This window comes from Anaerotignum sp. (genome assembly GCF_017483025.1).
In the GTDB taxonomy this organism is placed as follows: domain Bacteria; phylum Bacillota; class Clostridia; order Lachnospirales; family Anaerotignaceae; genus Anaerotignum_A.
In genome coordinates this window covers 1-49,748 of the sequence record NZ_JAFUMA010000012.1, presented here as the reverse complement: position 1 = coordinate 49,748, position 49,748 = coordinate 1, and the positions used below count along the sequence as shown (strand labels likewise).

Here is a 49,748-nt window from a genome sequence, read left to right as displayed (position 1 = left end):
TTGCCGCAGAGGGCTGACGGAGATCCGCGGCTGGAATATCAAGCAGAGAAAGAAACATCCGGCATTGTTCTGGTTTCTGTATTTCGTCATCTTCCTGATGATGTTCTACAGCGTGGCGCAGGCCCAGATACAGGGGTATGTCCTGAATATTCAGGGCTGGGGCAGCGAAAATATGCCTGTGGTGCGTTTGCTTCTGACCATTGTTCCTATGCTGGTGCTGAATTATTTCTACACAGGGATGGTTTATACAGGCATTGACCGCTCCAAACTGAAGGAATGGGAACTGATTTTGCTGTCTACCCGCTGTTTTATTGCCCATGAAAGCGGTGCGGAAAAGATTGCCAAGCAGGGGCATTATCTGGAAGGGATCAATAATGGTATCACCTACCATTTCCAGCTGACGAAGAGAACCTTCCAAATGCTGAAAAAAGAAAAGAACCTGCGTCTGCAGGTCAGAACGGGCTTGTTTGGCGGCCTTTATATCACGGAATTGGAAAATCCCGATTTCTTCAAGCGCGTCCGCCGTATGGACAGAAAATATGCCAAATTGGGCAGCGTATTTTTCCTGCTGGTGATGGCCTTCGGCGTCTGGCTGTTCTGGTTTTTATAAGTAAATGTTAGCCTCGAACGAAAAAGTTCGGGGCTTTTCTTTTGCCTTCTTTCATATCATAGAGAGAAGGGATGTGGCTGAATGAAAAAACTCCTTAGCATAGTGCTTTTCTATATAATATTGGCGGTTCTTCTCCTGCCGTTTCTGGTGACGCTCCTCTGCGGCGGTTTCGCAAAGGAGCTGCCCCAGCAGGCAAAGGCCCTCTATGGTCTGGCAGACCTGGCCCCTCTGGATTCAGAACTGGAGGAATATGTTGTTGGCGTTGTGGCGGCGGAAATGCCGGCGGCCTTTCCCGAAGAAGCCCTGAAAGCCCAGGCGGTCGCCGCCCGAACCTACCAAATCCGGCAGATGCAGGCGGCAGGCAGTGATTTCGTTCTCTATGATGTGGGACAGGCCTATATTACAACGGAAGAGCAGAAGAAAAAATGGGGCGAGAACTACGCTTTTTACGCAGGGAAGATACGTAATGCTGTTCGCGCTACAGCAGGGGAAATCATGGTATATAACGGCGAACCTATCCTTGCCGCCTTCCATGCCCAGAGCGCAGGCAAAACGGAGGATGCGGAAAATGTTTGGAATGAAGCCGTACCTTATTTAAAGAGTGTGAACAGTATGGATGATAAAAATGCTCCCGACAACAAAACCGTGGTGACATTTTCTGCAAAAGAAATTTCGAATAAACTGGGGTGCGACTTAGAAGAAATCTCCATTCTCAGCCGCACGGAAGCAGGTTATGTGGACGAAGTGCAGGCAGGGGACAAGATTCTTACGGGAAGGGAAGTACGGGAAGCCCTTGCCCTGCGCAGTGCAAATTTTACCATAGAAAAGAGAGAAAATGATATTATATTTACCGTGTTTGGGTATGGGCACGGGGCAGGCATGAGCCAGTACGGGGCATCTTTTCTGGCGGAAAAAGGCATGGACTACCATGAAATTTTGAACCATTATTATACGGATATTCAATTTGAGAAAATCGAATAAAACTTTCCTGTACTGGCAACAATAGCATCGGAGGTGCTATTGACATGAGAAAAAATGAGAAAGAAACAGCCAGACGGATGCAGACGATTGCCATCTGCGGCTGCCTGTGCCTGCTGGCGGTAGGGGCTGGGGTGACCTATCGTGCCTTTGACAGAACGCCTGTAGAATCTGCCGATTTTACGGAAGTGGAACAGCCCGTAACAGCGGTGCAGACCCCTACCATCGATACGGCTCTTTTCGAGCGGGACAAGCAGAGCAATGACCCCGGGGAATCTCCCGATGGGGAAGTGAAAACCCCGGTAAAGCAGACGAAACCGGAAAAGCCTGTCTTTGCCTACCCCGTGGATGGGGAGGTCGTTCTGGATTACAGCATGGATCATGCGATTTATGACCCTACTCTCGACCAGTACCGTACCAATGCTTCTATCAGTCTGTCTGCAGAACAGGGGACAGAAGTAAAAGCAGCGGCGGATGGTGTTGTAAAGGAAATCAGAGAAGATGCCCAAGCGGGTAATGTGGTTGTTATCGAGCATGCGGAAAACTGGCTGACTACATACGGTCAGCTGGAGGATGCCGTAGCAGTCAAGGAAGGGGATAGCGTGACCCAGGGACAGATCATCGGCTCTGTGGCCGCGCCTACGAAATATGGTGTGGCCCTGGGGTCTCATCTGGAATTTGCCATGGCGCAGGATGGAGAACCGAAAGACCCTGCGGAAAATTTGCAGAAAGCAGAATAACTTTTCAGAGGAAGAAGTCTGGGGGGAGATTTGTCTCATCAGGCTTCTTTTTCTGTTGTTTTTCCGGAGAGGGAGGATAAATGAAAAAAATACCATAGTTTCATGGCTTTTTTTGCGAAAAATTGCTTTACGAAATTTGGGAAAGAGGATAAAATGATGGGACAAGGGTAATCCTATTTAGACAAGGGGGTTGAAGTATGAAACGTTTGTCTATCGTAAAAGGTGATATCGTAAAAGCAAAAACAGATGCCATCGTCAATGCAGCCAATACGTCCCTTCTGGGCGGCGGCGGTGTGGATGGTGCCATCCATCGTGCAGCAGGGCCTGAGCTTCTGGCGGAATGTGAAACGCTGAATGGCTGTCGTACCGGCGAAGCAAAAATTACAAAGGGCTATAAGCTGAAAGCAAAATATGTCATCCATACACCCGGGCCCATCTGGCGCGGCGGCAAATGGGGGGAAGAAGAGCTTCTGGCAAATTGCTATAAAAACTGTCTGGCCCTGGCAAAGGAAAATGGTGTCAAATCCATCGCATTCCCTTCCATCAGCACTGGGGTCTATCGTTTCCCTGTGGATCAGGCGGCAAAAATCGCCGTGGGCGAAATCCTCAATTTCCTCAAAAAGGATGATTCCATGGAACAGATCATTCTGGTTTGCTTTGATGACAGAACAAAGGAAGCATATCTGGATGCTCTGGCAGAACTGACAGCATAAATTCTATACAAAAAACAATGCGGCCTCGAGGAGTTTTTCTTCGAGGTTTTTTTGTTTATACAATCTATTCATAATTTTATGTAAACTTATGAGCGATATGGCTACGAACATGCTTTTGTGGAAAAAGTGGAGAAATCCACTGTTTTATCCACAGCGAAAAGCCTTAGAACGCAAGTTTTCCACAAAGTTGTTCACATTATCCACAGTTTCCGTGGAAAAAGATTGTGGAAAAAAGGAGAACAGATGTGTTTTTTGTGGATTTCTGAAATGCCTGAAAATCCGCCATTTTCCTTTTTGAGAAAAAATCGCGGAAATTCGTAATTTGGATTATGGAAACCAAAAAAGAAAAATCCAACAAACTTTTTTGTTGATATTGTTGTCAGAAAATTCGCGGAAATTACCCAATATTTTTTTCAGAAGAAAAAAGGGATTTGAAAAATTATGGAGAATAATAAGAGTAAGCAGATGAGAATCAACTGCGAAAGACTTTGAATCCTATCGGCTCTGCCGATTCGATATAGTTCATCGATCCTCTTTCAAGGTGAGAGGATCACGAAGGGAGTTGTTATTATGCGTTATAACATTATTGGTAAGAACATCGATGTATGGGACAAAACGAAAGAAATGGTTGAAAAGAAGATGGACAGAATCGCTAAGCTGTTCCCCGAGGACACAGAAGCGACCATCACACTGAGTCTGGAAAAACTGGTCTCTACTGTTGAAGTGACCATTCCCATGAATAAAAGATATGTACGTGCCGAAGTGCAGGATGCAGATATGACAGCTGCCGTAGATAAAGCTGTCGACATCCTGGAAGGTCAGGTTGTACGTTACAAAAAACGCATGCGCACAAAAGTAAGAGCTGGCGCAGAAGCTTATGCAGCAGAATATGCAGCGATCCTGGTTCCCGAAGAAGACCTGGATGACGAACCTATGGTAAAAATCGAAAAAACAAAACGTTTCGAAGTGAAACCTATGGATGCTGAAGAAGCTGTTATGGAAATGGAACTGGTAGGCCACAATTTCTTTGTATTCCGTAATGGGGAAACGGACGAAGTGAACGTTGTTTATAAGAGAAAGAACGGTACATATGGCCTGATTGAACCTGAGTACTAATTAGAATAAAAATGAGGGATGCGAAAGCATCCCTTTTTTATTTCATTTCCCAATGGCAGCCAAATAAATGACAGCCATTTCTTCTGGTGTATGCATCGTATCCTCTGCCAGCCACCATTTGATGGCCTCTGCGAAGGATCCGCAAAGATGGTGTAACAGGAAATTCGTTGGAATGTTGGTATTAAATTCATCGAGATAGAGGCTGAATAATTCGCGGAGGTATTCTTTCAGATACTGCATGAACAGATCGCCGCTTTCTCCGCCAAGGATTCCTTTCAGATTTTGTTTTTGTTCCCGTAGATGATACAGAATATGCCCCAGTTTCAATTCCAGATTCTGCATGCCATGGGCATACGCCTCATCAGATTCCTTTGGCAGCAGTTCGGTGAATACGTGATGGAAAATATCTGTGCACATGGCCTTTAACAGGGCATCCTTTGTTTCGAAATGGGCATAAAAGGTACTGCGTCCGATGTTGGCTTCGTCGATGATTTCCTGCACGGTAATGTTTTCAAATCTTTTTCTTTCCAATAGATCTCCAAAAGCCATGAAAATGGCTTTTCTTGTTTTCTGCTGTCGTCTGTCCATGGCTCCTCCTGAACAAAATATCCGAAATGTTCCGTAAATGTCATTTGATAGTTTTTGATTCTTGTTTCAGATCCTCTATTTCGATACAATTTTATCGTACAGAATGTTTGGTATCGTACTCATTGTATCGAAATGTTTTTTGGGGGTCAAGGGCAGGTGGAACTATGGATAAAACAAAAATCGCAATTTGTTATGCAATACTGGCAGCGGCATTATATGCAATCAGCGCGCCCATCTCCAAGCTGTTGCTGGCTTATATCCCGTCAACGATGATGGCGGGGCTACTATATCTGGGGGCAGGTCTTGGGATGTATTTGCTGGGAAAATTTCGCAGGGATGAAAAAGAACAGCCCATTACAAAAAAAGAGCGCCCCTATACGGTGGCTATGGTTCTGTTGGATATTGGGGCACCGGTTTTGTTGATGATCGGGCTGACACGATGCAGCGCGGCCAATGCTTCTCTTCTGAATAATTTTGAGATCGTAGCCACATCCCTGATCGCTCTTTGCATTTTCAGAGAAACCATCAGCAGACGGCTTTGGATCGCAATTTTTCTGGTAACAGCATCCAGTATTCTTTTATCTGTGGAGGATATGAGCAGCTTTTCTTTCACCCTTGGGTCTGTTTTCGTGTTGTTGGCCTGTATCTGCTGGGGCTTTGAAAATAACTGTACCAGAATGATGTCCGAAAAAGATCCTGCGCAGATCGTAGTCATCAAAGGATTTGGTTCCGGTATAGGGGCAATCCTGTTGGCTTTGATCACAGGAGAAAGATATTTCCACGCAGGCTATATGGCGCTGGCTCTTTTGCTGGGATTTGTTGCCTATGGAATGAGCATTTATTTTTATATCTATGCCCAGAGATATCTGGGGGCAGCGAAAACCAGCACCTATTATGCCGTATCTCCTTTTATCGGGGCGGGGCTTTCTCTGCTGATCTTTAGAGAGTTGCCTTCGGCAGTTTTTCTTGTGGCTCTGGCAGTCATGGCGGCAGGAACCTATTATGCCACGACCAGTGAGAAATAGAAGATGTACAAAAAAGTACGCTTACCCTAATCAAATTTTAATCTTAGGTTCTTAATATAGAACATAATGTTAAAATAAGGAGGGATATGCCTTGAAGAAAAATTTGATCATGGCAGCGGCGGTCCTTGCCCTTTTTGGCACACAGACAGCCTTCGCTGCAGAAGCAACAACAGTTTCCCTTTTCGATGACAAAATTCTGGTAAACGGAAAGGAAATTACAGAAGATGAAACAGATGCAGTTTATCTGGACTACAAAACAGAAACCCACAGCGATGTGCCCGAAGAGTTGGCAGACCTGCAGAATAGAGTCATCACCATCACAGATGCAGGCACATACGTATTCAGCGGCACAGCAACAGATGCACAGATCGCCGTGGCAGCGGAAGATTCCGACAACGTACGTGTGGTGCTGAATGGCGTGGATATCACATGCCGCACAGCGGCGGCTATCCAGATCTACTCTGCGACTGACCCCAGAACAGAAGGGGAATATGGCGTGACCATCGAAATTGCCGAAGGCAGTGAAAACGTGGTGAATGGTTCCCACACAAAGAAAACAGAAACAGATAATGTGAAACACGATGCAGCTATCAGCTCCAATGTCTCCCTGGGCTTTGAAGGCACAGGCGATCTGACAGTCAATGGTGATATCGAAGGCATTGAAGCAAAATATGGCCACCTGACATTTAATGGCGGCAATATCGTCATCAATTCCCACGATGACCCCATCAATGCTTCCGAAGATGGCATTGCAGTGGTTTCCATCAACGATGGTTATATTTTCAGCTCCGTAACCAGCGACCCTCAGTATGAAGGCGATGGTCTGGATTCCAACGGCTTCATCAAAATCAACGGCGGTACAGCCATCAATCTGGCCCACCCCTACAGCATGGACAGCGGCATCGACTCTGACGGTGGTTCTTATATCAATGGTGGCGTTGTTGTTGGTGCGGGCAATATGTATGACCCCATCGAAAACGACTCCGAGCAGCTGTATATGCTGCTGCAGTTTTCTGAAAGCACAGACGACCTGCTGGTGGTAACGGATGAAAACGATAAGCCCGTATTCGCATATGATTTCCCTTACAGCTACACATACATCGCTTTCAGCACACCTGAACTGGAAGAAGGCATTTACCATGTTTACATGGGCGGTGAAATCGAAGGTGTAGAAAAAGACGGCCTGTATACTGAAATTACATCCTACACAGGCGGTACACAGCTGCATCATGGCGGCGCTATGACGAATGACAGAGGCTTCGGCGGCCCGCAGATGGGCGGTCAGAGACCCGAAGGTCAGGAAGGCAAGAGACATGAAGGCTTTGATGGTCAGATGCCTGCAGATTTCGAAGAACGCATGAGAGAAGAATTTGAAAAACGCGGCGAAGAAATGCCTGCAGATTTCATGGAAAAAATGGAACGCGGCGAAATGCCTGAAATGCCTGCAAACATGCAGCCCTGCGGCGGTATGGGCGGCGGCAGAGAATTCCAGTCCTCTTCCGACGTTGTGACAGAAAAATTCCGCCTGAGCAAAGACAGCAAAACATTCTCCAATGTTTCTTCTGTAGTGAATAATTCTGAATTCACAGACGTGGCAAGAAGCGCATGGTATTATAACGCAGTCACATCCGCAGCGGCACAGGGCATCATGGTTGGTGCAACAGAAACGACTTTCGCTCCTTCCGCAACCATGACAAGAGGTGAAGCGCTGGAAGCAATGTACGCACTGGCAGGCAAGCCTGCAGCAGGCGAAGCATCCTTCGCTGATATCGATGCAAACGCATCCTACTATGCTGCAGCGGCATGGGCTGAAAAGAACGGCATCCTGAGCGATATCGCAGAGGATAAACTGGCAGCAGATACGAAAGTGACCAGAGAAGAACTGGTACAGATGCTGTATAACTATCTGGGCGATGAATACGAAGGTGCAGTGCCTGATTTCAGAGACCTGAATAAGATTTCTGCAGAAAATGCTTTTGCGTGGGCAGTAAAAGAAGGCGTCATTTCCGGCAAACAGGAAACCGTTCGTCCTTTGGATTATGTAACAAAAGCAGAAGCAGCGACCATGCTGACGAATACAAACAAATAACGAGTTTATATAAAAAAGCACCCATTTGGGTGCTTTTTTTATGCCGATTTTTCTTTTTTCTCCCATGGTTTCAGCTTGCAGAAGCCTGCGGAGAAGAACATGGAGATGGTCCAGCCGAAGGGCCATGCCATCCAGATGCCTGTGGAGCCGAAGCCCAGCCCCTTAGCGAAGATATACGCCAGAATGACACGCAGGATCAGATCCATAAAGGTGCCTGTCATAAAATATACCATAGCGGAAGCGCCTCGCAGCAGCCCATCGCTCATCACCTTGATGCCCATGATCAGATAGAATGGAGATGCAATTTTCAGGAACATGATACCAGCGTGGATGGCTTCCTGGCTTTCATTGGCATCCATGAAAAGTCCCATTGCCGTTTTGCTGCAGAAGAAATAGAACAAAACGAAGGGAATGCAGATGATGACCACCAGCAGAATACCCGCCTTATAGCCCTCCTGTATGCGCTCCTTTTTCCTTGCCCCAATGTTCTGAGCTGTGAAGGAAGAAAGCCCGTTGGAGAGGGTGGAGAAGCAGGTAACCGCAAAGGTATTTAGTTTGATGGCAGCGGAATAGCCTGCGATAACGGCGGAACCAAAGCTGTTTACCAGAGATTGAACGAACAGATTCCCCACGGAAACAAAGCTCTGCTGCAATACGCTGGGAATGGCCACTAGGGCGATCTGGCTCAGCATGGATGCAGAGAATTTTTCATAGGGCTCCGTGGTATGCAGCTGCTTCAGGCGATGGACCAATGTCACGAAGGCCAGAATGGAAGCTGCCCCCTGGGCGACAAAGGTTGCCCATGCTACGCCTGCAACGCCCATCTTGAAAACGGCTACGAAAACGATATCCAGAACAATATTTGCTACGGAAGAGCCGATCAGGAAATAGAGGGGCGTGCGGCTGTCCCCCAGAGAGGTGAAAATACCCGTACAAATGTTATAGAGGAACAGGAACAAAAAGCCCAGTATATAGATCCTTAAATATAATGCCGCATTGGCAAAAACATTTTCAGGGGTCTGGATCAGAGTCAGGAGCCGGTTTCCCAGCAGCAGCCCCAGCGCGGTCATTACGATGCTGACAGCGATGCAGGTGAGGAAAATCGTACAAACGGCTGTTTTTACATTTTCATATTGCTTTGCCCCAAAGAAACGGGAAACCACTACGGCACAGCCTACATTGCTGCCCACTGCCACCGCCATGAAGATCATGGTGATGGGATAGGAAGCGCCAACGGCGGCAAGGGCATCTTCCCCGATGAATCGTCCGGCAATGATGCTGTCAGCGATGTTATACATTTGCTGAAAAATGACGCTCAAAAGCATCGGTATGGAAAACATCCAGAGCATTTTTCTGCTGTTGCCCTGGGTCAGATCTGTAATCATAGAAATCGTCTCCTAAACATAAAAGGTTCTCTTTATTTGTCAGTATACTCCTTTTTTTGAGAAAAGAAAGTCAAAAATTTCACAAATTTTACAGGCTGTTCCCCTCGTCAAGGGGGCAGGTTTGTGGTATGCTAATAACAGATAAGATTTATTTTGGAGGTAAGATAGATGGCAAAACTCTATTTCAGATATGGCGTCATGGGCAGTTCCAAATCCGCCCAGGCCCTCATCACAAAATTCAATTACGAAGAACAGGGCATGCGCGTGTGGCTTTTGAAGCCTGCGGCAGATACCAGAAACGGCATCGGCAATGTGCACTCCCGCATTGGCCTGGAACAGCCTGCGGACGCTGTGACAGATGATATGGATTTATACAAAATTTTCAGAGACAGGGAAAAGGAATTCAACGATGTCATCATCGTGGATGAAGCCCAGTTCCTGCATCCTTCCCACGTGGAACAGCTGCGGGATATCGTGGATAACTACAACGTGCCCGTATTCTGTTTCGGTCTGCGCACAGACTTCCGTACGAAGATGTTCCCCGGCAGCGCAAGACTCTTCGAACTGGCGGATTCCATTTCCGAACTGAAAACTGTCTGCACCTGCGGTGGTAAGGCTATGGTAAATGCCCGCATCGACAGCGAAGGCAATGTCATCACTGAAGGAGAGCAGTTCTTCATCGGCGGAAACGAAAGCTATCGCCCCATGTGCTATAAATGCTGGAAGAAGGCCCAGGAGAAAGAGGATGAGGAAGTATGACGGACAGAGAAATTCTCGATTTTTTGAAAATCGCAGAGAGATTGAAAGATAACACAAGGCATTGCACTACCAGCAACCGCCGTCCCGAAAGCGTGGCGGAGCATAGCTGGAGAGTTTCTCTGCTGGCGATGCTGCTAGAGGATGAACTGCAGGATGCGGATTTCAATAAAATCATCCGCATGTGCATCATCCATGACTTGGGCGAAGCCATCACAGGGGATATCCCCTCCTTCTGGAAAACCAAGGCTGATTCCGACCATGAGGATGATATGATCTATCAATGGATGGACAGTCTGCCTGAGCCTCAGCACAGTCGTTTCCGTGGGCTTTTCGAAGAAATGCATGCTCAGGAAACAAGAGAAGCGAAAATCTATAAGGCGTTGGACAAGCTGGAAGCGGTCATCCAACATAATGAATCTCCGCTGGATACCTGGCTGCCTCTGGAATATGAACTGAACCAGACTCATGGCATGGAACAGGCAAAATGTGACCCGAAGCTGGAAAGCCTGCGTCAGTTGGTAGCACTGGATACCCTGGAGAAGATCAAAAAAGGCGAATGACTGAATTGGTAAGTTTTACATCTGGGTGGAACAAACTGATGTTTTTCTCGTCTGAAAAGGGAGGAATTTCAGGGTTTTTGCTTGGAAAAGCGGCTGACAGGCCGCCATTTTCATTAAAATATTTTAAAAGTTTGTTAAGAACCCCCGAAATACACAACTTTTCCTTGTGTACGGGGGTATTCTTCTGCTATACTATAATAATGTAAAAGTGTGCCCAAAATATATCGTGAGTTGGTTGCTGATGATATACTTTGAGCACACTATCTAAAGAAAAATGAGGTGAACCAAATGGGTTTTTTAGAAAAAATATTTGGGAACTACAGTGAAAAGGAAATCAAAAAGATCAAGCCCATCGTGGCAAAGATCGAAGCACTGGGCCCCCAGTATGAAAACCTTTCCGATGAAGAATTGAGAGGAAAAACACAGGAGTTCAAGGATCGTCTGGCAAAGGGCGAAACTCTGGATGATATCCTGCCTGAAGCATATGCGGTAGTAAGAGAAGCATCCTCCCGTCCCCATGTGCTGGGCATGAAGCATTTCCCTGTACAGCTGATGGGTGGTATCATCATGCACCAGGGCCGTATCGCGGAAATGAAAACAGGTGAAGGTAAAACATTGGTAGCAACACTGCCTGCATACCTGAATGCCCTGGAAGGCAAGGGTGTACACGTTGTTACAGTTAATGACTATCTGGCACAGCGTGACGCGGAACAGATGGGTCAGGTTTATAAATTCCTGGGCCTGACTGTTGGCTGCATCCTGAATGGTCTGGATAATAATGAACGCCGTGCGGCATATGCCTGCGACATCACTTACGGTACAAACAATGAATTTGGCTTTGACTACCTGCGTGACAACATGGTAGTTCGTAAAGAAAACATGGTACAGAGAGATCTGCACTATGCCATCATCGACGAAGTCGACTCCGTTCTGATCGACGAAGCAAGAACACCACTGATCATTTCCGGCAGCGGTTCCAAGTCCACAGACCTGTACCGTGTAGCCGATCTGTTCGTAAAGAAACTGACAAAAGGCCGTATCATCAACGAAGAAGAAGCTATGAATGCCCTGCTGAAGGAAGAAATTCAGGAAGAAGGCGACTATGTTCTGGATGAAAAGGCAAAATCTGTTGTTCTAACACAGGAAGGTATCGCAAAGGCGGAAAAATTCTTCTCCATCGATAACCTGTCTGATCCTGAAAATATGGAACTGCAGCATCATATCAACAACGCCCTGAAAGCCAACTATAACATGCACCTGGATAAAGACTATGTGATCCACGAAGGGGAAATTGTTATCGTTGACGAATTCACAGGTCGTATGATGCCCGGCAGAAGATATTCCGACGGTCTGCATCAGGCCATCGAAGCCAAGGAAAATGTGCAGGTGCGCAGAGAAAGCAAGACGCTGGCGACCATCACTTTCCAGAACTATTTCAACAAATACGCAAAGAAATGCGGTATGACCGGTACAGCAAAAACGGAAGAAGAAGAATTCCGTAACATCTACGGCATGGACGTTATCGAAATTCCTACAAACATGCCTGTTCAGAGAAAAGACCTGGAAGATGTTGTTTACCGTACAGAAGCGGGCAAATTCCGTGCAGTTGTTCGCGACATCGCAGAAGCCCATGCAAAGGGGCAGCCTGTACTGGTTGGTACAGTAACCATTGAAAAATCCGAGATCCTGAGCAAGATGCTGAAAATGGAAGGCATTAAGCACCAGGTTCTGAATGCAAAATATCATGCACAGGAAGCGGAGATCGTAGCACTGGCAGGCCAGATGGGCGCAGTAACCATCGCCACAAATATGGCAGGTCGTGGTACCGATATCAAGCTGGGCGAAGGTGTTCCTGATCTGGGTGGTCTGAAGATCATCGGTACAGAACGTCACGAATCCAGACGTATCGACAACCAGCTGCGTGGTCGTTCCGGTCGTCAGGGCGACCCCGGTGAATCCCGTTTCTATATCTCTCTGGAAGATGATCTGATGCGTCTGTTCGGTTCCGAAAAGACAATGAAGGTCGTTGACGCTATGGGTATGACAGAAGATGAACCTATCGAAGCAGGCATGCTGACAAAGGCCATCGAAAATGCCCAGAAGAAAGTAGAAGGCAATAACTTCGCTATCCGTAAACATCTGCTGGAATATGACCAGGTAATGAACGAACAGAGAGAGATCATCTATGGCGAAAGAAAGCGCGTACTGTATGGCGAAAACCTGCGTGACAGCATCATCGGCATGATCGGCGCCGTAGTAGAACGTACAGTAGATGCCCATATGAGCGATGAACAGCTTCCCGAAGAATGGGATATGGCTGCATTCAGCGAATCTCTGGCCGCAATCATTCCCGTTGGCAAGGTCAACATCAAGGAAGAAGCTCTGGCCCAGATGACAAAAGACAAACTGAAAGAAAGCCTGACAAAACTGGGCGTTCAGATGTATGAAATGAAAGAAAGAGAAATCGCACAGGGTCAGCCGGAAGGCGAAGAACGCATGCGTGAACTGGAAAGAGTTGTTATGCTGCGTGTCATCGACCAGAAATGGATGGACCATATCGACGATATGGACCAGATGAGACAGGGTATCGGCCTGCATGCTTATGCCCAGAGAGACCCTCTGACAGAATATAAATTTGCTTCCTACGATATGTTCGAAGAAATGAGCGAACATATCCAGAATGATACGCTGAAGATCCTGTATCGCGTTCGCATCCAGACAGAAGTGAAACGCGAAGAAGTACAGAAGCCTATGTTCACAAACAAGGACGAATCTCTGGTGAAACAGCCTAAGAAACGCACAGACGATAAAGTCGGCAGAAACGATCCTTGTCCCTGCGGCAGCGGTAAGAAATATAAACAGTGTTGTGGACGCAATGCTTGATTCTTGAAAGAAGTGATTAAAAATGGGAGAGAAAAAACGGTATAGACTGCCGATGGATTTCCCTTTTTATACTCAACAGATGACGCAGGAAAACTGGCAGCTGGAACAGTTCCTCTCCCTTGCGGACGGGGAATACTGGACCATGCGCAGCTGCGGCATCGCATCCCTTCGCATGGTGCTGGATGGTTTCGGCAAAAACGTCGAACGCCACGGCCCCATGATCGAAAAGGGCGTAGCGGCAGGTGCCTATAAGCCCGGCGTTGGCTGGATCCACTGGGGTCTGGCAAAGATGGCGGCGGAATACGGCATTCATGGCGAAGCCCTGCGGGAAAAAACGGTGGAAGATCTGAAACAGGAGCTGGACAATGGTCATCCCTGTATCATTTCCATCGCGCCCTATTTTCTGGGCGGTAAACCCAGAGTAGACGGCGAAGGTGTATACGGAAAAAGCGGTCACCTCATCCCTGTTTTCGGCTACGAAACAGAGGATGGTAAGCTGAAAGCCTTTCTGGTGCATCATCCCTCCGCTTTTACGGAGCGGAACAAGCCCGAATGGTGGGTGCCTATGGAAGATTTTCTGGCATCCTTCAGCGGGAATTTTATCCGATTTTCAACGGAAGCATTTTCCGAGGAAGATAAATAAGACGTTACACAGGGGGAACCGACGGAAAGCCCATCCGAAGGGAAACCTTGTTAACTCTATAAACCATCATTCATTATAAAACCATTTATGAAGGAGATGATTTTTAATGTTCGAGTTAGAACAGATCCGTCTGGGCCTTTCTGCTTATGACGAAAAATTAGAGGAAATGGGGGCTTCACTTTGACGTCGCTGGCGCGAAGGAGAAGATAACCGAATTAGAAGAACTTTCCGCTGACCCTGATTTCTGGAGCGATCTGGAAAAGAGCCAGAAAACACTGCAGCAGCTGAAAGCACTGAAAAATAAGGTCGGCAAATATGAAGGCCTTGTAACAACATACGAAGACATCCTGACACTGATCGAAATGGGCATCGAAGAACAGGATGACAGCGTATACGAAGAAGTCAAAGAAATGAACGATGACTTTATTGCGAAATATGAAGAACTCCACATTGCAACGATGCTGGACGGCGAATATGACCGCAATAATGCCATCATTACACTGCACGCAGGTACAGGCGGCACAGAAGCCTGCGACTGGACAAACATGCTCTACCGTATGTATTCCAGATGGGCGCAGAAAGAAGGCTTCGAAGTGGAACTGCTGGATATGCTGGATGGCGATGAAGCCGGCCTGAAATCCGTTACGATCCAGATAAACGGCGAAAATGCCTACGGCTATTTGAAGTCCGAAAAGGGTATCCATCGTCTGGTGCGTGTATCTCCTTTCGACAGTGCTGGCAGAAGACAGACATCCTTCGCTTCCTGCGATGTTATGCCTGAAATCGAAGACGACACAGAAATCGAGATCAAACCCGACGATATCCGTATCGATACTTACAGAGCCAGCGGTGCCGGCGGTCAGCATGTCAACAAGACATCCTCTGCCATCCGTATCACCCACTTCCCCACAGGCGTTGTTGTATCCTGTCAGGAAGAAAGAAGCCAGTTTGCCAATAAGGACAAAGCGTTCAAAATGCTGAGAAGTAAACTGCTTGCCCTGAAACTGGAAGAACAGATGCAGAAACTGGCTGAGATCCGTGGCGAAACGAAGGAAATCGGCTGGGGCAGCCAGATCCGTTCCTACGTATTTATGCCTTACACCATGGTAAAAGACCACCGTACAGGCGAAGAAACAGGTAAGGTAGACGCAGTTATGGATGGCGAGATCGATAACTTCATTAGCGCATACCTGGCATGGATCCACAGCTAATTCTCTGGAGGAAAAGCCTTGAAAGAGATCAGAATCACCAAAAATGAGGAAAATCAAAGGCTGGACAAGTTCCTGCTGAAATATATGAACAAGGCCTCCAAGGGCTTCCTGTATAAGATGCTGCGCAAAAAGCGCATCAAATACAACGGCAGCAGAGCGGAGGGTAACGAACTGTTAAAAGCAGGCGATACCCTCCAGCTTTACCTGGCAGAGGAAACCATTCAGTCCTTCATGGAGGAAAAGACCGTTGCGGCGGCGAAACGCCATTTCGGCATCGTCTATGAGGATGATGATATCCTTGTGGTTTCCAAACCGGCAGGCCTTTTGACACATCCTGAAAAAAGCAGCGACAAGGACACTTTGATCGACCAGATTTTGTATTACCTTTATCAGAAGGGGCAGTATGTGCCCGAGGCGGACAGCAGCTTTACCCCTGCCCTCTGCAACCGACTGGACAGAAACACCAGTGGTATCGTTATCGCTGGGAAAACGCTCAAAGGCGTACAGGCGGTGAATGAGATCATCCGCAGCCATAAGCTGAATAAATTCTATCTGACGCTGGTTGCCGGAGAGATTCGTGAAGCGGGGGAAATTACTGCGTACCTGACAAAGGACGAAGACAGAAATCAGGTTCGCATTTCCAAACGGGAAGGCAGCGGCGCAAAGACGATGACGAAATATCGTCCCATTGCCCATGCAAAGGGCTATACGCTTCTGGAAATTCACCTGATTACGGGGAAAACTCACCAGATCCGTGCCCATATGCAGTCCATCGGACATCCCGTGGTCGGCGACAGAAAATATGGTTCGGAACATTCGAACGAAAAATTCCGCAAGGAATATGCCCTTTCCAATCAGTTCCTTCACGCCCTGCGGGTAGAATGGAAGGAAAAGGAAGGCCCCTTGGGTTATCTGTACGGAAAGGAAATGACAGCTCCTCTGCCGAAAACCTTGCAGGATATCTGCGATGGACTTTTTGGCAAGAGTGAATAAGTAACAAATGAAGGAGGAGAGTATATGAAAGCCATTATTCTGGCGGCAGGTTATGCCACAAGGTTATATCCTTTGACACTGAACATGCCCAAGGCTTTGCTCCCCATTGGTAAGAAACCAATCATTGATCATATCGTAGAACGGATGGATACCATCGAAGAGCTGGACGAAATTTATGTTGTTTCCAACGATAAATTTGCAAAACAGTTTGAAGATTGGGCAAAAGAGGCAAAAAGCCGCGCGCCCATCACAGTATTGAACGACGGCACAACAGATGACTCTAATAAAAGAGGCGCCATCGGCGATATTTCTTTCGTCATTGATGAAATGAAGATTGACGATGATCTGATGGTCATTGCAGGTGATAACTTTTTTACATATTCTCTGAGAGAATATGTGGATTATTTCCGCGAAAAAGACCGCGACTGTGTTTGCGTAAAGGTTTGGGAAGATGAAAGCATGCTTTCTCAGTTCGGCATTGCCCTGCTGGATGAAAAGGGTAAAGTGCTGGATATCGAGGAAAAGCCCGCAAAGCCCAAGTCCAATACGGTGGTATTTGCAGCATATCTTTACAAAAAGGAAACGGTGCCTATGATCGCCGAATATCTGGCGGCAGGCAATAAGCCCGATGCCCCCGGCAATTTCCCTGCATGGCTCTACCAGAGAAAGGAAGTTTTTGCTTATACTTTCGATGGAGAATGCTACGACATCGGAACACCTGAAAGCTACCGTGAAGTATGCGAACTCTACAAAGATTGATATAAAGCCGTTCAAAAAACCGGACGGCTTTATTTCCGTTTATAAAGTCCTGGCAAACGGTTGAGCAAATGCACAAATGTGTTTGCGGATTTGCTCAGACATTTGACGGGCAAGCGATAATTTGAAAGGAGACTATCCAAATGGAATGGATCGAAGTATTCGTATCTACCAGTCAGATGGGCCTGGAACCTGTAGAAGGCGTGCTGTATCAGTGCGGTCTGACAGGTCTGATGATCCACGATACATCCGACTTTGCAGAATTTCTGGAAAACCCCCACAGAGACTGGGATTATGTTGCCGATGAACTGGTGGAAGAAAAGGAACAGCTGGTGACAGGCATCACTTTCTTTGTGAGAGATAACCTCTACGGCAGAGAACAGCTGACACAGATCAAAGGTGCGCTGGCGGCTGTAAAGGAAGCGGAAAAAGAACTGGATCTGGGCTCTTTGGAACTGACAATGAAAAATGTGCAGGAAGAAGACTGGGCAAATAACTGGAAGAAATATTTCAAACCCTTCCCCGTAGGCGAAAAGATTATGATCAAACCCTCCTGGGAAGAACTGACAGAGGAAACAGATAAGGTTATCCTGAAAATTGATCCCGGTCATATTTTCGGTACAGGTACCCACGAAACCACACAGCTTTGCATGGAACTGATCGAAACATATGTGAAGAAGGACGATATGGTTCTGGATATCGGCTGCGGCAGCGGCATCCTTTCCATCGCATCTCTGCTCTTGGAAGCAAAAGAAGCAGATGCTGTGGATATCGACCCCAATGCCATCAATATCGCTTACGAAAACAGCGACATGAACGATATCCCCCGAGAAAAATATCATGTTTGCGCCGGTAATATTCTGGAAGACGCAGAACTGCACCAGAAATACAGCGGCAAGAAATACGATATGGTAGAAGCAAATATCGTTGCAGATATCATCATCGCTCTGACAAAACAGGTGCCCGATTATATCAAGGACGGCGGTATCTTCCTTTCCAGTGGCATCATCACAGAACGTAAGGAAGACGTTCTGGCTGCGCTGGAAGCAGGCAACTTCAAAGTAGAAGCAATCAGAGAAAAGAATGGCTGGGTAGCGATCGCATCCAGATTCATGGGGTGATAACAATGCCTAAATTTTTCTTTAACAAAAACGACATCAGCCGCGGACAGGTTCAGCTGTTCGGGGAAGATGAAAAACATATCAAAACAGTCCTGCGTGCCAGAGAAGGGGAAGAAATTACCCTTTGTGACGGCGAAGGCATGGATTATCAGTGCCGCATTGCTTCTCTGGAAAGAGGTGTTCTGCTGGATATTCTCTCAAAGGAAGTCTGTGAAACTGAACCCAAAGTGAAAATCACCCTATATCAGGGTCTGCCCAAGGCGGATAAAATGGAACTCATTATCCAGAAATGCGTGGAATTGGGTATAGATCGCATCGTTGCGGTTTCTACAGAACGTGCTATCGTAAAACTGGATAAGAAGGAAACGAAAAAACTGGAACGCTGGCAGAAAATCGCTGAAGCCGCAGCAAAACAGAGCGGCAGAGGTAAAATTCCTGAAATTGGCCAGCAGGTGCTGAAATTCAGGGAAGCCGTGGCAGAAGCCAAGGAATTGGATGGCGCTATCATCCCTTACGAAAAGGAACAGGAAGTTGGTATTCGCCAGTTTGTGCAGGGCTTCAAGGGTGAAAGCATTGGTGTTTTCATAGGCCCCGAAGGTGGTTTTGCGGAAGAAGAAATCGCATTGGCCCAGGAAAATGGTATCACCCCCATTACATTGGGCAAACGAATTTTGAGAACAGAAACAGCTGGTATGACAACAACTGCTATCTTATTATATGAACTCGATTAAGCAACGAGCCATGTAGCTGCGTTGGATGTTTACATACAGACGCGGATATTTGGCGAGTGTACGACATGAGTAACGGAGCGTATGCGCGGAGTTACGAATGACGGCAATCGCGAGAGCCTGAGGGCGGAGCGATTGGGTTTCATTGACCTAGAAAGGAATGAAAAACATGATCTATTTCGATAACGCTGCTACGACAAGAGCATTGCCTTCCGTAGCGGAAAAAATGAGCATGATGCTCTGTGAACAGTACGGCAACCCTGCGTCCGTCAGCGCTATGGGCCTTGCTGTGGAAAAAGAAATCAGAAACGCCGCTGAAATTATTGCACGCGGTATCCACTGCAAATATGAAGAAATCTTCTTCACCAGCGGCGGTACAGAAGGCGATAACTGGGCCATCTACGGCACAGCGGAAGGCTATAAAAGACAGGGTCAGCATTTCATCACAACGGAAATCGAACACCCTGCTGTCAAAAATCCCATGAAGCATCTGGAAGAACAGGGATGCGAAGTGACTTTCCTGAAGGTAGACAGACAGGGTCACATTTCTTTGGAAGAACTGGCAAATGCCATCAGACCTGATACGGTTCTGGTGAGCATCATTCTGGTAAATAACGAAACAGGTACGGTGCAGGATGCGGCTGCCATTGGCAAGCTGGTGAAAGAAAAGAATCCTAACTGCCTGTTCCATGTGGATGCGGTACAGGCCTTTGGCAAATACCCCATCGATGTAGAAAAAATGAAAATCGACCTGCTGACTATGAGCGGTCATAAAATCCACGGCCCCAAAGGTGTTGGTATGCTGTACATGCGCAAAGGCCTGAAGGTGAAACCTCTGATGCTGGGCGGCGGTCAGCAGAGAGGCCAGCGCCCCGGTACAGAAAACGGCCCCGGTGCAGCGGCTCTGGGCGTGGCTTGCGATGAAGCCTTCAAAGCCATGAAGGAAAGCATCGAACACGTAAGAGAAGTGAAAAAAGTGCTGCTGGAAGGTATTCTGGCAATGCCCGATACACAGCTGAACGGCGACAGCCTGGAAGATGCCAGCCCCTACGTGCTGAATGTGACATTCAAAGGCCTGCGCAGCGAAGTGCTGCTGCATGCGCTGGAAAGCAAGGGCATCGTGGTTTCGGCAGGTTCTGCTTGTGATAGTAAGAAAAAAGTGGGCAGTCCTGTGCTGACAGCTATGGGCCTGCCTTTCAATGAAATTGAAGGTGCCATCCGTTTCAGCTTCTGCAGATATAATACTGTGGAAGAAGCGGAAGAATGCCTGAAGGCGCTGAACGAACTGGTACCTTTCTTCAGAAAATACAATAGATAAGGAGAAAAACAATGGCAGAAAAGGTTTTGATCGTAAAATACGGCGAGATCGCCATGCGCGGCAACAATAAATATATCTTTATCAACCGCCTGATCTCTGCGATCCGCAAAAACCTGGACCCTTACGGCAATTTCTATGTTGTAAGAGACCCCGGTCGTTTGATCGTAGAAGACCGCGGCGGCGAACTGGATTATGACCTGACGATCCCTAAAGTGGAAACGATCTTCGGTCTCCATTCCATTTGCCCCGGCATCCGTCTGGAAGATAATGATTTTGACACCATTTGCAAGGAAGCCCTGGCACATATGCAGGAATTCTACGGTGATAAGGAAATGACTTTCAAAGTAAATACCCGCCGTGCAAATAAAGCATACCCCATGCATTCCATGGAAATGAGCATGGAAGTTGGCGCATATATTCTGGAACATATGCCCAATATGACAGTTGATGTGAAAAAACCCGATGTGACACTGAACATCGAAATTAGAAACAGCGTATATATCCATTCCAAAACAATTCCCTGCCACGGCGGTCTGCCCTATGGCAGCAACGGGAAGGCAGTCAGCCTGCTTTCCGGCGGTATCGACAGCCCTGTTGCAACATGGATGATGGCAAAACGCGGTGTAGAAGTGGAAGGCGTTTATTTCCACAGCCCTCCGTATACCAGCGAATGGGCGAAGGAAAAGGTCATCGACCTGGCAAAACAGATCGCCACATTCACAGGCGAATTCCGTCTGTATGTGGTTCCTTTTACAGAACTGCAGCTGTATCTTCTGGATAACACAGCCCATGACAGACTGACGATCCACCTGAAACGTGCCATGATGCGTGCGGCAGAAATGATTGCCAATAAAGACGGCGCGTTGGCGCTGGTAACTGGCGAAAGCGTAGGTCAGGTTGCCAGCCAGACCATGCAGGGCATCCAGGTTATCAATGCGGTTTGTGATCTGCCCGTACTGCGCCCTCTGGCAGGTATGGATAAGGCGGAAATCATTCAGAAGGCGGAAAAAATCGGTACCTTCGAAATTTCTATCCGCCCCTACGAAGATTGCTGTACTGTTTTCGTTGCAAAACACCCTGTCACAAAACCCCGCCTGAACTATATCGAAAAAGCGGAACATAAGCTGACAGAACTGGACAGATTGCTGGAAGAAGCAGTAGCCAATGCAGAGATCATCGATCTGTAAGAATGGGAGGTGCGAGAGAATGGAAGAACAGACACCCTTGACAAAAAGAATCAACGAACTGGCAAGAAAAGCGAAAACCGTTGGTCTGACAGAAGAAGAAAAGGTGGAGCAGAATCTGCTGCGTCAGGAATTTCTGATCAAATTCCGTGCGAATTTCAAAGCGCAGTTGGATAATATCGAATTCGTTGATGAACAATAATGGGATGGTGCCTGAAGGGGCACCATTTCTTGTACAAAATAAAAAACATAAAGTTTTCGGGAACCAGACCGGAAATCACCCCGTCTGATGATATGTAAGACTTACAAATGAGAAATCAACACTAATCATCTAGGAGGAAATAAATATGAAAAAGAATCTGACAAAAGTAATGGCACTGGGTATGGTAATGACAGTAATGGCGGGCGCAACAGCCTTCGCAAACGAACCCATGCTGATTTCTGAAAACCCTACAGCGACCTACGATGTAGCGGAGGCATCCATGTATCTGACACAGAGCGGCACAGTAGCATCCATCGAAACATCTGTAACAGAAGGCGTTTCCGTTGTAACAATCGACAACGAAATGGGCGGCCTGCGTTTCGCAGTGGCTTCCAATACGATCATCATCAACAGAGAAGATGGTTTCTACATGACAGCCGACCAGCTGGAAGAAGGCATGGCAGTTTCCGTTGTATACGATATGAACAGCCCCATGGGTATGAGCATGCCTCCCTTCCTGGGCAACGTAACAGCAGTGGTAGCAAATGCTGACGCTGGTTCTGTAGTAGTAGGAAAATTCGATGAAAACCTGACAGATATGAAAAATATGCTGCAGCTGAACATCGACAACGAAAGAACACCCATCGCAAATCTGCAGGGTTCCAGAATCAGACTGTCTGCAGAAGATGTAAAAGGTCAGGATGCCTTGGTATTCTATGACTTCACAACAAGAAGCATCCCCGCGCAGACAACACCTTCCTTCGTGCTGATCCTGGCAGAAGCAGAAGAAGCACCTGAAGTGGAAGAAGAAAACAAGCCTTCCTGCGTGCCTCTGAGAGAGATCGCAGAAAAACTGGGCTTTACAGTAAAATGGCAGGGTAAAACAAAACCTATCCTGATCGAAAAGGACGGCGTTTCCATCACAGTAATGATGGGCAAAGGCGATTATACTGTAAATGGTGCAGATGCGGAAGCATCCATCAAAGCAGAACTGAAAGACGGCGTGATGTTTGTTTCCAGCGAAATTTTTGAATAATTTAGACAGATAAAAGGGAGTCCCGATGAATGGTGCGCCTTTAGAAGAAAACAAAAAAGAGATAAATCCTTTTGGATTTATCTCTTTTTTTATGTAAGTTTTCTTCCGAGGCGTCACTTGCAGTTTTCTAGGGGAACTTGCTCAGGACTCTCTTTCTTTATGTATGATTATGCTTTTTTATGGCTGTTGCCTCTGTAGTCAACTTCCAGAGGTTCAACTACTTCGTCACCGCGTACGCATGTGTACCATGTTGTGTTGTTAGCGGAAGAGCAGGAGTGGTTGGGGATGATTTCAACCTTATCGCCGATCTTCAGATCGCAAGCACCTTTATCAGCCTTTACTTTTGCAACTTCTTCGGACAGGCCAACGATAGTCAGTTCGGGATGGCCTACTACATAGCCGAAGCCTGTGATCGCGGAGTTGCCATGGGCGCCCTGGTCCAGACCCATACATTTAGCGCCTGCGTCAAACAGGTAGAAGCCTTCGGAGGGGTTGGAAACCACTGTTGCCAGAATACGCAGAGAGCATGCATCTTCGCCTACGGTACCCAGAGCCATCTGGATATTATCGTAGAATGTGTAGTTGCCGGGGTGGCATACATTTGTTGCATCGCCTTCTACTACGAAGGGGAATGTGGGTGTGGAACCGGAAGTGATGATTTCACAGGGGAAACCAGCAGCAGCCAGCGCATCTGCAGCCGCTTTCATGGTATCCATTTCCAGCTGAGCGATCTCTTTTACGCCTTCGATGCCTGTGCAGCCGTAAACCTGACCGGGATGTGTGGAGATACCGCGGAATTTCAGATTTGTCATGGGAGCCAGTGCTTTTGCGAAGTCAACGACTTTTGCTACGGGCATACCGAAACGGTGGAAATCCATGTCAACGATGATTGTGTAGGAAACTGTTACACCGGCTTCTGCAGCTGCAGCGTTCAGCATTTCAGCAGCGGGAACTGTGTCCAGACGGATGATGATATCAGCGTCTTTTGCCATTTTCAGGATTCTCTGGATGTTTACAGGGTTTGCTGTGGGGTAAGCATACATGATGTGTTTTGCGCCCAGGTTGTAAACCATTTCGCATTCATCGATGGTGCCGCACAGGAAGCCTGTTGCGCCAGCTTCCATCTGCATTTTCGCCAGAGCTGTGCTCTTGTGTGTTTTGATCATGGGCCACATTTCTTTGCCGTTTTTATTGCAGAGTTCCTGCCAGCTGTTGATGTTCTTTTCCAGTGCATCCATGTCCAGCAGGATAGCGGGTGTCTGTAATTCGTGTTTTTTCATGGGAATTCCCTCCTATTGAATGAAAAAAATAAATGTTCTTATTAGCATACATATCATAAAGGAAGCCTGTCTGTCAATTGGCAGAATCACGATTGCAAAGGGCGTTTTTCTATGATATGGTGAAGAAAAGCCTGATAGAATCATAGAAAAAATGACGGGATAAAAATAAAATAAATTTTATCGGCGTTTCGAAATTGGAGTGATATAAATGAAGTTAAATATTTTGATGGATAACCATACGGAAATAGATGTGTACTATCTGGGGGAACCTGCCGTTTCCTACTGGCTGGAAACAGAGGGAAAATGCTTCCTTTTTGACGCTGGCTATTCCGATGCATTTCTGAAAAATGCAAGGGACATGGGCATTGATGTGACAAAGGCAGAGGCCATTCTGCTTTCCCATTCCCATAACGACCACACCGGCGGGCTGAAGCCTTTGCTGGAATTGGATTTCGAGAAAAAGCCCCAGTTCATCGCCCATCCCGATGCACTCCTGCCCCATGATTTTAACGGCATGGATATTGGCAGTCCTGTTTCTCAGGGAGAACTGGCGGAAAAATTGGAATTGAACCTGACGAAAGAGCCTGTCTGGCTGACGGAAAAACTGGTCTGGCTGGGAGAGATTCCCCATACATTGGATTTCGAGCCTGCCTATGCCATCGGCACCGTGGAAAAGGACGGCGAGAAAAAGGACGACTATATCGTGGATGATACGGCTTTGGCTTATATTGGCGAAAAAGGTCTTTCCATCATCACCGGCTGTTCTCATGCAGGCATTTGCAATATCATCAATTATGCGAAGAAAATCACAGGCGTGGAAAAGGTGCAGAGTGTTCTGGGCGGATTCCATTTGTTTGATTTGGATGAAAGAGCCAAGGCGACCATCGCCTTTTTAAAGGAAGAGAAGATTCCTGAATTGTATCCCTGCCATTGCACTTCTTTTGCCGTGCGGGCGGCGCTTCATGCCGAAAGCCCTGTGACGGAAGTGGCCGTGGGAACGAAACTGGAATGGAAATAAGGAGTGATAAATGTGGAGAAAAATGAACTATTTATTTATATAGAAGAACAGAAAAACAGAATTATCGAAAGAGGTCGCAGATTTTTTGACTGCCCCGAACTGGGCTTCAAGGAATTTGAAACCATGGAGATGATCTGCGCGGAACTGGATAAGATGGGCGTTCCCTATGAAAAGGGCATTGCTATGACTGGTGTGAAAGCCACCATCGGCAAGGGGAACGGCTATCATATTGGTTTTGTGGCGGATATCGACGCTTTGCCCAGAAAGGACGGCGAAGGGCGCATTCATTCCTGCGGTCATAGCATCCAGACGGCGATGGGTCTGAACGTTCTGGAAACCTTGGTGAAAACAAATTTTCTGGAAGAAACAGATGGTAAAGTGACATTCTTCTTTACCCCTGCAGAGGAATTCATTGATTTTGCCTACAGAGACAACCTTATTAGAGAAGGAAAACTGGAATTCCGTTCCGGCAAGCAGAATATGATCGCTCTGGGGTGTTTTGATGGGGTGGATTGCATCCTTTCTGCCCATGCCAGCGGCGATGCGGCAACGAAATTTGACGTAGGTTCCACGTTGTCTGGCTTTATGGCGAAGAAGGCAGTCTTTACGGGGAAATCCTCTCATTCCGGCGCGGCGCCCCATCTGGGCAGAAATACCCTCCACGGGGCAATGCTCTGTATGCAGGCAGTCTCTTTCCTGAAAGATCAGTTTGCTCCCGAAGCGGGCTTGAAGCTGAATCCTGTCATCACCAAAGCAGGCGGCGATGTGAATATGATCCCTGCGGAAACGATCGTGGAGACCTATGTTCGCGCCAATGATAATGAGACTTTGTTCGAAGCATGCAGAAGATTTGACCAGTGCGTGAAACATTGCGCCGAGGCTTTGGAATTGGGTTGGGAAATCAAGACCACAGCAGGCTATCTTCCTTTGAAGCAGAGTGATGGTTTGAATGAAGTGATAAAAGAAAACATGCTTCAATTCTGCGAAGAAAAGGATATCATCAATGGCCCTGTTTCCGGTGCGTCGGGGGATGTGGGTGATCTGGGCAGTCTTTTGCCTACGGTGCAATTTGGCTTCTCCGGTATCGAAGGCAGATTTCACAGCGATGAATTTGTCATCAAAGACGAAGGGAACTGTTATATCGATGCGGCAAAAGTCATGGTCGGCACCATCTATGACCTGCTGACCCAACCGGAAAAACAGGTTCGCCCAGAAAATTTCCCTCAGAAGAAGGAACAATACCTTTCCCTTCTGCGTCAAAATCAGTAAAAATTTCCCGTAAAAAGAGGATTTTACTGGGATTTGCAGAAATATTAAGGAAAACGAAAGGATTTTTCTATGCCTTTTATGGTATGATGGTACTATAGACGAGTTCCGTTTGAAAAAACGAAAAATAAGATTTTTTCAGAAGGGGGAAGAGATATGAAAAAGATGATCACTTTTGCAACGGCGGCCAGCCTGATGCTGGGGAGCATGGGCGTGACAGCGTATGGCGCATCCTTTGCAGATATCGATACAGTCACCTGGAGCGGCTTCAAGCCATTTCTGAATCAGGCGGCAGAACTGGGCCTGATGAGCGGCTATGAGGAAAACGGCAAGCGCTACTGCAAGCCCAGAAACAACGTGACCTATTGCGAAGCGGTACAGCTGATGTATTCCATCATGAAGGTATACAGCGGGCAGGATGTCAATGATGCCACAGTGACAAAATGGAAACCTGTCATCAGCGCCTACAATATTCCCGAATGGGCCTATAAGGCAACAGCCTATGGTCTGGAAAACAGCATCCTGACCACAGCGGAATTGAACAAGCTGCAGGGTGGTACAAAATATGCCAACCGTGAGGATGTAGGTGTCATTTTCGGCAAAGCAGTGGATACCGTGGCGGGGTATGACATCAAATCCGGCGCCAGCCTGTCCTATAATGATGCCAGCCAGATTTCCGCGGTGGCAGTGCCTTATCTGGAACTGCTGAATAGAGCGAACCTGATGGTAGGGGATTCCGATAATAAATTCAATCCCAAAGCCAATATCACCCGTGCGGAAATGGCTGTCCTTTCCGTAAAATCCTATACGAAGCTGACAGAAACCGAGGTGGAAACACCAACTGTAAAAACAGAAAGCACAGCGGCAGGCACCATCACCAGCAGTATGATCATGCAGAATGGCGACCTCTTTATCACCATGTCCACAGGCACGGGCGCTACGCTGAGTTTGTTTGGCACAAAGGGCGACGTAACAGTAAAATATGACGGCGAAAAGATTGGCTTTGGCGATATCAGCACCGGCGATACGGTAAAAGTAACTTACGAAGGCCAGTATATGAGTGCCCTTGAGGTGACTTATTCCAAATACGGCGTTGAAAAGACCACAGAAGAGACCTATGAACTGGTGAAGGTGACCGATTCCAAGATCACAGTAAAAGATGGTTCTGATGAGGAAAGCTTCTATCTGGACGATGACGTGGATGTGGAACTGGATGGTAAAAATTCTTCCATCAGCAAACTGCAGAAAGCATTGGAAGATGCAAATTATGATGTTACCCTGACATTGGATCAGGATGAATATGTTCTGGAGATCGTTGCGGTGATGAACAGCAATAACCCTACAGAAGGTCTGGTGACCGATGTAGAAGATGATGAGATCACCATCAAGGCAGGCACCAAGGAATATACATATACCCTGGCGGATGATGTGGAGATCGAATATGATGGCAAGACTGTAAAATTCAGCAAATTCCAGAAGGATTATGATGAATATAATTATGTCGTTACGCTGGAGTTGAATAAGGATAATGAAGTGGATGAGATCATTATTGAATCCATGGAAGATGAATATAATGGCACACTGACGGCGATCACAAGCAAGAAAATCGAATTTACTGCCGGCGGAGACACCTATAAATACGATCTGGCGGATGATGTGACTGTTAAGATCGACGGCAAGAAGAGCAGTGTGGATACGCTGAAGAAAAACTTCCGTGATGATGAAAAAGCATATACCGTTTCCGTAGAGGTAGACAGGAATGATGAGGTGACAGAGATCCTTGCTGTGGCCAAATACACAGGCAATAACGAAGGGGAACTGGATGAGATCGACGAAGATGAGATCACCATCGTTTCTGATGATACAGATTATACCTACGATCTGGCGGATGATGTAGATGTGACCATCAATGGCAAAAACAGAGATGTGGACGACCTGATGGAATATGTCAAGAATTACAGTTTCACTGTAAAATTGAGTTTTGACAGTGATGGCGATGTTTGTGAAATCGAAGCCACGCTGACAGAAGCGGCGGATGGCTACCTGAAGGATATGGTAGAAGATGCCGGAACCATCACCGTGGATGCGGCAGGCATGAATCTGAAGCTGGATATGGCCAGCAGCGTAGATGTGACGCTGGATGGCGAAGAGGTCACGCTGTCCGAATTGAATGATCAGATCGACTATGTGGGCGGCGGTTCCCGCATCTATGTGGAACTGGCTTATAACAGCAGCGGTAAGGTCAAGGAAATCACCGCTTATTGGGAAGATGTCTATGGCGAATTGATCGAGATCAATGAAGATGACGATGAAATCACCGTAAAAGTAGATGGGAAGAAAGAAGATTATGAGATCAGCACCAAGGCGGATTTCGTATATAAGCTGGCTTCTACCGTAGATGAGGATGATTATAAGAAAAATCTGAAATATGGCGATGATCTGGATGGCCTGCAGGATTTCCTGGATGACTGTGATGATGCAAAGAACGACTGCATGGTAGCATTGACAAAGGATTCCAAAGGAAAGATCGTTAGAGTTCGCGCAATAGCAGAATAAAAGAAAGAAAGGCGTATCAAATTGGTGCGCCTTTTCTTTTGTCTATCCTGCACAAAAAAGAATGTAAAATCCATGTGAAACTTGGCTTTACTTTAGCGTAGTAGTGTGATAATATAATGAAGACAAAGGGAGCGGCGCTCCTGTTTCAATTCAAAACAGATTTTAAAAGGGGACGATACATTATGAAAAAATATTTAGCACTGTTTTTAACAATGGTTATGAGCGTATCTGTGCTGGCTGGCTGCGGCGGCGGTGAAGAAGCTGCACCTGCAGAAGATACAGCAGCAGAAAGAACAACTTTCACAGTTGGTTTCGACGCTGAATATCCTCCTTATGGCTATAGAACAGACGACGGCGACTATGCTGGTTTTGACCTGGATCTGGCTGCAGAAGTTTGTGCTAGAAACGGCTGGGAACTGATCAAACAGCCCATCGACTGGAATGCAAAAGATATGGAACTGAAGAGTGGTGCCATCGACTGTATCTGGAACGGTTTCACAATGACTGGCAGAGAATCTGAATACCTGTTCTCTGAACCCTATGTTGACAACAGCATCGTATATGTAGTAAGAGCAGATTCCGATATCCAGACAGAAGCTGACCTGGCTGGCAAAAACGTAATCACACAGGCTGGTTCCTCCGCTCTGACAGCACTGCAGTCTGAAGAAAAAGCAGATGTTGTTGCTACATTCGCAGCTCTGGATGAAATCGCTGATTACAACACAGCATTTATGAACCTGGAAGCAGGTACAAATGATGCCATCGCAGTAGATATCGGCGTTGCACAGTTCCAGCTGACAACAAAAGCAGATAAATTCAGAATGCTGGAAGAACCTCTGTCCACAGAACAGTATGGTATCGGCTTCAGACTGGACGATCAGGAACTGAGAGATACAGTACAGGCTACTCTGGATGAAATGGTAGAAGACGGCACATTCATGGAAATCGCTTCCAACTATGCTGATTATAACCTGGATCAGATGGTTTGCCTGGGCAAATAATCGAATATAAGTATCAGACAACAACGGTAAAGACGGTGGAACTTTGTTCCACCGCCTTTTCCTGCGTTCTAGGAAAAATCCCCTTTATGAAAGAAATAAAGCAATTTTAATTGTTGGAAAGGAATTTTTAGTATGAATTTAACTGTTATGATGCAGCAGCTGGCTGGCGGTATGGGTGCATCCCTGCTGATTTTTGTGCTGACACTGCTGTTTTCCATGCCCCTGGGCCTGCTGGTTGCTTTCGGGCGTATGTCCAAATTTAAACCCCTGCAGGCGATCATCAAATTTTTTATCGCAGTTCTGCGCGGCACGCCCCTGATGCTGCAGCTTTTGGTGGTATTCTTCGGCCCTTATTATGTATTCGGCTGGACCCTTCCCAGAAGCTATCGTTTTGTGGCAGTTATCATCGGTTTTGCCATCAACTATGCGGCTTATTTCGCGGAAATCTATCGTTCCGGTATCGAATCTATCCCTGTGGGCCAGTATGAAGCGGCTTCTGTTCTGGGTTACAATAAAAACCAGACATTCTTCAAGATCATCTTCCCTCAGATGGTAAAACGTGTGCTGCCTCCTGTAACAAATGAAGTTATCACATTGGTAAAGGATACTTCCCTTGCATTTGTACTGACATACGAAGAAATGTTCACTGTAGCAAAACAGATCGCAGCGGCACAGACAACCATCATGCCTCTGTTCGTTGCAGGTGTGTTCTATTTCATTTTCAATGCCGTTGTGGCATTCGTGATGGAAGGCATCGAAAAGAAACTGAGCTATTATCGTTAAGAAAGGAGGGCCATTTATGAAAAAAGTATTGGAAATCAATCATTGTAATAAAAGCTTCGGCGATAACGAAGTTTTAAAAGATATCTCCCTTTCCGTATCCGAAGGGCAGGTGGTATCCATCATTGGGCCTTCCGGTTCCGGTAAATCCACTTTGCTGCGTTGTGCCACCATGCTGGAAACCATGGACGGCGGCGACCTGATCTATCTGGGCGATTATGCAGCCAAGGCAGATGCGGAAGGCAAGGCCATCTACGGCGACAAGGAAACATTGAAGGATGTAAAGAAGCATTTTGGCCTGGTGTTCCAGAATTTCAATCTGTTTCCCCATTATTCTGTTATGAAAAATATCACAGAACCTCCCATCCTTATTGGCAAACGCCCCAAAGAGGAAGTGTATGCCGAAGCAAGAGAATTGCTGAAAAAGATGGGTCTGTCCGATAAAGAAAATGCGTACCCCTGCGAGCTTTCCGGCGGTCAGCAGCAGCGTGTATCCATTGCCCGTGCGCTGGCGATGAAACCCGAAATTCTGTTCTTTGATGAACCTACTTCTGCGCTGGACCCTGAACTGACAGGCGAAATCCTGAAAGTTATCAAAGACCTGGCGGCAGAACATATGACAATGGTAATCGTTACCCACGAAATGTCCTTTGCCCGCGATGTATCCAACCATATCATCTTCATGGATGGCGGTGTTATCGTGGAAGAGGGCGACCCTCAGCAGATCATCAACAACCCTCAGCAGGAACGTACCAAAGCATTCCTGAGCCGTTTCCAGCAGTAAGGAAGTGGTCGGATGGAACTGAAGTTCATCAAAACAAGCCCTACGGAAAATATGACTTTGCTCATTGAAACCCCTGTGCCCAGAGAGAAGCATCTGGAAATTGCGGAGAAGCTGATCGCTTACGGCAGCGTTTATGCGGAGCAGGCAGGCTATATCGAAGAGCCGGAAAACCCTGCGGCAGAAAAACGCCTGCAGATGATGGCAGGGGAATTCTGCGGGAATGCGTCCCTTTCTCTTGCGGCAGTGCTGGCGGCGAAAAAAGGTCTCAACATGGGTGAGGAAACAGAAATCATTCTGGAAGTTTCCGGGGCGGACAGCCTTGTTCGCTGTCAATTGAAAAAAGAAGAAAAAGGCTTTTTCGGCAGAGTGGCCATGCCCCTGCCCAAGGCTATCGAAAATAGAAACTTTATGCTGGATGGCGAAACACTGGAATTGACAACAGTCGTTTTCGAAGGTATCACCCATATCATCGTCCCTGTGTCCCTTTGGGGCGAAGATGGCGTGGCGAAAGCGGAACAGGCGGCAAAGGAATGGGCAGGCGAAATGCCCGCAGCCTTTGGCATCCTGCTTTTCGATGAAGAAAACGGCACACTGAAACCGCTGGTTTCCGTGGAAAATGTCAGCCTTATCTGGGAACGTGGCTGCGGCAGCGGCACTTCTGCAATCGGTGCATATCTGGCGGCGAAGGAGGGGAAATCCGTTTCCATTCGCTTGAAACAGCCTGGCGGTATCATGGGCGTGGAAGTTTCCTATGTAAATGGAAAAATCGAATCTCTTCATATCACGGGGAATGTTTCCATCGTGGCAGAAGGAACAGCTTATTTATAAGTAAAAAAACAGACGGGAAAACCCGTCTGTTCTTTTTTTATGCGATAGAGAAAGAAACGTCGTCCAGATTCAGGGACTGATTGCCGTTTGCCGTCACGCGGAATTCAATTCGTGCGTTGGTGGCATCATTGGGCGCCTGAGCGGTGATGAAGCGATAGTATGCGAAGTTGCGGTTATCCGTAGGGATATCCTGGGCACGAATGAGGATACATGTGCCGTCAGAGGTCATACTATCATTATTGGAGAAGGTCACGCAGGCTTCCAGCTGTACCTGGGCGCCGTTGCCCTTTGCGAAGAAGCCCAGTTCGAAGTAGCAGCCGCCTTCGATGGAAACATTCTGCCAAAGAACTGCACCATCATAGAGCAAAGCGGAGTAGTTGCCGGAGTGGACATTGCCCTGGTCATCGTCGGGTTCTACCAGGTCTACGTCGTTGATATTCCAGCCGACAGGTACGCCGTCATTATTGAAGACTTCCATGCCACCGTTGATGGCCTGTTCTCCTCTGGAATTGCATTTGCAGCAGCAAACGCCGGTGGGGCCGGTTACCCCTGTGGCCCCTGTGGCCCCTGTTGCGCCGGTTCTGCCTGTTGCGCCGGTAGCACCAGTTCTGCCGGTTGCCCCAGTCGCACCAGTTGCGCCAGTCGCGCCAGTTGCGCCGTTCATGCCGTCGCGGCCTGTTGCACCAGTAGCACCTGTCTGGCCGGTTGCCCCTGTTGCACCGGTTCTGCCCGTTGCGCCGGTCGCACCGGTAGCCCCTGTGGAGGCATTCTTTTATACACAACTAAGATAATCTTTGTGGCACAGGATATTTTTGGAAAAGACTAAATCTATAATCACACAAAAGGCACTAGATAACTATTGGTTATATAGTGCTTTTTATATTAATAAAAGGATTATTATATAAAGTGTTTTAATAGATTGTCATAACTGGAGGTTCTGATAAAACGATTAGGAAGGATTTTTGCCTTTGGTTTGACTATTATACAAGGATAAAAATGAACCCATAATACCTGTATAAGCAGCTATAATATTTACAAATTCCGAAATATAATAGTTATCTATTTTATAGAGATATTTTGCCAATAGACAAGCCGTTGGAGCAATAATTATAGCGGCACAAATTGCTCTGCTGATAATATAGTTATGGGGCTTATTTGACTTGAGGGGAAGCTGGGAAACCATAATTATTATGGATGTAATGAAAACAAGGGCATCTAAGAAGGCGGTGAATTTATAAAGAGAATGTTGGCTAGGCCATGTTAGACGAACTTGAAGTAAGATGTAAAATAAACTTGCTAAAAGAATTAAATAATACTTTTTTAGATATTGAAGTGTTTTTTTATCCATGAGAAAAAGCTCCTTTTAAAGTGTTTTTATTAAAATAATATAGATATAAGCATGATTTTTCAATAGAGTAAAAGATTATTTGAAAATTTGATTTGTCTTTAGGAGATAACATAGATAAGTATATTGGTTCTTTGAGAGTAAAAGAAGTATAGAAAGGTAGGTGAAAGTTAAATGGCATGCATTGTATTTGATTACCATTATGGTTTAGAAGCAGAACAGTATGCCTTTTATCGCATACCCAAGGTTTTGATGAGAGATCCTGTTTTCAAAAGACTTTCGTTAGAAGCGAAATTCTTGTATGGAATGATGATAGATAGGTTAGTTTTGTCTGCCAAGAATGGATGGAAGGATGAAGCAGGAAGAATCTATATTTATTTTACGATAGAAGATATTTGTGAAAATCTTACTTGTGGGAAGGACAAGGCTGTAAAAGCATTAAAAGAGTTGGAGAAAGACGCTGGCCTAATCGAGAGAAAAAAACAAGGGCAGGGAAAACCGACTATGATTTTTGTAAAAAATTTTACAAGAGTGTTGGAAGAAGGAGAAAATATTGTCATTCCAGACTTTGGAAAAGTCGAAGCCAAGAATACGGAAAGTCAGAAGTCAAGAGTTCGGAAAATCAGAAGTCTGGAATACGATAAATCAGAAGTCAAGAATACGGAAAATAAGGATTCTAGTTTTCTGGAAAATAGAAGTCTAGAGTTCGGAAAAACCGAAGGGAATAATACTGAGAATATAAAGACTGACTCAAGTAAAATAAATCTATCTATCCATCAATCAGAAAAAGGAATGATGGATGTGATTGAAGGATACAGGCAGCAAGTGAAAGAAAGAATTTCTTATGATTATTTGAAGCAGTTGTATCCGTATAATACAGAGTTGGGAGAGATTATAGAATTGATTGTGGAAGTTCTTTGTACGCAGGAAGCGTTTATGAAAATTGGACGGAAGCAGCTTTATACATCTTTGGTACAGGATCGGATGAATCAGTTGGACTACACCCATATTGAATACATACTGGAATGTATGAAAGAATCACCATCAAACATCAGAAATATCAAAGCCTATTTACTAGAATCTCTTTTCAATGCTCCGGTGACGATAGGTAATTATTACAAAGCAAAAGTAAATCATGATTTTCATGGAAGTGGTTAAGTAACAGAACGAAGGAGGTTCTGTTTTTTTATTGCAAGAAAGAGGAGAGTGCTGTAAATGAAAACGATAGCGATTGCAAACCAGAAGGGCGGCGTCGGCAAAACAACAACGACAGTTAATCTTGGCATAGGCCTTGCCCGGCAGGGAAACAAGGTGCTCCTGATTGACTGTGATGCTCAGGGAAGCCTGACAGAAAGTTTGGGTTTTGTTCCTGCGGATGAGATTTCAATTACACTTTCGGATGTGTTCAGTAAAGTGATTTCTGATGAACCGATTGATCCTGCATTTGGGATTCTGCACCATGAAGAAAAGATTGACCTGATGCCGTCAAATATAGAACTTTCTGGTGTAGAGGTAACACTAGTAAATATGATGAGTAGGGAACTGGTGTTACGCCAGTATATCAATCAGGTGAAAGAAAATTATGATTATGTGCTGATTGATTGTATGCCGTCATTAGGGATGCTGACGATCAATGCCTTAGCTGCGGCAGACAGTGTTATCATTCCAGTTGAAGCACAATACTTGCCTACCAGAGGCTTGCAGCAACTTATAAAGACTATTGGTAAAGTAAAACGTCAGATCAATCCAAATCTTCAAATTGACGGTATTCTGATGACAATGGTGGATAACCGAACAAATTTCTGTAAGGAAATCGCCTCGTTGATCCGAGAAAGTTATGGGAAAAATATTTCTGTATTTACCAACCAGATTCCGGCGTCGATCAGAGTAGCAGAAGCAAGTGTATTGGGAAAAAGCATTTATGAATATGACAAAAATGGCAATGCTGCTTTAGCCTATGAAAGATTTACGAAGGAGGTGTTAGGCAATGAAAAGTCCCGCAAAAGAAATAAAAATGACCTCATACGATGATTTGTTTAACATGGGTTCACAGTCTGTGGAAGAAAGTGTGGATAAAATCGTATATCTTCCTCTTGTGGAACTGCATACACCCAGAAATCACCCCTTCAAAGTGAATGATGATGCAGCAATGCAGGAAATGACAGAAAGTGTCAAGCAGAGTGGTGTATTATCTCCTGGTATCGTAAGACCATTGGAAAATGGCGGATATGAACTGCTGGCTGGAAATCGCCGAAAAAGAGCATCTGAACTGGCAGGATTAGAACAGATGCCGATTATCATAAAAAATCTGACGGATGATGAAGCTATTATTCTGATGGTGGATTCTAACTTGCAAAGAGAAGAACTGTTACCCAGTGAAAAGGCTTTTGCATATAAACTGAAACTGGATGCTATGAAAAGGCAGGGAGAACGCTCAGATTTAACTTCTTCGCCATTGGCGAAGAAGTTGTCGGCAGAGAGTTTAGGTGAACAGCTTGGAGAAAGCAAGGATCAAATTTATCGCTATATCCGTCTGACAGAACTTACCCCTGACCTTCTGGAACTGGTCGATGAAAAGAAAATCTCTTTTCGTCCTGCGGTAGAATTATCCTATCTGACGAAAGAAGAACAGCGGATTTTGTATGATGTGATTGATACGGATGAGGTATTCCCTTCCATCAAACAGGCACAGGATTTACGGCATTACAGCAAAGAGGGGCGTTTCAATGCAGATATTGTGACGGTTATTCTAAATCAGGAAAAGCCCTTAGAACATAAAATCACACTGGATGGAAATTGGGTACGAAAAAGGTTTCCAAAAACTATGACACCACAGCAGATCAAAGACCGCATCAACAAGGCATTGGATTTGTTGGAGAAAACAGAAAGACTAAAGCAGCAGAGAGAAGCAAGATGACCGCTAAGATAGCGGCTTTTTTATTTGGAGGGAAATATGAAACGGAATGAGATACCGTTGTTCTGTTTTACAACATTGCAGGAAACTGGAGAACTGGTTTTGGTGAAGCAATATGAAAAGGGCTATTTCAAAACAGATTATGATGTTGGAAACAGAAGAAAAAATATGGAAATGGCAGATTTCCTCAATCGAAAGTATAGTATTACGCCAGCGCAGAAAGAAGCATTGCTTTGTGGTTCTTTATTTGGTTGGCATCATGCCGCAGCTGATCCGCAGGAATATTATGATAAAGCAGTATTGGAAAAGACCGAAATGATAAGTGGTCATATCAAAGACCCTGTAATGAGTGTCATGTATCCTGTAAAAGGAAAGCTATACCAATACTACGTTGCAGGAAAGGAAATGCACTATCTGGATTTATCCGCATTATCTGCAGGTTATATGGGAAAAGATGCAACCTATGTGATGATACCAGATTTAATTCAGGGGATTCCTTTGATGCCAGTTCGGGTCAAAATGGCTCATAATGGGAGCCATGTATTGGAATTGGAAAACGGAAGTTTTTCCAGTGAGAAGGAAGTCAACCAGTCCTATTCCATCATCGCCAGAGTACAGGTGAGAGATGTGGAATACGTTATGGCAGAGAATGAAAAAGCTCCCTCACGCTATGTTACTTGGGAGCGTACCCCTGTCAATGATAAGGATGGAGAAAAGAATTATTACTGGGGAAACTATTCTGATTCTCGTGAAAGTATAATTTCGATTTTTAAGGAGCGTGCCCAAAGTAAATTTCAGTTTCAGCGGAAATTAAAGCAAAACAGAAATAGAAAGCAGGAAGAAAAGGAACGGTGATGTGAATGAGCAATTTCAATCCTCAAATCATAAAAGGTGTCTTAGCATTTCCGAATGAGGAAGGAAATCGGGAAATTCGGTTTATCGATGCTAAATACAATACATATTTTTCTGTGCCGGATGGAGCCAATATTATTTTGACCACTTTTGAAGGAGAACGACAGATTTTGCCCTGTGAATACATAGATGACTATCATGCACAGATTGGAAATGCGGTTTATCATATCTGCCAGTTTGCAGAGAATATGGAACAGGCAGGAGCGATATATGCACCAGAGCATCCCAGAGAAGGGGATAAAGTAGACACCTATGAAATTTATCAGATCAAAAATCTGGAACTGACACCCTATGCTTTTCGTTCCTACGATTCAGCGAAGAAATATTTTCAGGCATCAGATTATCAGAAGGTATATCAGGCGATGCTTTCTCCGGAGGCAGACCTGGCAGGGCTGTTTATCAAGCATAACAGGGATGAAAGACCTTTTGGAAGAAAGATGCACTCTTTGTCTGTCAGTGATGTGGTGGTTTTGAACTGGAATGGCGAGAAAAAAGCATTTTACATTGATGATTTTGGGTTCAAAGAAGTTCCAAAGTTTTTGGGAACAGAGAAGAAGAAAAAAGTGAACATAGAAAAAGAAAGAGGATAAGGAGGGATATGTTTGGCATCGAAACTGAAAGACATTATCCCTTTGATGGAACGGTCAACCAAGAATCTGACAACCAATCCTCAGAATTGGACAGCATTTCTCAGAACGGCGGGGAATAACTACAAATATTCTTTCCATGACCAGGTGCTGATCTATGCCCAGCGTCCAAATGCTACAGCCTGCGCTCCCATTGATATGTGGAACAAGCGATTCAAAAGATGGATCATTAGAGGTTCCAAAGGGATTGCTTTGATTGATGATACAAAGGAAAAACTGTGTTTGCGGTATGTATTCGATATGGCGGATACATTCAGCCATTACGGAAACGAGGTTCACTTGTGGCAGATACAGCAGCATTTTCAGGAAAGCGTTGCAGAAACATTGACGAATAGTTTTGGTATGGTAGATGGAAGTGATATTCCATCTATTTTGCTTTCTACGGCGAAAAATGCTGCGGATGATCATTTTACAGATTATCTGGAAAATCTGATGGATGTGAAAGAGCATAGCTTTCTGGAAGATCTGGATGGATTGAGCGTACAGGTCGCCTTTCGTCAGATGTTGGAGAGTTCCATTGGATATATGCTGCTAACCCGTTGTGGCTATGATGCTTCAGAATATCTGAACCATGATGATTTCATGCAGATTTTCAACTTCAACACAGTGGAAACCATTACCGTTCTTGGAACTGCATCCAGTGATATTTCTGAAATGGTATTGAGAGAAATCGAAAGCACTGTAAAAGGAATGCTGCGGGAAGAAAAAAGAACTGGCAAAAAATTTGCAGAAAATGAAATCACCAGAGATAATGAAGTTGAAAGAGTAGAAGAAAAGATTGATATAGAAAGGGGCGTCGAGTATGGACATCACTTACAGACAGATGGGCGATTACCAGCTGCCGGAACTGACACTGACAGCAGATCAGCCGAACATCGGGAAATACGGACGGATGCGGAAAGCATATCTGAAGAACCACAAGAAAGCATATTACTCAACACTGATCCTGACAGGAAAACTGATGGAACATCTGGCGGAAATCGAACAGACAGTCCAGAGGCAGATGGAAGAACTGACGAAACAGATGGCCCAGAAAGCAGGACTGACCGAAGAAATGAAAGCCAAGGATCAGATGAAATGGGTAGGAATGATGAACAATATCCGTCAGGCCGCAGAGGAGCAGACCCTCAACGACCTGATTTACAGCTAACTCCTTCTCTAAAGGGCGGTAATGAAGAAAAAACATTACCGCCCTTCCTCAATGAAGAATTACTGAACGAACTGTTTTGCAATGAGCAGCATCTGAAGGTAAAACGCAGCGATGTGATCCAGTATTTCAGAGAACATACGGATATGGATCAGCGGGCGGAATATATGAAAGGTATTTATGGCGATGCCTATACAGAACTGCTTGTACTGGATGGACGGCGAGTAGGTTATAAAAAAGAAGAAAAGGGACTTCTGACTTGGAAGGGCAGTTATCTGTCCAGAGAGGAAGAGTCCTTTTTTTCTTGGGGCATCGTACAGGAATATGTAGCGAATCTGATTGAAAGGAATCTGTATTTCCCGGCACAGCCCTTGCCAGTGCTGAAACCAGTGGTAGAGCAGATGTCCTTATTCGGTGTGGAAACGGAGGAACAGGCGAAGCAAGTGAAAGAACCTCCGAACCCTGCATTTACTCTTTCTCAGCAAGTGATCGACGAAGTTCTGACCAGCGGCAGCAATAAGCGAGACACTAGACTTCGTATTTGTGCGTGGTTTCAGAAAAATAAAGGCCTGGAAAGAGATGTAGCATTTCTGCGGGAAGAATTCGGGAATGACGGCAAAGGCTTTATCATTGGTGAAGAAAAAGTAACTGCCAGATATGATTTTGACGGCATCCATATTGCAAGAGGGAACAGTGTGGAGCGTTCCCAAACATCGCTTTTGATCACATGGAAACAGGTGGCTACCCGTATTCGGGAATTGCTGACGATTGGGCAGTTTATGCCGCAGGAAGAATTGAATCAGGTCAGAGATTGGGAACTGAGGGATGTGGCAGTCAATGTAAATTATCTTTACCGTGAAGAACTGCGGAATGTTCCTGCACAATACAAAATGATCGAAACACAGGGTATGAGTTTTGAGCAGTTCGTGAATGAAACAATCGAGAAACTGAAAGATGATGAATGGGTAGAAAGCCTTGCGGAAAATATCAGCGAAGCAGGAATGCTGATGCAGAATTATCCTCCGCCTTTTCGCATTATCCATGATCCGGAGGATGTTCATGAAAAGGTGTTGGATTTGTTATATATACCTGAACCGTTCAAAGCGAATGAAGCCTTTACTTTCGGTGAAGAAAAGAAATTTATTTCTGACGATGAGATTGACGCACTGCTGATCCGCAGAGGCAGTGGTATCGAAAATGGGAAATATCGCATCTATACATTTTTCTCTAATCCGCATACGGAAAAAGAAAAGGCAGAATTTTTGAAAGAAGAATTTGGTACTGGTGGCATGGCGTCTATGGGGGATAATGTAGACCATGGCAGTAAGGGTTTTGAATATAGCCGTGGAACTATCGGACGCCCCTATGATAAGGTCAAGTTATCTTGGACACAGGTGGCAAGGAGAATCGAAAAACTGATCGAAGAAAATCGCTACATGAGCCAGTCTGAATTGGACTATTATCCCGAATATGAAAAAAGGGTATTAGCCAGAAAGGTAACTTCGTTTTTTGATAGAGTACCGGAAGGCACTCCCAGACCATTTCCTAAAGGAACGTATTGGAATGATTCTATTGACATCATTCGTACAATTCTGGACGATCAGGAACAGGTGCAGAAGCTGATTTCTGATATGACTGCGGTACTGGATAATATTGCTGACTTTGATAAGGGTTATGGGAGGAAGAAAGAAATCCTTGAAGAACTGATTTCCTATGACAATGGCACTTATGCGTTGATTGGTACCAGAAACGAAAGTCCATATCCTGTTCAGGAAGAAAAAGAAGAAGTGCAGGAAGAAGAAATTTCTTTGCCTGAAATCACTGTTCCAAAGAAGGAAGAAAAAGTTGAACAACAGCCGGAAGGTGAGAAATTAAACTTCTGTATTACCAGTGATAACTTGGGTGTTGGAAGCGATAGAGAAAAATGCAGAAATAATATCGAAGCCATCCGTACCCTGCGTCAGATTGAACAGGAAAATCGCTTTGCCACACCAGAGGAACAGGAACTCCTTTCCAAGTATGTTGGCTGGGGAGGTTTGCCACAGGTGTTTGAAGAAAACAATTCTTCCTGGGCAAATGAGTACCGGGAACTGCAGGGGCTTTTGACACCAGACGAATATGTTTCTGCCAGAGGTTCTGTACTGAATGCCCATTATACTTCTCCTGTTGTGATCCGTGCCATGTATCAGGCAATCGAAAACATGGGTTTTCGCCGAGGGAATATTCTGGAGCCTGCCTGCGGTACAGGCAACTTCTTTGGTATGCTGCCTGAGAGTATGCAGGAAAGCAACCTGTACGGTGTGGAACTGGACAGCATTACAGGCAGAATTGCAAAACAACTTTATCAGAAAAACAACATTGCTGTTTGTGGATTTGAAGAAACAAATCTCCCAGACAGCTTTTTTGATGTGGCGGTGGGGAATGTCCCTTTTGGTAGTTATAAAGTACCGGATAGAAAATACGATAAGCATAACTTTCTCATCCATGATTATTTCTTTGCTAAGACCATCGATAAGGTGCGTCCTGGGGGCGTGATTGCCTTTGTAACGAGTAAAGGTACCATGGACAAGAAGAACTCCTCTGTGCGTAAGTACATCGCTCAGAGAGCCGATTTGTTGGGTGCAATCAGATTGCCAAATACAGCATTTCAGGCAAATGCTGGTACAGAGGTAACGGCAGATATTCTTTTCCTTCAGAAACGTGATCGTATCATCGACATAGAGCCTGATTGGGTGCATCTGGGGCAAAATGAAAACGACATTCCCATGAACCAGTATTTCCTTGACCATCCTGAAATGGTACTGGGGGAAATGGCATATCACGAAGGACTGTATGGCGGGGAAAAGGTTACAACTTGTAACCCTTTCCCTGATGCTGGCTTGGGAGAGCAGCTGACAGAAGCCATTACCCATATCCACGGCGAAGTCAATGAATATGAGTTTGATGAGATTCTGGATGAGGAGCAAGACCAGTCCATCCCTGCAGATCCGACCATCCGTAACTTCAGTTACGCATTGGTGGACGGCGAGATTTATTTTCGTGAGAACAGCCGTATGTATCCTGCTAATGTTTCGGCAACAGCAGAAAGCCGTATCCGAGGGATGATCGGCATCCGTGATAGTGTCAGAAGGCTGATTGAATATCAGACAGAGGAATATCCGGATAAGGATATTTTGGAAGAACAAAAGACACTGAATGATCTGTACGATGCTTTCTCCAAGCAGTATGGGTTGCTGAACAGCCGTGGCAATAACATGGCTTTTTCGCAAGACAGCAGTTATCCCTTGCTTTGCTCTCTGGAAATTCTGGATGAACAGGGAAATCTGAAACGGAAGGCGGATATGTTTTCCAAACGTACCATCAAACCCAACGTAAAGGTGGAGAGGGTAGATACCGCCAGCGAAGCCTTGGCAGTATCCCTTGCAGAACGGGCCTGTGTGGATATGGGGCTTATGTCCAGTCTGACAGGAAGGGATGAGGAAACATTATTCTCTGAATTGACAGGCGTTGTATTCCGAGATTATGGCGGTTTTTCTAAAGATGTATATACCTATCGCACAGCCGATGATTTCCTTTCTGGAAATGTACGTCAGAAACTGAAGAAATATCAGCAGATGGAAGAACTGTTTTCGGCAGATGCAACGCTGGTAGATGTGCTAAAAGGGAATGTTGAAGCATTACAGCAGGTACAGCCAGAAGATTTGAAAGCCAGTGAGATCAGCGTAAGACTGGGTTCCACTTGGCTGCCTGCGGATGTGGCGCAGCAGTTTACTTATGAATTGTTGGATACGCCTTATTATGTCAGACCAAAGATCAAGGTTTTGTATTCCAGGCATACGGGCGAGTGGAATGTGACGGCGAAAAGTTATGACCGAGGGAATGTCAAAAGCGAAAACACCTATGGTACAAAACGGATCAATGCCTACAAAATCATCGAAGATACTCTGAACCAGAGGGATGTCCGTATTTTTGATAAACTTGTTGATGCTGACGGGAACGAAAGGCGCATTCTGAACAAAAAAGAAACCGCCATTGCCCAGAGCAAACAGGAACTCATCAAGCAGGCGTTCAAAGATTGGGTATGGAAAGATGTCGACAGGAGGGAACAATTGGTGACGCTGTATAACGAGCGTTTCAATTCTATTCGCCCCCGTGAGTATGACGGCAGTCATATCCGGTTCTCCGGTATCAACCCTGAAATCACCCTGAGAAAACATCAGATCAATGCTATCGCCCACATTATGTACGGTGGAAATACATTACTTGCCCATGAAGTAGGAGCAGGCAAAACCTTTGAGATGGTAGCCGCAGCCATGGAGAGCAAGCGATTGGGACTGTGTGCGAAAACTTTGGTAGTCGTGCCAAATCATATCACAGAACAGTTCGGTGCAGAATGGCTGCAATTATATCCTGCGGCAAATATCCTTGTTGCAACGAAGAAGGATTTTGAAACAAAAAATCGTAGAAAATTCTGCGGCAGGATTGCCACAGGGGAGTATGATGCAGTCATCATCGGGCATAGTCAGTTGGAGAAAATTCCTGTCAGCGTAGAACGACAGCAGCATATTTTGGAAAGTCAGATTTCAGAAATTATTGAAGGTATCAGAGAAGCAAAGGCGGCAAAAAGCGAAAACTATACTATCAAGCAGATGGAGAAAACAAGAAAATCTTTGGAAGTGAAGCTGAAGAAACTGAATGACCAGAGCAAAAAGGATAACATTGTTACTTTTGAAGAATTGGGCGTTGACCGTCTGATGGTGGATGAAGCACATTATTTCAAAAATCGTGCGAAACGTTGTGCATAAGTCATGGCTGACAACTATGATGAAACGCACCATACGATTGCACTTGATATATCAAGGAAAAATTGTAGAGAACTCAAATCTTGAATTTAGAGGTGAAAATCCTCTGCCGTACAGAATCAATGTCGAAAGGGAGTTATTATCCCACAGCGGTCAGTCGAACCGTAGACAGTACGAGAGCTAATACTCCACTGTGCTCCATCTATCTGTAAATAGAAGGAGTGCAAAGCGTGGTGAAGTCGTAACCTGAAAACCTAAACCGAAAGGCATGGATAATAATGGTGCGGGCTTCCGAAACCTATGGCTACCCGTTAGGGAAAGCTATGCAGCATCGTAAGAGTATGCGGCATCTGAAAGGATGAAAATTGGAGAAAGTGTGTGTAGCTGGTTTTTCTGCATACACCCTATGAAATGAAATATTTATATGGAACTACACAGCAACTGTGATTCAAAGTGTAGTTAGATTCTCCCGGTGTAAGGTAGCAGCCTAAGGGTTTCAATGGTCTATTGACCAATAAGGATAAAGATTTGGGAACGTTTGAGAGCCTGTATTTGGAGTGTTGCAGTACGATGAAGAATACAGGAAGTCAGCCGTGCCATAGTAGTCCGCGATTGGGTAACTCCAATCACACGGAGTTGAAATACTCCTCGGCGAAGGGCACGAGTCAGATTGATTTGTAAATTTCACAAAAATAAAATCGAATAACTCCCTGAAAGATGGGTGACGAACTGAGAGGTGAAAGCCTTTTGCATTTAAACGTCAGATTTTCATCAGAAGCAGAACTGAAGCAATTCCAAGACTTTCTTTATGAAAAGTCAGGTCAGGGTGCTTCATTTACTGGATTGCTGGAAGCAATGAATAATGAAATAACCATTGTGACAGCTATTCATAACATCAAGTCCAATAAGGGCAGTAAAACTGCTGGTGTGGATATGATTAAGATGGATAGATACTTACAAATGCCAAAAGAAGAACTATTACAGTTGATTCAATCTAATTTTCATTGCTATAAACCGAAACCAGCCCGAAGAAAATACATTAAAAAGGCAAATGGTAAAATGCGTCCTCTGGGAATCCCTACTGTACTAGACAGGATTATACAGGAATGTATGCGACTAATTCTGGAACCTATATGCGAAGCAAGGTTTTACCCGCATAGTTATGGGTTTCGACCATATCGAGCGCAGAAACATGCAATCAGAGATATTGTAAATGTTATCAATGCTAGCGTGAAATCTAAAGACCAGCCAGTATGGGCGGTAGAAGGAGATATTAAAGGTTGTTTCGATAACATCAATCATCGTCTGCTGTTGAAGAAACTCTGGAGAATTGGTATTCATGACAAGAGAGTTCTGAAAATTATTAGTCAAATGCTAAAAGCGGGATATATTGACCAAGATTTGTACTATACAACGATAATGGGTACACCGCAAGGAGGTATTTTATCTCCGTTATTATCAAATGTGTACCTAAATGACTTTGATTGGTACATTGGACGCTGTTATGTTGAGCCGCATCGCCGATGCAAACATAAAGGTAATGATACCCGACGGTTGAAATGGTCTGGTATTACCCCAAAATATAACTTCCGTTATGCGGATGATTGGGTAATACTAACAGCAACAGAAAAAGAGGCATATCGATTAAAGAATGAATTAACGAAGTATTTCAAATATCGCATGAAGTTGGAATTGTCACAGGAAAAGACTTATGTAACTGATTTGAGAAAAGACGGAATACATTTCCTCGGCTATATTGTTAAAGCTGAACGAAAGCGGAAAACGCCTAATCCTTCAACATGGAACGAGTATTTAGTTGGAAAGCCATTTCCTGATATGGAAAGATTAACAAAGAAAATCCATAATCTCCAAGAAGAAATTAGAAAAATAGAATGGTATTCCCAGCTAAACAGAAAGGCTGCACAAATTCAATATGTAAATTCTATTATTATGGGACTGGCACAATATTTACAACCATCTATTTGTTCCCATGCATATCGTGCAATAGACCGCCGAGTAAACAACACGGCTTTAGCAGTATGGAAGAACATGTATCCGAAACAATATAATCAGATGCAAATTCCCTTAAAGGAACTATGTAATTTGCCCCATAGACACGCAGGATATGACAGTAAAACTTTTGCTATAGAAATTGAAGGGAAATGGTTTGGTATTACATATGCTTTTATTACGCAAAGTAAATATGAAAGCAAACCATTTGATCAGAGAATGACACCCTATACAGCAGAAGGACGAAAACGATACGTGAACTATAGAAGTAAGCATAAGCCGTTACCCTGTGATAGACCTTCTATCAACACACCAGAAGACATTGCTCTTTCTGCATATGCCAAAGGAATGGGATGGAAAGCGAATTTTGAATACTTTATGAATCGGGAGTATGCCTATAACAGGGACAAAGGAAAATGTAGGTGCTGTGGAAAGTATTTTTCGGAATTAGTTCCAAAGCACTGTCATCATGTCGACAATAAACTTCCTATCGAAAGAATCAACAAAGTGCAAAATTTGGCATGGCTATGTGCATCATGTCATCGTATGGTACACAATAGCCCAATACCACCCGAATTGGATACAAAGACGGTGGCTAAAATTCAAAAATATAGAGAAAAATTAAAACCGTGAAATTTACATGTACGCTGTATTTGTGAGAATACAGATGTATCGAAATCAAAAGAAAGTACATCAATCTGATGGAACGCCGTGTGCGCTGAAAGGTGCATGCACGGTGTGAGGTGGGGGAAAACTTGGCGATTATCTCAAAGAGTTACCTATCACCATTCTTTTGCTACACAAAAATGAGCAATGTAGCTGGGGTTGCAACGACGGAAGCGAAGAAGTCCACGGACATGTTCAATAAATGCCAGTACCTGGATGAGATCACCGGCGGCAGAGGCGTTACTTTTGCTACCGGCACACCGCTGAGCAATAGTATGACCGAGCTTTATACCAATATGCGGTATCTGCAGTATGATACCCTGATTAGTATGGGTCTGGGACACTTTGACAGCTGGGCTTCAACCTTTGGCGAGACCAGAACCGTTGTTGAACTGGCACCAGAAGGTACCGGGTATCAGGCAAAGACCCGTTTTTCTCGGTTCTATAACCTGCCTGAACTGATTTCCCTGTTCAAGGAATGTGCCGATATCCAGACTGCGGAAATGCTCGACCTGCCTCGGCCTAAACCGGAATATGTTGATGTACTGCTGAAGCCCAGTGACCTGCAGCGGGAGCTGGTTCTGGAACTAGGTGAACGCGCCGAAAAGATCCGTAACGGATGTGTGGACTCCTCTTCCGATAATATGCTGAAGGTGACAAACGACGGCAGAAAATTAGCCCTCGACCAGCGATTGATTGATGATGCATACTTTGAGAACGAACATTCTAAGGTCAACTCCTGTGTAACAAATGCACTGCAGTTATGGAACGAAACAAAGACCCAGCGCGGGGCACAGCTGATCTTCTGCGACTTGTCTACGCCAAAGAATAAAGGTATGTTCAATGTTTACGATGATATCCGCAGCAAACTGATCGCTGCGGGAGTACCGGAAGACGAGATCGCCTTTATCCATGACGCGAATACCGATATCAAAAAATCGAAGTTATTCGCCAAGGTACGCATGGGCCGAGTACGGTTCCTGCTGGGTTCCACAGCAAAAATGGGCGCAGGGACCAATGTACAGAACAGATTGGTTGCACTGCATCATTTGGACGTTCCCTGGAGGCCTTCTGATATCGAGCAACGCGAAGGTAGAATCCTGCGTCAGGGGAACATGAACGATTCCGTAAAGATTTTCCGTTATATCACGGAGAATACTTTTGACAGCTACAGCTGGCAGATCATCGAGAATAAACAGCGGTTCATCAGCCAGATCATGACCGATAAATCCCCTGTTCGTTCTGCAGAAGATATTGATGAAGCGACTCTGAACTACGCAGAAGTCAAAGCTTTGGCAACCGGTAATCCATTGATCAAAGAAAAGATGGATCTGGATGTGCAGGTCGCTCGTTTGAAACTGCTGAAAGGTAACTTCACTAGCCAGAAATACCGTCTGGAGGACGATATTTCCTTTAACTTCCCGAACCAGATCAGGAGATTGGAAAATCTGATCGAGGGATATAAAGCCGATGTGGCACTGTATGAAGAGCACAAGGCTGGGTCTGCTGAAAAATTCAGTATCAAGCTTGGGAAAAATACCTTCGATAACAGGAATGAAGCGGGTACCATCATTCGCGAATACTGTATGACTGCAAAACAAAAGAAACTGGATCTGACTGAACCGGTAGCGATCGGTGAATTCATGGGCTTTAAACTTCTAGTCACAGAAGACTTCTACACCTATAAAATGGTGCTGAAAGGTGCCCTCTCCCATGCTACTGAGATCAAGAGCAATCCTGTCGGTGATATGATCCGACTGGAACATTCTCTGGGTGATATGTATACATATCTCTCCAATGCTGAAAAGAACCTGGTATATTATCAGGAACAGCTGGAGAATGCGAAGGTTGAAGTTCAGAAGCCATTCCAGAAAGAAGAAGAACTGAAAGAAAAACAGGCCAGACTGATCGAGCTGAATGCTTTACTGAACATCACTGATGCAGATAAAGCGCCGGCTATGGTTAGCTGAGTCCAAACAAAAGAAGTAATTTATCAATTGGCGAGGGAGTTCTTTCCCCTCGCCATTTTTTGAAAGAACAAAAAAACAGCCCTTTCGGGCTGCTTTTCATAAAAAAGAAAAAAAAGAATTTTGTTGTGTTTTCATAAGAGGAGTGGTTCCTCAAATGATTTACGAACTATATGATTATTATATAGTACCAAATTTGTGATTTCAACAAATCGGTCATTTTATTTTTGCAGTTATTAAAAAAACAGCCATATTATGCAATCCTTGACAGAATCACCGAAAGCATTGATAATGAACAATGATGATAATGTAATGCCACAGTCATTATTCATCTTTCCAAATCCAAAGAAAACCCATCATCAACGATGGGTTTTCTTTTTTTGCAAAAAAATAACTACCCAAAACTAAGCATTCGAGTAGTTATTTTTGATTTTTGTTATGTAACAGTCGCATCATCATTAGTATTGCTTCTCTTTGTTCTAATGTAAGCGCCGCCCAGTGATCAAAAACTTCTTGAAGATCCGGCGTCAGCTCGGTCATTTCACACTCAGCAAAGAATTGTGACAATGTAATGCCAAAACCAGTGCAGATTTTTTCTAATGTGGTAATAGATGGGATGGAATTCCTTCGAAAAATGCTTGTGAAGGTAGGTTGCGGCAAGCCACAGTTTTTAGCCAGCCGATATTCGCTCCATCCACGTTCATCCATCAACTGGCGTATTTTCAGATTTACATCCATGTACTCACCCCTCCTTCTTTCCTATATTTTACTGGTAATTAATATTGAATTATAGTAAACAGAGGCACTATATATTATATTGCATTTGCATGGTATCAGCGTATATGCTACACTTGAAAAAATGCTTCATAGGAGGGATGCAGCTATGACTGAAGCCGAAAAAAGATTACACAGATGTTGTTTTACCGGGCATCGTCCTGAAAAACTCGATCATTCTGAATCAGTCGTAAAAGAAGCTCTGGAAAAGGAGATCCTGAAAGCAATTTCTGATGGATTAAACGTATTCATCACCGGTATGGCTCGTGGCGTGGATTATGAAAAGTAAAATATTATGCGAAGTGAATCACCAAAACCACTGCAGCAATGGAGATATATGAAAAATCACTTCGCATAATAAAGTCACCGTAAGGATTTATTGAAGCTATCTAGCCATTCGAGCAGAGCGGAAT

40 protein-coding genes and 2 pseudogenes are annotated in these 49,748 nt (G+C 45.2%); 36 read left to right on the top strand and 6 right to left on the bottom strand.

The features are described 5' to 3' along the window. From IJ369_RS01400 to hpf, 5 genes are all read left to right on the top strand, one after another. Window positions 1–610, top strand: a 610-nt coding sequence (locus IJ369_RS01400; RefSeq protein WP_290715147.1) for a hypothetical protein, incomplete at its 5' end; no start/stop codon positions are given. Between the two features lie 81 nt (window positions 611–691). Then, window positions 692–1,591, top strand: a complete 900-nt coding sequence (gene spoIID / locus IJ369_RS01395) for a stage II sporulation protein D (RefSeq protein ID WP_290715145.1) — start codon at window positions 692–694, stop codon at window positions 1,589–1,591. A 44-nt stretch (window positions 1,592–1,635) separates the two neighbouring features. Then, window positions 1,636–2,328, top strand: coding sequence for a M23 family metallopeptidase (locus IJ369_RS01390; RefSeq protein ID WP_290715141.1), 693 nt, complete (start codon window positions 1,636–1,638; stop codon window positions 2,326–2,328). Between the two features lie 197 nt (window positions 2,329–2,525). Further along, window positions 2,526–3,041, top strand: coding sequence for an O-acetyl-ADP-ribose deacetylase (locus IJ369_RS01385; RefSeq protein WP_290715138.1), 516 nt, complete (start codon window positions 2,526–2,528; stop codon window positions 3,039–3,041). A gap of 570 nt (window positions 3,042–3,611) precedes the next feature. Continuing rightward, window positions 3,612–4,157, top strand: coding sequence for a ribosome hibernation-promoting factor, HPF/YfiA family (gene hpf, locus IJ369_RS01380; RefSeq protein ID WP_290715134.1), 546 nt, complete (start codon window positions 3,612–3,614; stop codon window positions 4,155–4,157). A gap of 42 nt (window positions 4,158–4,199) precedes the next feature. On the opposite strand, the gene IJ369_RS01375 is transcribed toward hpf, so the two are convergent. Beyond that, a complete protein-coding gene (locus IJ369_RS01375; protein WP_290715132.1) occupies window positions 4,200–4,745 on the bottom strand; it encodes a TetR/AcrR family transcriptional regulator in 546 nt (181 codons plus the stop codon). Window positions 4,746–4,909: 164 nt separating this feature from the next. On the opposite strand from IJ369_RS01375, the gene IJ369_RS01370 reads away from it, so the two are divergent. Continuing rightward, window positions 4,910–5,770, top strand: coding sequence for a DMT family transporter (locus tag IJ369_RS01370; protein ID WP_290715130.1), 861 nt, complete (start codon window positions 4,910–4,912; stop codon window positions 5,768–5,770). A 91-nt stretch (window positions 5,771–5,861) separates the two neighbouring features. After that, window positions 5,862–7,859 (top strand): carbohydrate-binding domain-containing protein, encoded by a 1,998-nt coding sequence (locus IJ369_RS01365; protein WP_290715127.1) that lies wholly within the window; start codon window positions 5,862–5,864, stop codon window positions 7,857–7,859. Window positions 7,860–7,897: 38 nt separating this feature from the next. Here IJ369_RS01365 and IJ369_RS01360 read toward each other — a convergent pair whose 3' ends face one another. Further along, window positions 7,898–9,244 carry an MATE family efflux transporter gene (locus tag IJ369_RS01360; RefSeq protein ID WP_290715124.1) on the bottom strand — a complete coding sequence of 449 codons (1,347 nt, stop codon included), beginning with the start codon at window positions 9,242–9,244 and terminating at the stop codon, window positions 7,898–7,900. Window positions 9,245–9,412: 168 nt separating this feature from the next. Here IJ369_RS01360 and IJ369_RS01355 point away from each other — a divergent pair, with 168 nt between their 5' ends. The 13 genes from IJ369_RS01355 (at window position 9,413) to IJ369_RS01295 (ending at window position 22,638) form a co-directional block, all read left to right on the top strand. Further along, a complete protein-coding gene (locus IJ369_RS01355) occupies window positions 9,413–10,003 on the top strand; it encodes a thymidine kinase (RefSeq protein WP_290715122.1) in 591 nt (196 codons plus the stop codon). Next, entirely contained in the window at window positions 10,000–10,563 is a 564-nt protein-coding gene (locus tag IJ369_RS01350) for an HD domain-containing protein (protein WP_290715120.1), read from the top strand. The genes IJ369_RS01355 and IJ369_RS01350 overlap by 4 nt, the downstream gene beginning before the upstream one ends. A gap of 288 nt (window positions 10,564–10,851) precedes the next feature. Then, window positions 10,852–13,446, top strand: a complete 2,595-nt coding sequence (gene secA / locus IJ369_RS01345; RefSeq protein ID WP_290715118.1) for a preprotein translocase subunit SecA — start codon at window positions 10,852–10,854, stop codon at window positions 13,444–13,446. Between the two features lie 22 nt (window positions 13,447–13,468). Then, the gene (locus tag IJ369_RS01340) at window positions 13,469–14,089 is read left to right on the top strand and encodes a C39 family peptidase (RefSeq protein WP_290715116.1); all 621 of its coding nucleotides are present in this window, start codon (window positions 13,469–13,471) and stop codon (window positions 14,087–14,089) included. A 106-nt stretch (window positions 14,090–14,195) separates the two neighbouring features. Next, window positions 14,196–15,300 (top strand): peptide chain release factor 2 gene (gene prfB, locus IJ369_RS01335; protein ID WP_290715113.1). Its coding sequence is split into 2 segments (ribosomal slippage): window positions 14,196–14,270 and window positions 14,272–15,300, totalling 1,104 coding nucleotides; the frame shifts between segments, so codons are not numbered across the junction. Between the two features lie 18 nt (window positions 15,301–15,318). Further along, window positions 15,319–16,293 (top strand): RluA family pseudouridine synthase, encoded by a 975-nt coding sequence (locus IJ369_RS01330; protein WP_290715111.1) that lies wholly within the window; start codon window positions 15,319–15,321, stop codon window positions 16,291–16,293. 24 nt (window positions 16,294–16,317) lie between these two features. Further along, entirely contained in the window at window positions 16,318–17,052 is a 735-nt protein-coding gene (locus IJ369_RS01325) for a nucleotidyltransferase family protein (protein WP_290715108.1), read from the top strand. Between the two features lie 140 nt (window positions 17,053–17,192). Continuing rightward, window positions 17,193–18,170, top strand: coding sequence for a 50S ribosomal protein L11 methyltransferase (gene prmA / locus IJ369_RS01320; RefSeq protein WP_290715106.1), 978 nt, complete (start codon window positions 17,193–17,195; stop codon window positions 18,168–18,170). 5 nt (window positions 18,171–18,175) lie between these two features. Further along, on the top strand, window positions 18,176–18,901 hold the full coding sequence (locus IJ369_RS01315; protein WP_290715104.1) for a 16S rRNA (uracil(1498)-N(3))-methyltransferase: 726 nt from the start codon (window positions 18,176–18,178) through the stop codon (window positions 18,899–18,901). A 166-nt stretch (window positions 18,902–19,067) separates the two neighbouring features. Then, window positions 19,068–20,216, top strand: a complete 1,149-nt coding sequence (locus IJ369_RS01310; protein ID WP_290715102.1) for a cysteine desulfurase family protein — start codon at window positions 19,068–19,070, stop codon at window positions 20,214–20,216. 11 nt (window positions 20,217–20,227) lie between these two features. Next, a complete protein-coding gene (gene thiI, locus IJ369_RS01305; RefSeq protein ID WP_290715099.1) occupies window positions 20,228–21,403 on the top strand; it encodes a tRNA uracil 4-sulfurtransferase ThiI in 1,176 nt (391 codons plus the stop codon). A 19-nt stretch (window positions 21,404–21,422) separates the two neighbouring features. Continuing rightward, a complete protein-coding gene (locus tag IJ369_RS01300) occupies window positions 21,423–21,602 on the top strand; it encodes a DUF896 domain-containing protein (RefSeq protein WP_290715097.1) in 180 nt (59 codons plus the stop codon). A gap of 145 nt (window positions 21,603–21,747) precedes the next feature. Continuing rightward, the gene (locus tag IJ369_RS01295; RefSeq protein WP_290715094.1) at window positions 21,748–22,638 is read left to right on the top strand and encodes a copper amine oxidase N-terminal domain-containing protein; all 891 of its coding nucleotides are present in this window, start codon (window positions 21,748–21,750) and stop codon (window positions 22,636–22,638) included. 167 nt (window positions 22,639–22,805) lie between these two features. Here the strand turns inward: IJ369_RS01295 and IJ369_RS01290 are convergent, their stop codons facing one another. Continuing rightward, on the bottom strand, window positions 22,806–23,918 hold the full coding sequence (locus tag IJ369_RS01290) for an alanine racemase (protein ID WP_290715092.1): 1,113 nt from the start codon (window positions 23,916–23,918) through the stop codon (window positions 22,806–22,808). 208 nt (window positions 23,919–24,126) lie between these two features. On the opposite strand from IJ369_RS01290, the gene IJ369_RS01285 reads away from it, so the two are divergent. From IJ369_RS01285 to IJ369_RS01255, 7 genes are all read left to right on the top strand, one after another. After that, window positions 24,127–24,936 carry an MBL fold metallo-hydrolase gene (locus IJ369_RS01285; protein WP_290715090.1) on the top strand — a complete coding sequence of 270 codons (810 nt, stop codon included), beginning with the start codon at window positions 24,127–24,129 and terminating at the stop codon, window positions 24,934–24,936. 12 nt (window positions 24,937–24,948) lie between these two features. After that, entirely contained in the window at window positions 24,949–26,205 is a 1,257-nt protein-coding gene (locus tag IJ369_RS01280) for an amidohydrolase (protein ID WP_290715088.1), read from the top strand. Window positions 26,206–26,358: 153 nt separating this feature from the next. Continuing rightward, window positions 26,359–28,758: an S-layer homology domain-containing protein gene (locus IJ369_RS01275; protein WP_290715086.1), complete on the top strand. Its 2,400-nt coding sequence runs from the start codon at window positions 26,359–26,361 to the stop codon at window positions 28,756–28,758. A gap of 182 nt (window positions 28,759–28,940) precedes the next feature. Next, the gene (locus IJ369_RS01270) at window positions 28,941–29,759 is read left to right on the top strand and encodes an amino acid ABC transporter substrate-binding protein (RefSeq protein ID WP_290715084.1); all 819 of its coding nucleotides are present in this window, start codon (window positions 28,941–28,943) and stop codon (window positions 29,757–29,759) included. Between the two features lie 132 nt (window positions 29,760–29,891). Then, window positions 29,892–30,542 carry an amino acid ABC transporter permease gene (locus IJ369_RS01265; protein ID WP_290715082.1) on the top strand — a complete coding sequence of 217 codons (651 nt, stop codon included), beginning with the start codon at window positions 29,892–29,894 and terminating at the stop codon, window positions 30,540–30,542. 16 nt (window positions 30,543–30,558) lie between these two features. After that, a complete protein-coding gene (locus tag IJ369_RS01260; protein WP_290715080.1) occupies window positions 30,559–31,323 on the top strand; it encodes an amino acid ABC transporter ATP-binding protein in 765 nt (254 codons plus the stop codon). A gap of 12 nt (window positions 31,324–31,335) precedes the next feature. Beyond that, complete coding sequence (locus IJ369_RS01255; RefSeq protein WP_290715078.1) at window positions 31,336–32,151, top strand: hypothetical protein; 816 nt, start codon at window positions 31,336–31,338, stop codon at window positions 32,149–32,151. A gap of 37 nt (window positions 32,152–32,188) precedes the next feature. Here the strand turns inward: IJ369_RS01255 and IJ369_RS01250 are convergent, their stop codons facing one another. Continuing rightward, complete coding sequence (locus tag IJ369_RS01250) at window positions 32,189–32,815, bottom strand: hypothetical protein (protein WP_290715076.1); 627 nt, start codon at window positions 32,813–32,815, stop codon at window positions 32,189–32,191. Window positions 32,816–33,100: 285 nt separating this feature from the next. Next, a complete protein-coding gene (locus IJ369_RS01245; protein ID WP_290715073.1) occupies window positions 33,101–33,499 on the bottom strand; it encodes a hypothetical protein in 399 nt (132 codons plus the stop codon). A 171-nt stretch (window positions 33,500–33,670) separates the two neighbouring features. On the opposite strand from IJ369_RS01245, the gene IJ369_RS01240 reads away from it, so the two are divergent. The 8 genes and pseudogenes from IJ369_RS01240 to IJ369_RS01200 all read left to right on the top strand — a co-directional run. Continuing rightward, window positions 33,671–34,654 (top strand): DUF6017 domain-containing protein, encoded by a 984-nt coding sequence (locus tag IJ369_RS01240; protein ID WP_290715070.1) that lies wholly within the window; start codon window positions 33,671–33,673, stop codon window positions 34,652–34,654. Window positions 34,655–34,711: 57 nt separating this feature from the next. Next, window positions 34,712–35,527, top strand: a complete 816-nt coding sequence (locus IJ369_RS01235) for a ParA family protein (RefSeq protein ID WP_290715069.1) — start codon at window positions 34,712–34,714, stop codon at window positions 35,525–35,527. Beyond that, window positions 35,484–36,413, top strand: a complete 930-nt coding sequence (locus IJ369_RS01230; RefSeq protein WP_290715065.1) for a ParB/RepB/Spo0J family partition protein — start codon at window positions 35,484–35,486, stop codon at window positions 36,411–36,413. Before IJ369_RS01235 ends, IJ369_RS01230 begins: the two co-directional genes overlap by 44 nt. A 36-nt stretch (window positions 36,414–36,449) precedes the next feature. Further along, window positions 36,450–37,265 carry a hypothetical protein gene (locus IJ369_RS01225; RefSeq protein WP_290715062.1) on the top strand — a complete coding sequence of 272 codons (816 nt, stop codon included), beginning with the start codon at window positions 36,450–36,452 and terminating at the stop codon, window positions 37,263–37,265. Window positions 37,266–37,402: 137 nt separating this feature from the next. Continuing rightward, window positions 37,403–37,912 carry a YodL domain-containing protein gene (locus IJ369_RS01220; RefSeq protein WP_290715060.1) on the top strand — a complete coding sequence of 170 codons (510 nt, stop codon included), beginning with the start codon at window positions 37,403–37,405 and terminating at the stop codon, window positions 37,910–37,912. A gap of 3,015 nt (window positions 37,913–40,927) precedes the next feature. Beyond that, window positions 40,928–43,900, top strand: a pseudogene (locus IJ369_RS10860) (helicase); the annotation flags it as partial. A gap of 735 nt (window positions 43,901–44,635) precedes the next feature. Then, entirely contained in the window at window positions 44,636–46,561 is a 1,926-nt protein-coding gene (gene ltrA / locus IJ369_RS01205) for a group II intron reverse transcriptase/maturase (protein ID WP_290715058.1), read from the top strand. 116 nt (window positions 46,562–46,677) lie between these two features. Further along, window positions 46,678–48,564, top strand: a pseudogene (locus IJ369_RS01200) (helicase-related protein); the annotation flags it as partial. Between the two features lie 417 nt (window positions 48,565–48,981). On the opposite strand, the gene IJ369_RS01195 reads toward IJ369_RS01200, so the two are convergent. Beyond that, window positions 48,982–49,299, bottom strand: a complete 318-nt coding sequence (locus IJ369_RS01195) for a helix-turn-helix domain-containing protein (RefSeq protein ID WP_290715056.1) — start codon at window positions 49,297–49,299, stop codon at window positions 48,982–48,984. 145 nt (window positions 49,300–49,444) lie between these two features. Between IJ369_RS01195 and IJ369_RS01190 the strand changes: the two genes are divergently transcribed. Beyond that, a complete protein-coding gene (locus tag IJ369_RS01190; protein ID WP_290715054.1) occupies window positions 49,445–49,624 on the top strand; it encodes a hypothetical protein in 180 nt (59 codons plus the stop codon). Window positions 49,625–49,748 lie beyond the last annotated feature (124 nt).

Excerpts from the sequence above, each read along its gene's own strand:
- IJ369_RS01285 (WP_290715090.1), top strand. The coding sequence starts at position 24,127 with ATGAAGTTAAATATTTTGATGGATAACCATACGGAAATAGATGTGTAC.
- IJ369_RS01290 (WP_290715092.1), bottom strand. The coding sequence starts at position 23,918 with ATGAAAAAACACGAATTACAGACACCCGCTATCCTGCTGGACATGGAT.
- IJ369_RS01385 (WP_290715138.1), top strand. The coding sequence starts at position 2,526 with ATGAAACGTTTGTCTATCGTAAAAGGTGATATCGTAAAAGCAAAAACA.
- IJ369_RS01260 (WP_290715080.1), top strand. The coding sequence starts at position 30,559 with ATGAAAAAAGTATTGGAAATCAATCATTGTAATAAAAGCTTCGGCGAT.
- IJ369_RS01325 (WP_290715108.1), top strand. The coding sequence starts at position 16,318 with ATGAAAGCCATTATTCTGGCGGCAGGTTATGCCACAAGGTTATATCCT.
- IJ369_RS01390 (WP_290715141.1), top strand. The coding sequence starts at position 1,636 with ATGAGAAAAAATGAGAAAGAAACAGCCAGACGGATGCAGACGATTGCC.
- IJ369_RS01250 (WP_290715076.1), bottom strand. The coding sequence starts at position 32,815 with ATGAACGGCGCAACTGGCGCGACTGGCGCAACTGGTGCGACTGGGGCA.
- IJ369_RS01370 (WP_290715130.1), top strand. The coding sequence starts at position 4,910 with ATGGATAAAACAAAAATCGCAATTTGTTATGCAATACTGGCAGCGGCA.
- IJ369_RS01360 (WP_290715124.1), bottom strand. The coding sequence starts at position 9,244 with ATGATTACAGATCTGACCCAGGGCAACAGCAGAAAAATGCTCTGGATG.
- hpf (WP_290715134.1), top strand. The coding sequence starts at position 3,612 with ATGCGTTATAACATTATTGGTAAGAACATCGATGTATGGGACAAAACG.
- prmA (WP_290715106.1), top strand. The coding sequence starts at position 17,193 with ATGGAATGGATCGAAGTATTCGTATCTACCAGTCAGATGGGCCTGGAA.
- IJ369_RS01240 (WP_290715070.1), top strand. The coding sequence starts at position 33,671 with ATGGCATGCATTGTATTTGATTACCATTATGGTTTAGAAGCAGAACAG.
- IJ369_RS01255 (WP_290715078.1), top strand. The coding sequence starts at position 31,336 with ATGGAACTGAAGTTCATCAAAACAAGCCCTACGGAAAATATGACTTTG.
- IJ369_RS01230 (WP_290715065.1), top strand. The coding sequence starts at position 35,484 with ATGAAAAGTCCCGCAAAAGAAATAAAAATGACCTCATACGATGATTTG.
- IJ369_RS01245 (WP_290715073.1), bottom strand. The coding sequence starts at position 33,499 with ATGGATAAAAAAACACTTCAATATCTAAAAAAGTATTATTTAATTCTT.
- IJ369_RS01375 (WP_290715132.1), bottom strand. The coding sequence starts at position 4,745 with ATGGACAGACGACAGCAGAAAACAAGAAAAGCCATTTTCATGGCTTTT.
- IJ369_RS01270 (WP_290715084.1), top strand. The coding sequence starts at position 28,941 with ATGAAAAAATATTTAGCACTGTTTTTAACAATGGTTATGAGCGTATCT.
- secA (WP_290715118.1), top strand. The coding sequence starts at position 10,852 with ATGGGTTTTTTAGAAAAAATATTTGGGAACTACAGTGAAAAGGAAATC.
- IJ369_RS01310 (WP_290715102.1), top strand. The coding sequence starts at position 19,068 with ATGATCTATTTCGATAACGCTGCTACGACAAGAGCATTGCCTTCCGTA.
- IJ369_RS01350 (WP_290715120.1), top strand. The coding sequence starts at position 10,000 with ATGACGGACAGAGAAATTCTCGATTTTTTGAAAATCGCAGAGAGATTG.
- IJ369_RS01265 (WP_290715082.1), top strand. The coding sequence starts at position 29,892 with ATGAATTTAACTGTTATGATGCAGCAGCTGGCTGGCGGTATGGGTGCA.
- thiI (WP_290715099.1), top strand. The coding sequence starts at position 20,228 with ATGGCAGAAAAGGTTTTGATCGTAAAATACGGCGAGATCGCCATGCGC.
- IJ369_RS01340 (WP_290715116.1), top strand. The coding sequence starts at position 13,469 with ATGGGAGAGAAAAAACGGTATAGACTGCCGATGGATTTCCCTTTTTAT.
- IJ369_RS01225 (WP_290715062.1), top strand. The coding sequence starts at position 36,450 with ATGAAACGGAATGAGATACCGTTGTTCTGTTTTACAACATTGCAGGAA.
- IJ369_RS01295 (WP_290715094.1), top strand. The coding sequence starts at position 21,748 with ATGAAAAAGAATCTGACAAAAGTAATGGCACTGGGTATGGTAATGACA.
- IJ369_RS01355 (WP_290715122.1), top strand. The coding sequence starts at position 9,413 with ATGGCAAAACTCTATTTCAGATATGGCGTCATGGGCAGTTCCAAATCC.
- IJ369_RS01190 (WP_290715054.1), top strand. The coding sequence starts at position 49,445 with ATGACTGAAGCCGAAAAAAGATTACACAGATGTTGTTTTACCGGGCAT.
- IJ369_RS01195 (WP_290715056.1), bottom strand. The coding sequence starts at position 49,299 with ATGGATGTAAATCTGAAAATACGCCAGTTGATGGATGAACGTGGATGG.
- IJ369_RS01300 (WP_290715097.1), top strand. The coding sequence starts at position 21,423 with ATGGAAGAACAGACACCCTTGACAAAAAGAATCAACGAACTGGCAAGA.
- ltrA (WP_290715058.1), top strand. The coding sequence starts at position 44,636 with ATGGGTGACGAACTGAGAGGTGAAAGCCTTTTGCATTTAAACGTCAGA.
- IJ369_RS01315 (WP_290715104.1), top strand. The coding sequence starts at position 18,176 with ATGCCTAAATTTTTCTTTAACAAAAACGACATCAGCCGCGGACAGGTT.
- IJ369_RS01235 (WP_290715069.1), top strand. The coding sequence starts at position 34,712 with ATGAAAACGATAGCGATTGCAAACCAGAAGGGCGGCGTCGGCAAAACA.
- spoIID (WP_290715145.1), top strand. The coding sequence starts at position 692 with ATGAAAAAACTCCTTAGCATAGTGCTTTTCTATATAATATTGGCGGTT.
- IJ369_RS01275 (WP_290715086.1), top strand. The coding sequence starts at position 26,359 with ATGAAAAAGATGATCACTTTTGCAACGGCGGCCAGCCTGATGCTGGGG.